The 57,671-nt window shown below is 66.1% G+C and carries 48 protein-coding genes and 3 pseudogenes; 23 read left to right on the top strand and 28 right to left on the bottom strand.

Going from position 1 to position 57,671, the window contains the following annotated elements:
* Positions 1-105 precede the first annotated feature (105 nt).
* The gene (locus ASG32_RS15150) at positions 106-1,023 is read left to right on the top strand and encodes a TauD/TfdA family dioxygenase (RefSeq protein WP_056527575.1); all 918 of its coding nucleotides are present in this window, start codon (positions 106-108) and stop codon (positions 1,021-1,023) included.
* Between the two features lie 18 nt (positions 1,024-1,041).
* On the opposite strand, the gene ASG32_RS15145 is transcribed toward ASG32_RS15150, so the two are convergent.
* The 7 genes and pseudogenes from ASG32_RS15145 to ASG32_RS15120 form a co-directional block, all read right to left on the bottom strand.
* Positions 1,042-1,620 carry a phage tail tape measure protein gene (locus ASG32_RS15145; protein WP_056527572.1) on the bottom strand — a complete coding sequence of 193 codons (579 nt, stop codon included), beginning with the start codon at positions 1,618-1,620 and terminating at the stop codon, positions 1,042-1,044.
* 9 nt (positions 1,621-1,629) lie between these two features.
* Positions 1,630-1,806, bottom strand: a pseudogene (locus ASG32_RS32605) (phage tail assembly chaperone); the annotation flags it as partial.
* Between the two features lie 41 nt (positions 1,807-1,847).
* Positions 1,848-2,195: a gene transfer agent family protein gene (locus tag ASG32_RS15140; RefSeq protein ID WP_056527568.1), complete on the bottom strand. Its 348-nt coding sequence runs from the start codon at positions 2,193-2,195 to the stop codon at positions 1,848-1,850.
* A 5-nt stretch (positions 2,196-2,200) separates the two neighbouring features.
* Positions 2,201-2,611: a phage major tail protein, TP901-1 family gene (locus tag ASG32_RS15135; RefSeq protein ID WP_056527565.1), complete on the bottom strand. Its 411-nt coding sequence runs from the start codon at positions 2,609-2,611 to the stop codon at positions 2,201-2,203.
* An 11-nt stretch (positions 2,612-2,622) separates the two neighbouring features.
* Positions 2,623-3,054, bottom strand: a complete 432-nt coding sequence (locus ASG32_RS15130) for a DUF3168 domain-containing protein (protein WP_056527562.1) — start codon at positions 3,052-3,054, stop codon at positions 2,623-2,625.
* The gene (locus ASG32_RS15125; protein WP_020090919.1) at positions 3,051-3,404 is read right to left on the bottom strand and encodes a head-tail adaptor protein; all 354 of its coding nucleotides are present in this window, start codon (positions 3,402-3,404) and stop codon (positions 3,051-3,053) included. Before ASG32_RS15125 ends, ASG32_RS15130 begins: the two co-directional genes overlap by 4 nt.
* 23 nt (positions 3,405-3,427) lie before the next feature.
* The gene (locus ASG32_RS15120; RefSeq protein ID WP_056527670.1) at positions 3,428-3,991 is read right to left on the bottom strand and encodes a hypothetical protein; all 564 of its coding nucleotides are present in this window, start codon (positions 3,989-3,991) and stop codon (positions 3,428-3,430) included.
* A gap of 25 nt (positions 3,992-4,016) precedes the next feature.
* Here ASG32_RS15120 and ASG32_RS15115 point away from each other — a divergent pair, with 25 nt between their 5' ends.
* From ASG32_RS15115 to dps, 3 genes are all read left to right on the top strand, one after another.
* Positions 4,017-4,778, top strand: a complete 762-nt coding sequence (locus ASG32_RS15115; RefSeq protein ID WP_056527559.1) for a trypsin-like serine protease — start codon at positions 4,017-4,019, stop codon at positions 4,776-4,778.
* A gap of 149 nt (positions 4,779-4,927) precedes the next feature.
* On the top strand, positions 4,928-5,839 hold the full coding sequence (locus ASG32_RS15110) for a trypsin-like serine protease (RefSeq protein WP_082557900.1): 912 nt from the start codon (positions 4,928-4,930) through the stop codon (positions 5,837-5,839).
* Positions 5,840-5,987: 148 nt separating this feature from the next.
* A complete protein-coding gene (gene dps, locus ASG32_RS15105; protein WP_012321876.1) occupies positions 5,988-6,533 on the top strand; it encodes a DNA starvation/stationary phase protection protein Dps in 546 nt (181 codons plus the stop codon).
* A 149-nt stretch (positions 6,534-6,682) separates the two neighbouring features.
* On the opposite strand, the pseudogene ASG32_RS15100 reads toward dps, so the two are convergent.
* The 9 genes and pseudogenes from ASG32_RS15100 to ASG32_RS15060 form a co-directional block, all read right to left on the bottom strand.
* A pseudogene (locus ASG32_RS15100) lies at positions 6,683-8,171 on the bottom strand (porin).
* Between the two features lie 671 nt (positions 8,172-8,842).
* Complete coding sequence (locus ASG32_RS15095) at positions 8,843-9,913, bottom strand: IS630 family transposase (protein ID WP_056527556.1); 1,071 nt, start codon at positions 9,911-9,913, stop codon at positions 8,843-8,845.
* Positions 9,914-10,126: 213 nt separating this feature from the next.
* Positions 10,127-10,681: a BA14K family protein gene (locus ASG32_RS15090; protein ID WP_244491978.1), complete on the bottom strand. Its 555-nt coding sequence runs from the start codon at positions 10,679-10,681 to the stop codon at positions 10,127-10,129.
* A 344-nt stretch (positions 10,682-11,025) separates the two neighbouring features.
* Positions 11,026-14,154 carry an efflux RND transporter permease subunit gene (locus tag ASG32_RS15085; protein WP_056527550.1) on the bottom strand — a complete coding sequence of 1,043 codons (3,129 nt, stop codon included), beginning with the start codon at positions 14,152-14,154 and terminating at the stop codon, positions 11,026-11,028.
* Between the two features lie 46 nt (positions 14,155-14,200).
* Entirely contained in the window at positions 14,201-15,373 is a 1,173-nt protein-coding gene (locus tag ASG32_RS15080; protein WP_082557899.1) for an efflux RND transporter periplasmic adaptor subunit, read from the bottom strand.
* Positions 15,374-15,824: 451 nt separating this feature from the next.
* Positions 15,825-16,898 carry a cytochrome d ubiquinol oxidase subunit II gene (gene cydB, locus ASG32_RS15075; protein ID WP_056527545.1) on the bottom strand — a complete coding sequence of 358 codons (1,074 nt, stop codon included), beginning with the start codon at positions 16,896-16,898 and terminating at the stop codon, positions 15,825-15,827.
* A 2-nt stretch (positions 16,899-16,900) separates the two neighbouring features.
* Entirely contained in the window at positions 16,901-18,319 is a 1,419-nt protein-coding gene (locus tag ASG32_RS15070; RefSeq protein ID WP_082557898.1) for a cytochrome ubiquinol oxidase subunit I, read from the bottom strand.
* A gap of 2 nt (positions 18,320-18,321) precedes the next feature.
* Positions 18,322-20,610, bottom strand: coding sequence for an FdhF/YdeP family oxidoreductase (locus tag ASG32_RS15065; RefSeq protein ID WP_056527540.1), 2,289 nt, complete (start codon positions 20,608-20,610; stop codon positions 18,322-18,324).
* A 96-nt stretch (positions 20,611-20,706) separates the two neighbouring features.
* Positions 20,707-21,965: pseudogene (locus ASG32_RS15060) on the bottom strand (cupin domain-containing protein).
* A 949-nt stretch (positions 21,966-22,914) separates the two neighbouring features.
* Here ASG32_RS15060 and ASG32_RS15055 point away from each other — a divergent pair.
* The 14 genes from ASG32_RS15055 to ASG32_RS34510 all read left to right on the top strand — a co-directional run bounded on the left by ASG32_RS15055 (position 22,915) and on the right by ASG32_RS34510 (position 38,081).
* Positions 22,915-23,388 carry a nuclear transport factor 2 family protein gene (locus ASG32_RS15055; protein WP_056527537.1) on the top strand — a complete coding sequence of 158 codons (474 nt, stop codon included), beginning with the start codon at positions 22,915-22,917 and terminating at the stop codon, positions 23,386-23,388.
* 32 nt (positions 23,389-23,420) lie between these two features.
* Complete coding sequence (locus ASG32_RS15050; RefSeq protein ID WP_056527534.1) at positions 23,421-24,257, top strand: alpha/beta hydrolase; 837 nt, start codon at positions 23,421-23,423, stop codon at positions 24,255-24,257.
* A 58-nt stretch (positions 24,258-24,315) separates the two neighbouring features.
* Positions 24,316-27,501 carry an efflux RND transporter permease subunit gene (locus ASG32_RS15045; protein ID WP_056527531.1) on the top strand — a complete coding sequence of 1,062 codons (3,186 nt, stop codon included), beginning with the start codon at positions 24,316-24,318 and terminating at the stop codon, positions 27,499-27,501.
* The gene (locus ASG32_RS15040; protein WP_056527528.1) at positions 27,498-28,724 is read left to right on the top strand and encodes an efflux RND transporter periplasmic adaptor subunit; all 1,227 of its coding nucleotides are present in this window, start codon (positions 27,498-27,500) and stop codon (positions 28,722-28,724) included. The genes ASG32_RS15045 and ASG32_RS15040 overlap by 4 nt, the downstream gene beginning before the upstream one ends.
* Positions 28,725-28,733: 9 nt before the next feature.
* Positions 28,734-29,033 carry a hypothetical protein gene (locus ASG32_RS15035; protein WP_056527525.1) on the top strand — a complete coding sequence of 100 codons (300 nt, stop codon included), beginning with the start codon at positions 28,734-28,736 and terminating at the stop codon, positions 29,031-29,033.
* 34 nt (positions 29,034-29,067) lie between these two features.
* Positions 29,068-29,298: a hypothetical protein gene (locus tag ASG32_RS35115; protein WP_082557897.1), complete on the top strand. Its 231-nt coding sequence runs from the start codon at positions 29,068-29,070 to the stop codon at positions 29,296-29,298.
* Between the two features lie 39 nt (positions 29,299-29,337).
* Positions 29,338-29,961: a hypothetical protein gene (locus tag ASG32_RS15030; RefSeq protein WP_056527522.1), complete on the top strand. Its 624-nt coding sequence runs from the start codon at positions 29,338-29,340 to the stop codon at positions 29,959-29,961.
* Positions 29,962-30,309: 348 nt separating this feature from the next.
* Positions 30,310-31,317 carry a transporter gene (locus tag ASG32_RS15025; RefSeq protein WP_244491976.1) on the top strand — a complete coding sequence of 336 codons (1,008 nt, stop codon included), beginning with the start codon at positions 30,310-30,312 and terminating at the stop codon, positions 31,315-31,317.
* A gap of 134 nt (positions 31,318-31,451) precedes the next feature.
* Positions 31,452-32,303 (top strand): hypothetical protein, encoded by an 852-nt coding sequence (locus ASG32_RS33910; RefSeq protein WP_157861977.1) that lies wholly within the window; start codon positions 31,452-31,454, stop codon positions 32,301-32,303.
* A 358-nt stretch (positions 32,304-32,661) separates the two neighbouring features.
* Complete coding sequence (locus ASG32_RS15015) at positions 32,662-33,693, top strand: HlyD family secretion protein (protein WP_199866125.1); 1,032 nt, start codon at positions 32,662-32,664, stop codon at positions 33,691-33,693.
* Positions 33,690-35,276, top strand: coding sequence for an efflux transporter outer membrane subunit (locus tag ASG32_RS15010; RefSeq protein ID WP_056527513.1), 1,587 nt, complete (start codon positions 33,690-33,692; stop codon positions 35,274-35,276). Before ASG32_RS15015 ends, ASG32_RS15010 begins: the two co-directional genes overlap by 4 nt.
* Complete coding sequence (locus tag ASG32_RS15005; RefSeq protein WP_056527510.1) at positions 35,273-36,826, top strand: MFS transporter; 1,554 nt, start codon at positions 35,273-35,275, stop codon at positions 36,824-36,826. The genes ASG32_RS15010 and ASG32_RS15005 overlap by 4 nt, the downstream gene beginning before the upstream one ends.
* A 188-nt stretch (positions 36,827-37,014) precedes the next feature.
* Complete coding sequence (locus ASG32_RS15000) at positions 37,015-37,455, top strand: FUSC family protein (RefSeq protein WP_244491974.1); 441 nt, start codon at positions 37,015-37,017, stop codon at positions 37,453-37,455.
* A gap of 113 nt (positions 37,456-37,568) precedes the next feature.
* A complete protein-coding gene (locus ASG32_RS34510) occupies positions 37,569-38,081 on the top strand; it encodes a hypothetical protein (protein WP_056527504.1) in 513 nt (170 codons plus the stop codon).
* A 787-nt stretch (positions 38,082-38,868) separates the two neighbouring features.
* Here ASG32_RS34510 and ASG32_RS14990 read toward each other — a convergent pair.
* The 10 genes from ASG32_RS14990 to ASG32_RS14940 all read right to left on the bottom strand — a co-directional run bounded on the left by ASG32_RS14990 (position 38,869) and on the right by ASG32_RS14940 (position 50,712).
* Positions 38,869-39,819 (bottom strand): HlyD family secretion protein, encoded by a 951-nt coding sequence (locus ASG32_RS14990; RefSeq protein WP_244491972.1) that lies wholly within the window; start codon positions 39,817-39,819, stop codon positions 38,869-38,871.
* Between the two features lie 49 nt (positions 39,820-39,868).
* Positions 39,869-40,084 (bottom strand): DUF1656 domain-containing protein, encoded by a 216-nt coding sequence (locus tag ASG32_RS14985; RefSeq protein ID WP_056527498.1) that lies wholly within the window; start codon positions 40,082-40,084, stop codon positions 39,869-39,871.
* Complete coding sequence (locus ASG32_RS14980) at positions 40,081-41,835, bottom strand: FUSC family protein (protein WP_244491971.1); 1,755 nt, start codon at positions 41,833-41,835, stop codon at positions 40,081-40,083. The genes ASG32_RS14985 and ASG32_RS14980 overlap by 4 nt, the downstream gene beginning before the upstream one ends.
* A 1,371-nt stretch (positions 41,836-43,206) precedes the next feature.
* Positions 43,207-43,596 carry a response regulator gene (locus ASG32_RS14970; RefSeq protein WP_042671855.1) on the bottom strand — a complete coding sequence of 130 codons (390 nt, stop codon included), beginning with the start codon at positions 43,594-43,596 and terminating at the stop codon, positions 43,207-43,209.
* Entirely contained in the window at positions 43,580-44,218 is a 639-nt protein-coding gene (locus ASG32_RS14965; RefSeq protein ID WP_056527658.1) for a response regulator, read from the bottom strand. Before ASG32_RS14965 ends, ASG32_RS14970 begins: the two co-directional genes overlap by 17 nt.
* 17 nt (positions 44,219-44,235) lie before the next feature.
* The gene (locus ASG32_RS14960; protein WP_082557894.1) at positions 44,236-46,038 is read right to left on the bottom strand and encodes a PAS domain-containing sensor histidine kinase; all 1,803 of its coding nucleotides are present in this window, start codon (positions 46,036-46,038) and stop codon (positions 44,236-44,238) included.
* Positions 46,039-46,566: 528 nt separating this feature from the next.
* Positions 46,567-47,493 carry a LysR family transcriptional regulator gene (locus tag ASG32_RS14955; RefSeq protein WP_056527489.1) on the bottom strand — a complete coding sequence of 309 codons (927 nt, stop codon included), beginning with the start codon at positions 47,491-47,493 and terminating at the stop codon, positions 46,567-46,569.
* Positions 47,494-47,633: 140 nt separating this feature from the next.
* A complete protein-coding gene (locus tag ASG32_RS14950; RefSeq protein ID WP_056527486.1) occupies positions 47,634-48,407 on the bottom strand; it encodes an SDR family oxidoreductase in 774 nt (257 codons plus the stop codon).
* A 73-nt stretch (positions 48,408-48,480) separates the two neighbouring features.
* A complete protein-coding gene (locus ASG32_RS14945; protein WP_056527483.1) occupies positions 48,481-49,254 on the bottom strand; it encodes a cyclase family protein in 774 nt (257 codons plus the stop codon).
* A 21-nt stretch (positions 49,255-49,275) separates the two neighbouring features.
* Positions 49,276-50,712 carry an MFS transporter gene (locus ASG32_RS14940; protein ID WP_082557893.1) on the bottom strand — a complete coding sequence of 479 codons (1,437 nt, stop codon included), beginning with the start codon at positions 50,710-50,712 and terminating at the stop codon, positions 49,276-49,278.
* A 125-nt stretch (positions 50,713-50,837) separates the two neighbouring features.
* Between ASG32_RS14940 and ASG32_RS14935 the strand changes: the two genes are divergently transcribed.
* The 4 genes from ASG32_RS14935 (at position 50,838) to ASG32_RS14920 (ending at position 54,787) form a co-directional block, all read left to right on the top strand.
* Positions 50,838-51,512, top strand: a complete 675-nt coding sequence (locus tag ASG32_RS14935) for a TetR/AcrR family transcriptional regulator (protein ID WP_082557892.1) — start codon at positions 50,838-50,840, stop codon at positions 51,510-51,512.
* A 376-nt stretch (positions 51,513-51,888) separates the two neighbouring features.
* Entirely contained in the window at positions 51,889-53,085 is a 1,197-nt protein-coding gene (locus ASG32_RS14930; protein WP_056527477.1) for an alpha/beta fold hydrolase, read from the top strand.
* A gap of 129 nt (positions 53,086-53,214) precedes the next feature.
* Positions 53,215-54,045, top strand: a complete 831-nt coding sequence (locus tag ASG32_RS14925) for an MBL fold metallo-hydrolase (protein WP_056527473.1) — start codon at positions 53,215-53,217, stop codon at positions 54,043-54,045.
* 94 nt (positions 54,046-54,139) lie between these two features.
* Positions 54,140-54,787, top strand: a complete 648-nt coding sequence (locus ASG32_RS14920) for a response regulator (RefSeq protein ID WP_056527656.1) — start codon at positions 54,140-54,142, stop codon at positions 54,785-54,787.
* 225 nt (positions 54,788-55,012) lie between these two features.
* Here ASG32_RS14920 and ASG32_RS32585 read toward each other — a convergent pair whose 3' ends face one another.
* Entirely contained in the window at positions 55,013-55,150 is a 138-nt protein-coding gene (locus ASG32_RS32585; RefSeq protein WP_280141582.1) for a diguanylate cyclase, read from the bottom strand.
* A gap of 286 nt (positions 55,151-55,436) precedes the next feature.
* Here ASG32_RS32585 and ASG32_RS32580 point away from each other — a divergent pair, with 286 nt between their 5' ends.
* Complete coding sequence (locus ASG32_RS32580; RefSeq protein ID WP_082557889.1) at positions 55,437-55,853, top strand: NUDIX domain-containing protein; 417 nt, start codon at positions 55,437-55,439, stop codon at positions 55,851-55,853.
* Between the two features lie 572 nt (positions 55,854-56,425).
* On the opposite strand, the gene ASG32_RS14915 is transcribed toward ASG32_RS32580, so the two are convergent.
* Positions 56,426-57,609, bottom strand: a protein-coding gene (locus tag ASG32_RS14915) for an IS3 family transposase (protein WP_107351957.1) whose coding sequence is annotated in 2 segments (ribosomal slippage) — positions 56,426-57,324 and positions 57,324-57,609 — 1,185 coding nt in all. Because the reading frame shifts where the segments join, the coding sequence is not laid out codon by codon here.
* Between the last annotated feature and the right edge of the window lie 62 nt (positions 57,610-57,671).

Raw genomic sequence — 57,671 nt, 5'->3', positions numbered from 1 at the left:
TCGCCGCACCGAAGCGGATGTTCTCCGAAGTCCTCTCGGCCCGCACATCTCGGTTCACCGCGCGATCCGCACGACGCGGCGCCGTTCTGCCAGGGAAACCTTTCGATGAGCGCCATCCCCCAGCCCCTCCACGCGTCTGCTCCCGCCCTCGACATCCGCCGCGTCGCCGGCCGCATCGGCGCGGAGATCCGCGGCGTCGCCCTCTCGGGAGACTTGGACGACGGGACGGTCGCGGCGATCCGGCAGGCGCTGAACACCCACAAGGTGGTGTTCTTCCGCGACCAGGACCTCGACGAGGCCGGGCAGGAGGCCTTCGGCCGGCGCCTCGGCGACCTCGTCCCGCATCCGACCGTGCCCTCTCTCGCCGGCACGGCGGGAATCCTCGACATCGACGGCAGCCGGGGCGAGCGGGCGAGTTCCTGGCACACCGACGTGACCTTCGTGCCGGCCTACCCGGCGCTCTCGATCCTGCGGGCCGTGACGCTGCCGCCCCACGGCGGCGACACGCTCTGGGCCAACACGGCGGCGGCCTACGCGGACCTGCCCGAGCCCCTGCGCGATCTCGCCGACAAGCTCTGGGCGCTGCACTCGAACGTCTACGACTATGTCGGCGGCCGGGTGAACGTGTCGGAGGCCGGGCGGCGGCGCTACGACGAGGTGTTCACCAGGACCGTGTTCGAGACCGAGCACCCGCTGGTCCACGTCCACCCGGAGACCGGGGAGCGCTCGCTGATCGTCGGCCACTTCATCCAGCGGATCCTGGGCCTGACCACCGCGGATTCGCAGCACCTGCTGGCGATCTTCCACGACCACGCGACCCGGCCCGAGAACACCGTGCGCTGGTCGTGGCGGACGGGCGACGTGGCGATCTGGGACAACCGCGCCACGGTCCACCGGGCGGTGGACGATTACGGCGAGGCGCCCCGCGTGGTCCGCCGCGTGACGATCCAGGGCGTCGCGCCGGTGAGCGTCGACGGCCGCACCAGCCGGGCGCGGGAGACGGGGGCGCGCAGGGCGGCGTGAGCTGTGGCCGCGCGCGCCTCAGGTCGCTCGCTGGCCGCGCGCCACCGCCCGGGCGAGGCTCGCGGTCACCTGCGCCTCGGAGCGGCGGAACGCCCCCGGATCGGGGGTCGCGATGTTGACCGTCACGGAGACCGGCCGCGCCGCGGCGCCGCCCGCGGCCACGCCGAGGCGACCGTCCGGCCCGCGGCCGAGGGGGAGGATCGCCTCCGGGCCGGCCTCCCCCATGAGGCCGGCGCCGCCCGCCATGGGGAAGTAGGTCGGCGCGGCCACGACGCCGTCGGCGGCGAAGGGCTGGACGCGGCCGCCCCGGAACACGCCCCCGCGGGCGAAGCCCGTCTCCGCGCCGGAGCCCAGCATCGCGCCGATGAGGCCCGTGAGGCCCGACTGGATCGGCCCGGCCGCCGCCCGCGCCGCCACGCCGGCGAGGCGCGCCCCGATGGTGCCGAGCACGCCGTCGAGGCTGCGGCCGGACGCGGCCCCGCGGGTCAGGGCGGTGTCGAGGCTGCGGCCGAAGCTCTGCGCCAGCCGGTCCAGGGTCTCGAGCTGCCGGATCCGGTCGTCGGACAGCGGGTCCCCCTGCGGCTCGGTCTCGGCCATGGCGGTGCCTCACGGTGGGTCGGGATGGGCGGCGAGGAGCCGCGCGAAGGCGGCGCGGGACAGAGGCTCCGGGCCGGCGCGCCGGCCGAGCGCCGCGGCGAACTCCCGCGGCGTCGCCGACCAGAAGTCGCGGGGCCGCCAACCCAGCGCGCCGAGGCCGAGGGAGAGGGCGTCGTCCCAGGGGAAGCGGCCCGGGGCCGGACGCGGCGGCGGGTCCGCGTCCGGCCCTAGGGAGGGTTTGCCGGGCCCGGCGCCTCCCCGCCCGGCGCTTCCCCGAAGGCCGCCGCCAGGACGTCGCCCAGGGCGGCCGAGACGGCGTCGAGCCCGCCCGCCAGCGGCAGCCGCGCCACCGCCGCGTCGTCGAGGTCGTGGCCGCCGCCCCGCAGGGCGACGCCCAGGAGGGCGATCAGGTCGCGGGCCGAGACGCGCCCGCCGGCGAAGCGCGCGGCGAGGCCCGCGAGGTCGCCGGCCTGGAGCGCGGTCTCCAGCTCGGCGAGCGCGCCGAGGGTGAGGCAGAGCGTGTAGCGCCGCCCGCCGAGGGTGAGCGGCACCTCGCCGCGGATCCGGTTGGCCACGACGCTCAGACCGCCGCGAAGGCGAGCGCGCCGCCGGACTCGAGGCTCATGTCGAAAGTGACCTCGCCGGCATGGTCGCCCCGGTACTCCAGGCTCGCGATCTGGAACGGCCCCTCCAGGATCCCGAAGGCCGGGATCACGATCTGGAACACCTCGACCGCGCCCTCGAAGAACAGCAGACGCAGGCGCGCGTCCGAGGCCTGGTCGCGGAACACGCCCGAGCCGGCGATCGCGGCCCGCCGCACCCCGGCCCCGGCGAGCAGCTCGCGCCAGCGCCCGGCGGAATCGGCGTTGGTGACGTCGACGGTCTCGGCGTTGAGGGTGATCTGGCGGCTGCGCAGGCCCGCCACCGCCGCGAAGCCGCCCGCGCCGTCGCCGGCCCGGATCAGCAGGTCCTTGCCCTTCTGCGCGCCCATCGGCACCCTCCTCACAGATTCTCGGTGACGGCCTCGACCGTCAGGGTCGCCCTGGCCTCGCCGGTCCGGGCGTCGCGCCGGGCGCGGACGGCCCGCACCCGGAGGGTCACGAGCCGGCAGCCGGCCAGCGGCAGGACGAGGGGCGTCGGGGCGTCCCGGAGGAGCGCCGCCATGCGCGAAGCGGCGTCGAGGGCGGTGCGCACCGAGCCCGCCTGGGCGATCACCGCGATCGCGTGGCTGCTGTGCCGGTGGCGCTCGGCGCCGTCGACGGATTCGTCCGCGATCTCGGCGTCGCCGAACAGCACGTAGACCGGGAGCGTGCCCCGCGGCGGCTCGTCGTAGAGCCGGACGCGGCCGCCCAGCAGCGCGGCCAGGGCGGCGTCGGCGGCGAAGCGGGCGATCAGGCCGGCGCGGAGCGCCAGGAGCGGGCCCGGATCGCTCACGACCGGCCCTCCCCGGGCAGCTCCTCGACGTGGCAGATCAGGTCGCGGCCCCGCGCGTCGGGCTCGGCGACGGCGCGGATCGCGAAGCGGCGCGGCCCGGCGGCGAGCCGCATGGTCGGGTCGAGCGCGGCCCGGCTCCGCAGGGTGACGCGGTAGGCGGGCCGCGTGTCGGTGCGGCCGCCGGCCGGTCGGTCGGCGAGTCCCGCCGGGGCGATCGCGCCCCACAGGACCGGACCGGCCACATAGCGGCGCAGCACGCCCCCGAACCCGTCCGGCTCCTCCAGGGGCCGCTCGAGCACGAAGCGGCGCCGCCGCGCGCCGAGGGGCGGGCGTTGGAACGAGGTCGCCATCGGGGCATCTCCGGGTGCGAGGATCACAGCCGCAGGCGCCGGAACGGCGCGCCGAGCGCGGCGGCGTCGTTGGGGGCGGCGTCGGGCTCGTCGCCGCGACGCTCGTAGCGGGCGGCGGCGAGGCGCAGGATCGCGAGGCGCAGGGGCTCGGGGAGCGGCGGACCGTCGCCGCCGTACCCGGCCGCGACCTCGATCAGGATCGTGCGGCCGGCGGGATCCGGCGCGGCCGGATCCACCTGCAGGGACGGTGCCCCGTCCGGGTCGGGGCCGAGGCGCACCAGCCCGGCGTCGAGGTCGGTGACGCCTCCGGACGGGTCCGCGAGGCCGGCGCGGAGGATCGCGACCAGCGGGCTCAGGGGCAGCGGCACCTGCCCGTCCGGCGGCCAGGCCGTCAGGGCGATCCGGTACCGGCCCGGGACCAGAATCCGCCGGGTCTCGATCTCCAGGCTCGCGCGGGCCGCCGCGATCAGGGCCTGGAGCAGGCCGTCCTCGTCGGCGCCCGCGTCGGAGTCGACGCGCAGGTAGGCGCGCAGGTCGGGCACGCCCACCGGCTCGACGGCGGCGGCGGCGATGCGTAACGGGATCATCGCGCGTCTCTCTGCAGGTGGTCCGATGCCGATCTCGAAGCGCCGCCCGGCGGCCCGCGCCGCGCGGGTAGCGACCGTCACCGCGATCCTGATGGCGATCCCGGCGCTCGCGGCCGTCCCGGCGTGGGCGATCGTCGGCGGCACCGAGGCGCCGGCCGGCGGGGCCGTGATGGTCCTGTCGTCGAAGGGCGGCGTCTGCACCGGCGTGGTGCTCGCCCCCGACACGGTGCTGACCGCCGGCCACTGCCTCGCCGGCGCCAAGGAGCACCGCGTCCATTTCCGCGACGCCGCCGGGGCGCCGGTGCTCGTCGACGTCACCGCGCGGGCGGTCCATCCGGGCTACGACGCCGGCGCGGCCGCTTCCCGGCGGCGCTCCGTCGATCTCGCGCTGCTGCGCACCGAGACGCCGCTGCCGCCGCGCTTCGCGCCCGTGACCCTGAGCGCCGCCCCGGCGCGGGCGGGCGAGACCCTGACCCTGTCGGGCTACGGCGCGGCCAAGCCCGGCGACCCGCGCTCCACCGGCACCTACCGCAGCCTCGGCCTGCCGGTGATCGAGCCCTACGGGCCGAGCCGCATCCTGGTCTGGCTGAAGGGCGCGGGCGGCGGCGCCTGCCAGGGCGATTCCGGCGGCCCGATCGCGGGACCGGACGGGGCGGTGCTCGCCCTGTCGGCCTGGATCGGCGGCGCCTGCGGCGGCCTGACCCAGGGCGTCCTGGTGGGGCCGCAGCGGGGCTGGATCGACCGCGTGCTCGACGGCTGGAACCGGACGGGGCGCTGGGCGCAGTAGCGTCGCGGCGCGGTGTCCGCAGGGAACCTCAGCTTGGCCGGGCTATTGCCTTGCTCTAGGCTCACTCGATCTGGGGCCCCTCGCCCCAGGCTCCCTCGGCGCCGCCTCCGGCGTCCCCCACCCGCGCCTCCGCGCGCCCGGAGTTCCCGATGTCCCCTCGCCCGATCCGAAAGGCCGGCCCCCGCGAGCGCAGCCTGCGCGGCGGCCTGTGGGGCGGGATCCTGGGCCTGTCGCTGCTCGGCGCCCTCGGCGGCCTGCTGCCCACGCCCGCGGCGGCGGTGATCAACGGCACGACGACGCGGGACCCGAACGGGGCGCGCAGCTTCGTGGTGCGGATCGAGAGCACCGAGGGCGAGATCTGCTCGGGCACCCTGATCGCCCCGGACCTCGTGCTGAGCGCGGCCCACTGCGTGATGCGGCCCGCCGGCTACACGGTGATCAGCGTCGACCGGAACTTCCGCCAGCACCGGACCGCGGTGATCACCGCCTCCATGCACCCGGACTTCGTGCCCGGGACGACCCCCGAGGACCAGCCCGGCGTCGACCTGGCACTGCTCAAGCTCGAGCGCCCGCTCGGCAACGACTACGCGCCCCTCGATCCCCGGGGCGCGGGCTCGATCACCGACGGGCAGCCCGTGGACATCGCGGGCTTCGGTGTGGTGGCCGAGAACCGGCGGAACTCGGCGCGCATCCTGCGGCTCGCCCACCTCGTGTCGATCGGCTCGCTCCAGGTCGCCAACCGGGTGACCGTCGTCACCGACCGGCGGCGCATGGCCGAGACCTCGGGCGCCGGCGCCTGCCTCGGCGATTCGGGCGGCCCGATCCTGACCGGGGGCCCCGGCGGCTACCGGATCGTCGGCGTGGTGAGCTGGTCGAGCGGCGCCCTGCAGCAGGGCGCGCGCCGGACCGCCTGCGGCGGCTTCACCGCCGTGACCCCGGTGGCCGAGCATGCCGGCTGGATCGCCGCGCGCACGGCGGAGCTGTCGCGCATCCAGGTCGGCGACGCCCTGCCCCGCGGCAACCGGTCCGACTGGATGGCCCGCCCGGGCCGCCGCCGCTGAGGGGCCTCACCGCAGTCGGGCTGCGGCGTGACCGCGGCCTGACCGCGGCAAAGCCGCTGCCCGTCCCCGGATCCTCCGCGCCTGCGGGAACCCGGGGGCCGATCGGCACTTTTCGCATCCGAACCTTCCCGGCTCACGGAGCGAGAGCATGGCCGACACCGGCACCAGCAACACCCCGCGGACGCACAAGACCCGCAACAACACCGACTCGAACGCCAAGAAGGTCTCGATCGAGGCGCTCAATGCCCGGCTCGCGGACGGCATCGACCTCGCCCTGGCGATCAAGCAGGCCCACTGGAACCTCAAGGGCCCGCAGTTCATCGGCGTCCACGAGATGCTCGACGGGTTCCGCACCCAGCTCGACGAGCTGAACGACAGCGTCGCCGAGCGCGCGGTCCAGCTCGGCGCCACGGCCTTCGGCTCGACCCAGGCGGTCGCCGAGCGCACCAAGCTGCCGGCCTACCCGACCGGCATCTACGCCATCGCCGACCACATCGCCGCGCTGATCGACAGCTACGCCGCCTACGCCAACGCGGTCCGGCAGAACATCGACGAGACCGACGAGGCGGGCGACCCCGACACGGCCGACCTGTTCACCGAGATCTCGCGGGCGGTCGACAAGCACCTCTGGTTCCTCGAGGCTCACGTGCAGGAGCCGACCGGCACCCTGCGCGACGGCAACGCGGGCCGCTGAGCGCGGCGCCCCGCCTTCGGGCGGGGCGCGACCCGACGCGATCGGGGATACGAAAATGCCCGGCCGCGAGGCCGGGCTCAGTGGGGTCCCTTTGCACGGGGACATCAGAACCGGGAAGCTTTGGAGAGCGAACCGGTCCCGATCGGGGATCAGAAGTCGCGCTGGACGCGGAAGCGGAAGGTGGACACGCTGTCCGCCGTCGTGGTCCGCGGCACGAAGGTGCCGTTGTTGATGCCGGCGACGTTCGCGTAGGCCGTCGGGCTCTTGTCGCGGTCGATCACGCGGCCGTTCTTGACGCCGATCTGGGTGTAGAAGCCCTCGACACCGATATCGAGGTCCTTGACCGGCGACCAGATGATGCTGCCGCCCGCCACGAACTGGTAGGTGTCGCGCAGCGCCTCGCTGAGCTGGTAGAACCGGGTGCCCGGCACGCCGACGGCGTTCACGCCGAAGGAGTTGGCACCGGCCGGATTGGACAGCGCGAAGGCCGCGCCCTGGGCCAGACGGGCGCCGCTGCTGTAGTTCATCTCACCGTACGACCCGAAGAAGGCCGAGCGCCACTCCGGCGTCCAGTAGTGGAGGTACGAGGCCGTCGCGGTGAAGCTCGTCGACTGCTCCATCTGGCCCGTGAAAGGGTTCACCGTGGCGTCGTTGAAGTACTGCGCGAACTTCTGGCCCTGGATGGTCGTCGGGTTCTGCGAGTAGCAGCCGCTGAACGCGCAGTAGCCGGTGTACATCTGCGAGCCGGAGCCGTAGGCGCCCTGCAGGTAGAGGGCGTCGCCCGGCGCGATGAACGGCGTGTTGATCTTCAGGCCGCCCTGCACCGCCCAGCCGTACGAGTTGCTGGTGTGGGGGATGCTGATGTTCGAGCCGGTGCCGGTGCCGGCGCCGTTGGCCACGTTGCCGACGTTCAGCTCGTGGACGGCGGCCGAGACCTGAGCCGAGCCCCAGGCCTGGTCGAGGCGCAGGGCGCCCACGACGTCGGGCATGCGCGAGCGCTGGATCACGTCGACGAAGCTGTACCGGGTCGGCACGCCGCCGGTGTAGCCGATGAACACCTCGGCCGGAGCGTTCGTCTGAGCGAAATTGACGATGTTGGAGTTGTTCGTCACGCCGGCCGGGTTGTTGGTCTGCGAGAAGATCGGGCTGCGGCGGAAGACAGGGTCTTCGGCCGAGATCGTGGCGGACAGGCCGTTGCCGAGCGTGGCCGTGTAGGCGAGCAGGTTGGTCGAGGCGATGTCGGAGCCGAGCGTGGCGCCGGCGAACTCGAAGTCGTGGGCGTAGAAGTCGAAGAACGACGAGGCGCGACCGGCGGTCATGCCGGCGAACTGGATGAAGGCCTTGTCGACGCGATGCTCGTTCCGGAGCCGCGCCTGCTGTTCCCGACGTATCACCGACGTTGGTGCCGTTCTGCCGCGAGTAGCTGGTCATGTAGCCGCCCTCGAACCGGGCGCGGCCGGAGAGACGCAGGCAGGTGTCGGTGCCGGGGATGTAGAAGAAGCCGGCGCCGTACGCGCCGCAGACGCGGACGTACTCGACCGGGACAGCCTTCTTGACCGGCAGATCAGCCGCCTGCGCTGCGCTCGCCGCGGACAGAGCCGTGGCGGAACAGAGGAGCGTGTGCTTCAAGATCCTCATCGATTTCCCCAAAACGTCGAGACCCATATTGGAGACAGCATTCAGCCAAGCAGGCCGCGCTGCTATTATTTGTTTCGGCCGAATTGATTCGTCTTGCCGATGAGCTCTGGTTCTTTCGAGCTCTTGTTCGAATAAGTTCCCGCAAATGGCCGCAACCATCAATCCCAAATCGGAACGGCCACCCGTGCCGATGTATTCGGTGGCCGCGCGGCCACATAAAAATGATCTTGTTTGTCCGACGGAAACAGACACAGCACGAGCGTTTCGGCTGGAAAGCGTACTAACAGACCATGTTTCTAGCAGAAACACTGTACTTCCCTGACAGATCGTATTGATCTACCGGAAACGAAGGGGTATTCGGCCGTCGAGCCCTCACGGGCCGGCTCGGACGCGGATCCGATCGCCCTGCAGGATGGCGCCGCGCCGGGCGGTGCGCGGGCCCCGCAGCGACGGACGTCTGCCGACGGGACCGGACCCGGACTGCTCGGTATCGAGAGGCGGCGCCGGGGTCCCGGTCCCCTCTCACCCCATCGGGTCGACCGGCACGGCCGATCGGCCCTAGTGCACTGACTCAGACAGATGGTTCAGGGGATCGGCTGACGGCGGCGAGGATGTCGGTAGCCGGCTTGGTCCAGACGAAGGGTTTGGCGCTCCGNCCCTAGTGCACTGACTCAGACAGATGGTTCAGGGGATCGGCTGACGGCGGCGAGGATGTCGGTAGCCGGCTTGGTCCAGACGAAGGGTTTGGCGCTCCGGTTGTGCTCGGCGATATAGCGTTTGATCGCCGCCTGCAGGTCGACGACGCCGGTGAAGGAACCGCGTCGCAACCGACGGCGGGTCAGCGCCGAGAAGAAGCCCTCGACCGCGTTGAGCCACGAGGCCGAGGTCGGGGTGAAGTGGAAGATCCAGCGCGGGTGGCGGGCGAGCCAAGCGCGCACCTTCGGATGTTTGTGGGTGGCGACGTTGTCGAGGATGGCGTGGATCGCCTTGCCGGGCGGGACAGCAACCTCGACGGCGTTGAGGAACCGGATGAACTCACCGTTCCGATGGCGCTGCATGCAACGGCCGAGCACGGTGCCGGCCAGGACGTCGAGGGCGGCAAAAAGCGTCGTGGTGCCGTGGCGTGTGTAGTCGTGGGTCTGGGCGGCGGGATGGCCGGAGGCGAGCGGACGGTCGGGGCGGGTCCGCTCCAGCGCCTGGATCTGGCTTTTCTCATCGATGGACAGCACCACCGCATGGGCCGGCGGATCCATGTATAGGCCGACCACATCCTCGACCTTGGCGGCGAAAGCGGGATCGCGCGAGCGCTTGAACGTGCGCAGCCGGTGCGGTTGGAGGCGGTGAGCGTCCCAGATCCGTTGCACGGCGCGCAACGAGATCCCGACAGCGCGGGCCACGGCCCGCCCGGTCCAGTGGGTGACCTCGCCCGGCGGCTCCGAGCAGGTCAGCGCCAGCACCTCGGCGACCGTCTCGGTCGAATGGGGTGGTGTCCCGGGTGGGCGTGTCTTGTCGCGCAGCAGACCATCAACGCCCGCCTCGGCGTAGCGCCGCTGCCAGCGCCACACGGCTGGGCGGCTGACGCCCGCCCGCCGGGCCACATCTTGGACGCTCAGGCGCTCGGCCGAGAGTAAGACGATGCGGGCGCGCTGGATGTGCTTGAGCGGACGGGAGCGGTCGCTGGCGATCGCAGCCAGCCGTGCCGTGTCGGTCGCATCGAGGAGTACGCATACCGTCTGAGCCATCGCCCAGCCTCGCACGCCTCACCGCCCGCGTGAATCCTCCGTCCGCGTCACTGCACTAGGGGCGGAATAGCGGAGGATTGGCCCCATGGAGGGTTGGCGATCGCAGCCAGCCGTGCCGTGTCGGTCGCATCGAGGAGTACGCATACCGTCTGAGCCATCGCCCAGCCTCGCACGCCTCACCGCCCGCGTGAATCCTCCGTCCGCGTCACTGCACTAGGTGCAGGGATGCCGCTTTCCGTCGTAGCCGAGGTACGTGCCAGTCGCGGGATCGTAGGACTTGAACCGCGCCTCGCAGGAGGCGACTTGGCTCGCCGCCGCCGTCGCCGTCGCCGTCGGATCCGCGGCCGGAGCGGGAGCCGCCGGGTCGTAGGCTACGGGCGCGTAGCCGTAGGCCGGGGCGGCAGCGCCACCGTAGTAGTAGTCTGGCCAGTAACCGTAGCCGAAGTCGGAAGCGGCTAGTCCGAGACCGAGGCCGAGACCGCCATACCCGAAGCCGCGGCGGAAGCCGAACCGGCGATCATCACGGAAGCCTCTACCGGCCAGGGCGCCCCGACCCACGACGTTGCGGACGGTGACCCGGTTCGCCGCGACGCTGCGAGCCGCTCCGGCACGGGCAAAACCGCCGCGGAACCCGGCCCCACGAAAGCCGCCGCCATGGAAGCCTCCGAAGCCGCCGCCGTGGAACCCGCCGCCGTGGAACCCGCCGCCGCCGTGGCCGCCGCCACGAGCATCGGCCGTTGCCGGCGCCAGGGCGAGTGCGCCAGCCATCGTAATGGCTGCAACAAGATGGTGCTTCATGCTGATCTCCAATCGTTCATGCTATCGATGCCCCCACATGCTAGCCGCTTTGGCAATTCGGCCAGTCGTCGTGACCGCTATCTGTGACTCTTCCGACTCAAGTCGAGTCTATACTGAAGTATATTATGTCGTTTTCTGCCGTGGGCGGCGGCCGTACGCGGCGCAGGTTGGCACAAAGCGCTGTCGATCAGCGCGTCGACCTGACTACAGGCACACGCGACCTCGCCATGACGGAAGCGCGCATCATCCGCTTCCGGATGCTCGAAGCGACCCGGTTCAGGCACGTGGTCAGAGCCCGCGGCATGTCGTCGGGTTCAGGTCGGCTGCGCCACTTCGGGGCCCTGATTTTCAGGCCCATGCTTCGCCGCCGCCTTCCGGCGCGACAGCAGGTCGGACAGCTTGTCCATGTAGATGTAGATCACCGGCGTCGTGAACAGCGTCAGCACCTGGCTGACCGCCAAGCCTCCCACGATGGCGTAGCCGAGCGGCTGCCGGATCTCGGAGCCAGTACCAGTGCCGAGCATCAGCGGGACGCCGCCTAGCAGTGCACACATCGTCGTCATCAGGATCGGCCGGAACCGCAGCAGGCAGGCCTCGTGGGCCGCCTGCTCGGCCGTCAGACCACGCTCGCGCTGTCCTTCCAACGCGACGTCGATCAGCATGATACCGTTCTTCTTGACGATGCCGATCAGCAGGATGATCCCGATGATGCCGATCATATCGAGGGGACGCCCGACCAGCATCAGCGTCAGGAGCGCGCCGAGCCCGGCCGACGGCAGCGTCGACAGAATGGTCAGCGGGTGGATCGTGCTCTCGTAGAGAATGCCGAGGATGATGTAGACCGCGAACAGCGCCGCGAGGATCAGAGGCGGCGTCGAGCCGAGCGAGGTCTGGAACGCCTGGGCATTGCCCTGGAAGCCACTGGCGAGGGACTTGGGCGGGTGCAGGTCCGCGACCGCCTTCTCCACCGCCGCGACCGCGGCCCCGATGGTGGCGCCCGGCGCGAGGTTGAAGCTGAGGGTCACCGAGGGAAACTGCCCCTGGTGCTCGATCGCCACGGGCGCGACCCCGGGCACGAGCTTGGCGATCTCGATGAGGGGGACGGAGGTGCCGCTCTGCGAGCGGACGTAGATCCGCTGGAGGGCGTCCGGTCCGAGCTGGTAGCTCGGGTCGACCTCTAGGATGACGTAGTACTGGTTCAGTGCCGTGAAGATGCGCGCGATGTGCCGCTGGCCGAACGCGTCGTAGAGCGTGGCGTCGACGACGGCGGGGTCGACGCCGAGGCGCGAGGCGGCCGTCCGGTCGATCTGCGCGGTCAAGGTCTTCCCGGTCGTTTGCTGATCGCTCGTCACCGCGGACAGCTCGGGCAGCTTCTTCAGCGCCGCAAGCACCTTCGGCGCGAACTTGGCGAGCACGTCGCTGTCGACGTCGGTCAGGGTGAACTGGTACTGCGTCTTGGACAGTCGCGCCCCGATGGTGATGTCCTGGGCCGCCTGCATGTAGAGCGTCATGCCCTGGACCTGCCGCAGAGCCGTCGAGAGGCGCGTGATGACCTGATCGGCGGTGACGTCGCGCGCGCTCTCCGGCTTCAGCTGGATGAACACGCGACCGTCGTTCTCGGTCACCGTCGGACCGCCGGGGCCGATGTAGCCGACCACGTGGGCCACCGCCGGGTCGCGGCCGACAATGTCGAGCACGGCCTTCTGCCGCTGCTTCATGCCCTCCGGCGAGACGTCCTGGGCTGCCTCGCTGATGCCCATGATCAGTCCCGTGTCCTGCTGCGGGAAGAAGCCCTTCGGGATCACCCAGAACAGGTAGCCAGTGAACGCGACCGTCCCGACGAAGGTCATCAGCGTAAGGAAGCGGTGGCGCAGCGCCACTGTCAAACCGGCGTCGTAGCACGCCCCGAGCCAGTTGAAGAACCGCTCGAGCGCGTTCGAGATGGCGTTCGGCCGCTGCGCTTCGGAAGCCGGGAGCAGCTTGGCGCAGAGCATCGGCGTCAGCGTCAGGGAGACGACCACCGAGACGAGGATCGAGACCGCGACCGTGACGGCGAACTCGCGGAACAGCAGGCCGACGACGCCGCTCATCAGGAACAGCGGAATGAACACCGCCACGAGCGAGAACGAGATCGACAGGATGGTGAAGCCGATCTCGCCCGCCCCGTCGAGTGCGGCCTGCAGCGGCGTGGCACCGTTCTCGATGTGGCGGACGATGTTCTCGACCATGACGATGGCGTCGTCGACCACGAAGCCGATGGCGATCGAGAGCGCCATCAAGGAGAGGTTGTCCAGGCTGTAGCCCAGCACGTACATGACCGCGAAGGTACCGATCAGCGAGATCGGTACCGAGATCGCCGGGATCACGGTCGCCCAGAGCTTGCGCAGGAACAACGCGATGACGCCGACCACAAGCGCGATGGTCAGCAGCAGCGTGAAGCGCACGTCGCTGATGCTGGCCTGGATCGTCACCGTGCGGTCCGAGACGATGTCGACGTTGATGCTCGGCGGCAGCGAGGCCTTCAGCTGCGGCAGCGCCTTCTTGATGTCGTCCACGGTCGAGACGACGTTGGCGCCGGGCTGGCGCTGGATCGCCAGGATGACCGCCGGCTTCTGGCCGCTCCAGCCGCCTTGGGTGACGTCCTGCGGCGCCTTGATCGCGTAGCCGATGTTGCGCACGAAGATCGGCGCACCGTCGCGGTAGGCGACGATCGCGTCCTCGAACTGTGCGGCGGTCATCAGCTGGTCGTTGGTCTCGAGCGCCACGGCCTGCTGCCCGCCGTAGAGCTGACCTTTGGGCTGGAGGACGGTCAGGTTGGCCAGCGCCGTTCGGACGGCCTCGAAGTCGAGATCCTCGGCTGCCAGCATCGCGGGGTTGACCCGGATGCGGATGGCTGGCTGCATCAGGCCGCCGACCCCGACGAGGCCGACCCCGGGCATCTGCGAGATCTTCTGCGCCAGGATCGAGTAGGCGTAGTCGCTTACCGTCATGATCGGCAGCACGTCCGAGGTGAGCGCGATCAGCAGGATCGGGGCGTCGGCCGGGTTGGTCTTACGATAGTACGGCTGCGACAGGAGGCTGGGCGGCAGCAGCCCTTGCGTCGCGTTGATCGCCGCCTGCACGTCGGTGGCGGCCGAGTCGACGGTGCGGCTGCGGCTGAATTGCAGCGTCATCGCGGTGTAGCCGACGCCGCTGCTCGAGGTCATCTGGGTCAGCCCGGGGATCTGGCCGAACTGCCGCTCGAGCTGCGTCGCCACCGCGGACGCCATGGTGTTCGGATCGGCTCCGGGCAGCTGCGCCATGACCTGGAAGGTCGGCGAGTCGATGTTGGGGAGCGCGGCGACCGGCAGGAGCCGGTAGCTGATCCCGCCGAGCACCACGACCGCGACCATCAGCAGAGCGGTGGCGATCGGGCGCGTGATGAAGCCGGACGAGAGGCTCATGGCAGCATCCCGGATCTGAGAACCGTCGAAAGGCCGGCCTGGGGAGTCATGGCAGCATCCCGGCGGTGGCCGTCGTCGTGTCCGTCACTTGGCCGGGTTTGGCCGCGACCACCTCCGTACCCGGCACAAGGCTGTACTGGCCCTGGACCACCACCGTCTCGCCGGCCTTCAGTCCGTCGGAGACTAGGGCGACGCCGCGCACTCGCTGCCCGACCTTGATCGAGCGGATCGCCACCTTGTGGTCGGAACCAACGACGAAGACGTACAACCCTTGGTCGTTCTGCTGGACGGCGTCGGTCGGGATCGTCAGCGCGCCCTTGACCACCGAGGTCGTGACCTCGGCGTTCACGAAGGCGCCAGGCCAGAGCTGGCGCTTGGCGTTGAGCGTGTTGACCTTCAGCTGGACGGTGCCGGACTTCGGCTTGGCCTCGTTGTCGATGAGGAGCAGCGGGCCTTCGTCGAGCTTCCGGGTTCCGGCCTGATTGTAGATGGTGGTCTGCACCTGGCCCTTCTCGAATGCAGCCTGGACCTGCGGGATGTCGTCGGTGGGCAGGGTGAAGACGGTGCTGATCGGCTGGACCTGGGTCAGCACGACGATGCCGCCTGGGTTCGACGGTTGGATCACATTGCCGATGTCGATCAGGCGGATGCCGGTGACGCCGTCGAAGGGCGCGCGCAGCGTGGCGAAGTCGAGTTCGGTCTTGGCGTACTCGATCGCGGCCTGATCGCCCTTCACGGTGTTCTCGGACTGGGAGATCTGCGCCTTCTCGCCGGTGACCGATTGCTCCGTCGCGTAGCCGCGCTGCAGCAGCGGCTCGTTGCGCTGGAGATTGACCTGCCGGTTGGTCAGCAGCGCCTGGTCGCGCCCGAGATTGGCTTCGGCGGTATCGAGCTTGGCCTGATAGATACGCGGATCGATCCGAGCCAGGACGTCGCCCTTCTTGACGCTTTGGCCCTCGGTGAAGTTGACGCTCTCCAGATAGCCGGTGACTTGGCTGCGGATCAGAGCTTTGTTCAGGGCCTGGACGGTGCCGACGCCCTTGAGGATGATCGGCACGTCCTCCTGCTTGACCTCCGCGGTGACGACCGGAACGGCAGGCGGAGGTGCGGCCGGCTTGGCGGGCGCCGCGTCCTCGCGGTAGCGCCAGTACCCGAAGCCCAGAGCGGCGGCTCCCAGGATCAAAACAACGACCAAGCCGAGCTTGGACCTTCCTGTCATGGATTGCGAGCCTCTTGGTCGGCGCGGTTCGAGATCGACGCCGCGCCGGATCGGGGACGGCCCGAGGAGGCCGTCCCTGTAAAAGTCTTCGGTGGTGGGCGCCGTCGTTACCGGTAGCGGCGCTTATGCATGGGGGGATTGTACCGGGGCCGAGTACGGGCGCTGAGCGTGCCGCCCCGTGAGGTCACCCGTGCCCCGCGATGCTGCCCGGCGAAGTCGCTGTTGCCCGTGGCGCGTGCGTCGGGATCGAGCCCTCCGCCGGCCGCGAAGCTCGGGCGCGGTGACGCGATGGCGAGACCGAAGACCACGGCCGCTCCGAGAAGAAGATACTTCATGTTGCTGTTGCCCTTCAGGTACATTTGCACACACCCCACATGGGACCTGCTTTAATGCAGATTATGTTCCCTTATTTTCTAAAATAGATCGAATACCGCATTCATCAAGATCTATTTCAACTAAAGTGAAGGTCGGTGCTGAGCGCCGAGTTCCTCTGACCGGCATGCCCGTAAGCTCCGGCATCTGCTCCATGGGCTCCGTGGTCTTCGAGGTTGGTCTTGCCGCGGAACACCCAGTAGGCATGCACCGTGTAGGCGAGCACCGCCGGTAGGACGACGAAGATCCCGACGAGTGCGAACTTCAGGGTCGCCTCGTCTGCGGCTGCCTGCCAGATGGTGGCGTGGTAGGGCACGACGTTCGGCCAGATGCTGATGATGAGGCCAGCGTAGCCGAGCAGGAACAGCACGACGGCGAGCACGAACGGCCGGTGCTCGTGATCGGTCCACAGGCTGCGCCAGATCAGGACGGCCACGCCCACGGCCGCGAGCGGGAACAGGTCGAGCCACAGGTTGCCCGGCCATGCGAACCAGCGCGCCGCCACCCGCGGCTCGGTCAAGGCCGTCCAGGCGCTGACCACCGCCATCATCGCCATCGCGAGGATGAGGGCGGCATGGGCGACCTCGCGGGCGAAGAGCTGGGTCTTCCCCTCGGTGCGCCAGATCAGCCAGCCGGCCCCGAGCAGCGCGTAGCCGCCGACGATGCCGGCCGCACAGAGCAGGCCCAGGAACGTGATGAACGAGAACGGGCCGCCGGCGAATTGGTCGTTTTCGACCGCCACGCCCTGGATGAAGCCGCCGAGGATCAGGCCCTGACAGATGGCGGCTACGAGGGAGCCGCCCGCGAAGGCGAAGTCCCAGACCCGCTGGAAGCGCGTGGCTTGGAACCGGAACTCGAACGAGATGCCGCGCAGGATCAGGGCGAACAGCATCGCCATGATCGGCAGATAGAAGGCCGGCAGCAGCACGTAGTAGGCCATCGGGAAAGCTGCCCAGAGGCCGGCGCCGCCGAGCACCAGCCAGGTCTCGTTGCCGTCCCAGAACGGCGCGACGCTCTGCATCATCACGTCGCGATCGCGGTCCCGCGGTGCGATCAGGAACAGGATGCCGATACCGAGGTCGAATCCGTCGGCGATGACGTAGAGGGCGACCGCGCCGGCGGCCACGAGCGCGAAGAGAAGGGGCAGATCCACGACTACTCTCCGGGGGCTAGGGTGCGTGCGAAGGCGGGCGAGCCGCCGACCAGGGACGGCCCGGCCTGTTCCAGGCCGGGGCGCACCGCGTTCGGGGGCTCGTCCGAGAGCGGATCGGGGCCACGCATCGCCACCCGCGCGCCGTACCAGAAGAAGGCGAGCAGCAGCGTGTTGTAGACGACGAAGAACAGAATCAGCGACGACAGCACCGCGCCCGCGGGCTGCACGGTCACGGCGTCCGCCGTGCGCAGGTGGCCGTAGACTACGAACGGCTGCCGCCCGGTTTCCGTCACCGTCCAGCCGGCCACGATCGCGAGGAAGCCCAGCGGCGTCGCGCCCATGCAGGCGAGCTGGAACCAGCGCGTCGTGAACAGCCGACCGCGCCAGCGCAGGAACGCGCCCGTGAGGGCCAGCGCGATCAGCAGGAGCGCGATGCCGACCATGATCCGGAAGGCGAAGAACACGAACGGCACGTAGGGCCTATCTGCCGCCGGCACCGCCTTCAGGCCCTGGACCTCGCCGTCCCAGGAGTGCGTCAGGTACAGGCTGGCGAACCCTTTGATCGGCACCGCGATCTCGTAGAGGTTGCGCGCCTGCGTCATGTCAGGCCACGCGAAGATCAGACTCGGCACCGCACGGCCGGTGTCCCAGAGCCCCTCCATGGCTGCGACCTTGGTCGGCTGGTGCACGAGTGTGTTGCGGCCGTGTGCGTCGCCGAGGACCGCCTGCAGCGGCGCAAGGACGAGGCAGGCCCACATCGCCATCGAGAAGGCGACCCGCGAGGCCTTCACGTGCGTGCCGCGCCAGAGGTGATAGGCAGACACGCCCGCCACCACGAAGCTGCCGGTCAGGTAGCTCGCGCACACCATGTGCATCAGGCGGTACGGATAGGACGGGTTGAAGAACGCCGCCGCCCAGTCGGTGACGTGGAAGATCCCGTCCTTGTCGACGATGTGGCCGGCCGGCGTCTGCATCCAGCTGTTCGAGGCCAGGATCCAGCCCGCACTGATCAGCGTGCCGCACGCCACCATCAGGCAGGCGAAGAAGTGCAGCCCGGGCCCGACCCGCTTCTCGCCGAACAGCACGATGCCGATGAAGCCGGCCTCGAGGAAGAACGCCGACAGCACCTCGTACATGAAGAACGGGCCGAGCACGTTGCTGACCGAGCGCGAGAACCCGCTCCAGTTGGTGCCGATCTGGTAGCCGAGCACGATCCCGGTGATCACGCCCATGCCGAAGCCCAGCGCGAAGATCCGGATCCAGAAGCGCATCAGGGCCCGGTAGACCGGATCGCCGGTCCGCCAGGTCAGGAAGCTGAGGCAGGCCACGAACGAGGCGATGCCGATCGTGAAGGCCGGCCACAGGATGTGGAAGCCCACCGTGAAGGCGAACTGGATGCGCGAGAGCAGGAGCGCGTCCATGGTCAGGCTCCCTGGGCCATGCGGCGTATGCGGACAGGCACGGCCTTGTACGAGGGCGTGCCGCTCTGCGGATCGTGCGCGTAGAGCGGCACCAGCGGGTTGGCCTCGGGGTAGTAGGCCCCGCAGCAGCCGTCCGGCAGCCGGTAGGGGACGACCTTGAAGCCCTTGAGCAAGCGCTCCACGCCGTCGGTCGAGATCGTCTCGAGGGCGACGCGCTCGCCGGCGTGGAGGCCGCGCCGGTCCATCTCGGCCTCGTTGATGAACACGACCATGCGCTGGTTGAAGACGCCACGGTACCGGTCGGAGTGGCTATAGAGGGTGGTGTTGTACTGGTCGTGGCTGCGCATGGTGGTCAGCCACAGCGCCTCCGGGTCGTCCTGATGCGGGTCCTCGTCCAGGCCCTCGTAGACGATGAACTCGGCTTTGCCGGACGGCGTCGCCCAGATGCGCTCGCGCGCCAGCGAGGTCAGGTGGAAGCCGCCGGGAACACGGATGCGGGCGTTGTAGCCCTGGAAGATCGGGAAAACCGCCTCGATGGCGTCCCGGATGCGGTCGTAGTCCGCGATCAGTTCTTCCCACGGGATGTCCGGGTTCGATCCGAGCGTTGCCCGCGCGAGATCGGCCACGATCGCGCTCTCGCTGAGCAGATGCTCGGAAGCCGGCGCGTTGCGGCCGGCCGAGGCGTGCACCATCGACATCGAGTCCTCGACGGTGATCGACTGCGGTCCGCTCGCCTGGACGTCGACCTCGCTGCGGGCGAGGCAGGGCAGGATGTAGGCTTCCCGGCCGTGGACGAGGTGGCCGCGGTTGAGCTTGGTCGAGATCGTGACCGTCAGGTCGAGATTGCGCATGACGCGCTGGCTCAGGTTCGTGTCGGGGACCGCGGTGGCGAAGTTGCCGCCGAGCGCCACGAACGCACGGATCCGGCCGGCCTGCATCGCCTCGATCGCCTGGACGGTGTCGTGGCCGTGGTGGCGCGGCGGTTCGAAGCCGAAGGCGGCGCGCAGCCGGTCGAGGAACTCGGTCGTCGGCTTCTCGGTGATGCCGACCGTGCGGTTGCCCTGCACGTTCGAGTGGCCGCGCACCGGGCAGATCCCGGCGCCGGGACGCCCGACGTTACCGCGTAGGAGAGCAAGGTTTGTGAGGAGGCGGACGTTCTCGGTGCCGCGGTGATGCTGGGTAAGGCCCATCCCGTAGACCAGGATGGCGCTCTCGGCGTGCAGGTAGGTCCGGGCGGCGTCCTCGAGCTCAGCTTGCGTCAGCCCGGAGGCGCGCTCGATCGCCGGCCAGGACGTCGCGCGCAGATCCTCGGCCAGGGCCTCGTAGCCCTTCGTGTGGCCCTGGATGAAGTTGACGTCGAGCAGGCGCGCCTCGTCGGCGGCTACGGCCGCATCGTCCATCGCGATGCAGGCCTTCATCATGCCTTTGAGGGCGGCGGCATCGCCGCCGACCCGGACCTGGAAGAACCGCGACGTGATCGGCGTCGAGGTCAGCGACAGCATCTCGATCGGGTTCTGCGGGGCCTGGAAGCGCTCCAGCGCGCGTTCGCGGAACGGGTTGAAGCTCAGGATCGCCGCGCCGCGCCGGGCGGCGTCGCGCAGGGGCGTCATCATCCGTGGGCTGTTGGTGCCGGGGTTCTGACCGAAGATCAGGATCGCATCGGCCTTGTCGAAGTCCTCCAAGAGGACCGTGCCCTTGCCGACGCCAAGGCTCTGCGGCAGGCCGACGCTGGTCGGCTCGTGGCACATGTTGGAGCAGTCCGGAAAGTTGTTGGTCCCGAACGCCCGCGCGAACAGCTGGAACAGAAACGCCGCCTCGTTGGAGGCCCGCCCCGAGGTGTAGAATTCGGCCTGATCGGCGTTGTCGAATTCGGACAGGATCTGTGCGATGTCGGCGAATGCGTTCTCCCAGGAGACAGGCAGGTACCGGTCACAGGCTGCATCGTAGCGCATCGGATGGGTGAGCCGGCCGAGCATCTCGAGGTCATAGTCGTTCCAGGTCGTGAGCTCGGCGACCGTGTGCTTGGCGAGCACCTCAGGCGTACAGCGCTTTACGGTCGCCTCCCACGCCATCGCCTTGGCGCCGTTCTCGCAGAACTCGAAGCTGCTGGTGTGCTTCGGGTCGGGCCATGCGCAACCCGGACAGTCGAACCCCTGCGGCTGATTCATGCGCAGCAGCGTGGCGGTACCGGAGGCGGCGACGCCCTGGACGGCGAGCGCCCGTCCGGTCGCCTCGAGCGAGCCCCAGCCGCCGGCCGGGCTGTGATAGGGCCGTATACGGGACTTCGACACGCGTGGATCTCCAATCCGGCGAAGACGGGAAGGCAGGCAGCGCGTGCGGCGGCCGATCCGCGCAAGATCGGCCGCCGCGAAGTTGTGTTTGCCCCCTCAGACCGGCACGACGCCGACGTCCGTCTGCGGGAACTTCTTGATGACGTCCGCGGGTATGTTCAGGTGCGAGGTCACCATCAGCGGCGGCGTGTGGGTGAGCCAATCCGACAACGAGATGTCCTGATACTCGGGCGCGCGGAACACCTCGAGGAAGACCAGATCCTCGTCGCCGACGTTCTTGATGTAGTGCCCGAGGTTCTTCTGAATGTAGCCGATGTCGCCAGGGCCGAAATTGGTCGTGGCAGCTTTTGGCCCCGTGTTGAACACGGTCATCTGAGCTTTACCCTTGAGATAGTACTGCCACTCGTCGGCGTTCGGGTGCCAGTGCATCTCGCGCATTCCGCCGGGATTGACGGTGACGAGGGCGGCGGCGACGGTCGTCGCGGCCTTGAAGGTCGTGCTGTCGACGACCTGAACCTTCCCGCCCTTCGTCTGCTTGGTCACCGGCCCGCTCGCCATCTTGAAGGTGAACGGGAACGGCGGGTCGCCCGCCGATCTCCACGGGCGGCCTGCTGATCGGCTGAGAGCGCCCCGGGCAGCTGGCTCTGGAAGATGTACAGGTCGTGCAGGGGGATGTTTTTAAAAGTATCGGCCGGCACGCCGAAGTTCAACGCCAGCACATCCGGCGGCGTGTGCGTGAACCATTCGTTCAGGAGCAGGGTGTCGAACTCTGTCTGGTTTCCGTCGTCGAAGCACAGGAGGAACTGCGCCCCGTCGGGGCCGAGACCCTGCAGGGAGTGCGGGTAGCCGGCCGGGAAGTACCAGAGGTCGCCCGCACTGACGTCGGCCACGTAGGGGCGGCCCTTCGGGTCGAGGATGGTGATGCGGCAGGTGCCGTAGGTCACGTAGGCCCACTCGGCGGCCTGATGCCAGTGCATCTCGCGGATGCCGCCGGCCGCCAGCCGCATGTCGACGCCGGCGATGGTCGTGGAGATCGGGAAGTTCTCCTGCGTGACCTCACGCGCCCAGCCGCCGTTCTGGATGCGCCGTTGGGCGTTGTTGAACGTCGCCCAAAACTGCGGCATCGATCCGACATCGGTCGGGGGCGGGCTGATGGAGGTCGGGAACAGCCCGGACAGGGTGTCGTTGTGCGGACCCGGGATCGTGAGGCTGCCAGGATTGTCCTTGGCGTTGATCGCGCCCTGAGGCGGCTCGTCGGGATTGCCATAGGACGCCGCCATGGCGTTGGTCGCCGCCATCGCCACGCCGGCGACGCCGCCCGCGGCCAGAATGCTTCGTCTCGTCATCTCGTCCATACGCTTGATCCCCGTTGCGGTCGCTGATGCGCGACGTCCGCCGCGGCGGAGACTTCCACCGGTAGCGGTGATGGCGATGCGGATCGGCCTGCCGGCCGCGACTTCATGCACTTGATAGCCGGATCGCGATTGCGTTTCCTCAAGCAACGAGTCCACGCATTCGAATCGATATAAAGTACATCTTCGTCGTATCGAGTGTCGTCTCCGCGGAGATCGACGAACCGATAGCTATGGCGATTCCGAGAAGAACGATATCATAGAAATCTATGACGCGACCCTTGGGAACCGAGCGCCATATCCGAGTGATTATCCTCCCCACACATTCAGCCCCCGCCGGAAGAAACCTCCGCAATAGATCCACATCACGCCGCGGATGGCATCTGGCGAATCGACCGGTAGGACAAATCCTCATGAGCCGATATCATAGAAATCTATGACGTGACTTCCGCGGCCTGAAGACTAGTGGCCGCCTCGGCAGCAGGCTGCGGGCTGCGCCTCGTTAATTGGCCTGAACGAGTTTGTTGCGGCGTATGCCGGATACGAGCCTTTCACAGAAAAGCCACAGCGCTCCATCGGCTTTAAAAAATTCATAACAACAAATATTCACCAGACTGATCCATAAATTGACGATATAACTATCACATATATAATACTCAAAAGCTTCATCGGCGGCAGAACCAACACTTCATGAGTCGCAAATGGTCCTATACTAGCAACACGATAGAACTCTGTTCATGCTATAGTCCTCCGCGACGACACTCGTCCCGACGCCTTCAGCATACACCAAATCGTCGGACCCAGATATCATAGAAATCTATGATGCGACTTCCTGCGACAAAGAACTAGTTCCATTCGGCGGGCCCGTTGGGCAGCGCGGCCGCATCCGCCCTGCGCATGCATAGGCATGGCGTGCGGCACCTGAAGATTATGATACGCAGAGGGCATTGGCATGAGCGACAGCCGCCCCCCGCTTCCGCCGTTCACCCGCGAGACCGCGATCCAGAAGATCCGCGGCGCGGAGGACGGTTGGAACTCCTGCAATCCCGAGCGGGTGTCGCTCGTATATAGTCTCGATAGCCACTGGCGGAACCGAGCTGAGTTCGTCAACGGTCGCGCAGAGATCGTCGCGTTCCTAACGCGCAAGTGGCGGGAGGAACTCGACTACCGGCTGATCAAGGAGCTCTGGGCCTTCACCGATGCACGCATCGCGGTCCGCTTCGCTTACGAGTGGCACGACGCAACGGGCAATTGGTTCCGCTCCTACGGGAACGAGAACTGGGAGTTCGACGATCACGGGTTGATGACCCGGCGGCTCGCCTCCATCAACGACCTGCCGATCAGGGAGGGCGAACGCAAATTCCACTGGGATCGCTCGGGGCCGCGGCCCGACGGCCATCCCGGCCTCTCCGACCTCGGCCTTTGACCCCTCGGATCGGGAACGACAGGAGCCGCTCTATGTCGTACGCGACCGCCCGGGACGGGACTGCGATCTACTACAAGGATTGGGGGCCGAAGTCGGCTCAACCGATCATGTTCCATCACGGCTGGCCGCTGTCCTCCGACGATTGGGACACCCAGATGCTGTTCTTCCTGAAAAACGGCTACCGCGTCGTCGCCCATGATCGGCGCGGCCACGGGCGCTCGGACCAAGTCAGCGATGGTCACACCATGGACCACTATGCCATCGACGCCCTGGCCGTCGCCGAGCATCTCGATCTGCGCGATGTCGTCCACATCGGGCATTCAACCGGCGGCGGCGAGGTCGCGCGCTACGTGGCCAAGCATGGCCAGCGCCAGGGCCGCGTCGCGAAGGCCGTCCTGATCAGTTCGGTGCCGCCCCTGATGTTGCGGACAGCCTCCAATCCCGCCGGCACGCCGCTCGCGGTATTCGACGGCTTCCGAGCCGCGCTCGCAGCCAACCGGGCGCAGTTCTACGTCGACGTCGCCTCCGGACCCTTCTACGGCTTCAATCGCCCCGGCGCGCAGCTGTCCCGAGGCGTGGTCGAGAACTGGTGGCGCCAGGGCATGTCCGGCAGCGCCAAGGCGCAATACGAGTGCATCAAGGCGTTCTCGGAGACTGATCAGACCGAGGACCTGAAGTCGATGGCCATTCCGACCCTCGTCCTGCATGGCGAGGACGATCAGGTGGTGCCGATCGATGCCGCCGGTCGGCTCTCGGTCCAGTACGTTCGGAACGGCACGCTGAAGACCTACCCTGGCTTTTCGCACGGCATGACGACGGTCCACGCCGACGTCATCAATCCGGACCTTCTCGCCTTCCTGCGAAGCTGACGGCGGCCATGACGCACTCGTCGCCATCCCACTGTTCGAACATCTGGAGGACGACGGCATGAACGCCATCGTCCTGGTCGCTTTACGCCGGCCTTACACGTTCGTGGTACTGGCGATCCTAATCCTGCTGTTCGGCGCGCTGGCCATCTACAGGACCGCGACCGACATCTTTCCGCCTATCAAGATCCCCGTCGTCGCGGCGGTGTGGACCTATACGGGCTTGCTTCCTGAAGACATGTCCGGGCGGATCATCTACTACTACGAGCGCACCCTTACGACGACCGTGAACGGCATCGAGCACATCGAAAGCCAGTCCTACTATGGCAGCGGTGTCGTCAAGATCTTTTTCCAGCCGGGAACCGACATCGCAGCCGCTCAGGCGCAGGTCACGGCGGCATCCCAGACCATCCTGAAGGTCGTCCCAGCCGGCAGCACGCCGCCGAGCATCCTGGTCTACGACGCCTCGTCCGTCCCGGTCCTCGATCTTCAGGTGTCGGCCGAGAACATGACCTCAAGCGAGATCTACGACCTCGCATCGAACGTCATCCGTCCCGCGCTGGTATCGGTGCCGGGCGTCGCCCTCCCCGCCCCCTACGGCGGCACGCAGGAGGTGGTCCAGGTCGACCTCGATCAGGCCAAGCTGCTCGCCCACGGCCTCAGCGCCGCTGACGTGGGTACCGCCCTGGCTGCCCAGAACATCGTCCTGCCCGCCGGCGACCAGAAGATCGGGCCCATCGACTACATGGTCTTCACCAACTCGACGCCGGTCGAGATCGCCACCTTCAACGACCTGCCGATCAAACAGGTCGGCAACGCTGTCGTCTACCTGCGGGATGTCGCCTACGTCCATCGCGGCGGCCTGCCCCAGCAGAACATCGTGGTCGTGGCGGGCAAGCAGTCCGTGCTCATCGAGGTCCTGAAGACTGGCGATGCCTCCACGCTCGCCGTGGTCGCGGGAGTCAAGGCCAAGCTGCCGGGCCTCCTCAAGACACTTCCTGCGGGAGTCTCGATCAAGCCGCTCAACGACGCGTCGAGTTTCGTCCGGGCCTCGATCGCCGACGTCGTCCAGGAGATGGTCACCGCCGCGCTGCTCGCCGGCACCGCAGTGCTGGTCTTCATCGGCAGCTGGCGCTCGACTCTGATTGTGGCGACATCGATCCCGCTCTCGATCTTGAGTTCCATCGTAGCGTTGTCCTGGGTCGGGCAGGACATCAACGTGATGACGCTCGGTGGCTTGGCGTTGGCTGTCGGCATCCTAGTCGACGACGCCACCGTGATGATCGAGAACATCAGCGCCCATCTCGAACACGCCGAGAAGGACGGCGGACCGGTCGAGCTCACCGACGCGATCGTGGCGGCGGCAAATCAGATCGTCGTGCCGACCTTCGTGTCGACGACCTGCATCTGCATCGTCTGGCTGCCGCTGCTCCAACTCGGCGGCATCGCCGGGTACCTGTTCCTGCCGCTGGCCGAAGCGGTCATCTTCGCGATGATCGCATCCTTCATCCTGTCGCGAACCCTGACGCCGACGATGGCGAACTTTCTGCTGCGCGGCCAGATCAAGGCGCAGCAGGCAGCTCTTCAAAGCGGTGCTCGACCTGGCGCGTTCACGCGGCTGCAGAAGGGCTTCGACGCGCGGTTCGAGCGTCTCCGGAGCGCTCACCGCGACTTCCTGCAGGGATTGGTGGCCGCACCGCGGATGTTCGTCGCCCTGTATCTGTGCGCAGCGCTTGCGTCCCTAGGTCTGGCTATCGTCATCGGACAGGACTTCTTCCCCGGCATCAAATCGGGCGAGATGAGCCTCCACGCCCGCTTTCCTGCCGGTACGCGCATCGAGGTCTCGGCCAAGGACGCGGTGCTCGTCGATCAGGCCATCCGGGACATCCTGCCACCCGGTCAGGTGACCGGCGTGCAGGCCAATTGCGGCCTGCCCATCAGCGGCATCAACCTCGCCTATGGAGCCACAGGCACCGTCGGCTCGCAGGACTGCGACTTCACGATCTCGCTCGCCGATCAAGCCTCGCCCGTGGCCCACTACCGGGTCGTACTGCGCGACGGTTTACGCGAGAGGTTCCCCGGGACCACGTTCAGCTTCCTGCCGGGCGACATCACCGCCCAGATCCTGAACTTCGGCCTGCCCTCGCCGATCGACGTCCAGATCAACGGTCGCGACCTCGAGGCGAACTTCGCCTACGCGACGAAGCTTGCGGGCCGCATTCAGCAGATCGCCGGCAGCGCGGACGTGCGCATCCAGCAGATCATGGGGCAGCCCTGGCTCCGCGTCGCTTCACGCCGCAGCCTCGCCTTGGGGACGGGGACGACGGAGTCCGACATCGCCCGCAACACTCTGGCGACTCTGTCGGGCAGCGGCCAGACGGCGCCGACCTATTGGCTCGATAAGAAGACCGGCATCGCCCACCTCGTCAACGTGCAGACTCCGCAGAACGAAGTCGAGGACATCAACGACCTCCAGACGATCCCGGTCGATCAAGGCAACGGCAATCCCGACAATCGGGAGCCGCAGATCGTCGGGGCGCTCTCGTCGATCGACCCGACGGGGACACCGGGCGTGGTCTCGCATTACGACATTATGCCGGTGATCGACATTTACGCCACCACAGAGGGGCGCGATCTCGGCGGCGTGAGTCGGGACATCCAGGCGGCGATCGACGGCCTCGCATCCGACCTGCCGCACGGAGCGACCGTCGCCGTCCGCGGACAGTCGGCCACCATGTTCTCGGCCTACACCCAGCTGATTGCCGGCCTCGGCCTCTCGATCGTGCTGATCTACCTCGTCATCGTCGTCAACTTCCAGTCCTGGCTTGACCCGTTCATCGTGATCTCGGCTCTGCCGGCCGCCCTCGCCGGCGTCGTGTGGGACCTGTTCCTGACCGATACGAGTCTGTCCGTTCCAGCCCTGACCGGCGCGATCATGTGCATGGGCACGGCGACGGCGAACACGATCCTGGTGGTGGCTTTCGCCCGCGACCGTTTGGCCGAACATGGGAACGCGGCTCTGGCCGCGACCGAAGCGGCCTACGAGCGCATCAGGCCTGTGCTGATGACCGCCATCGCGATGGTCGTCGGCATGATCCCGATGTCGATGTCCAACACGACCAACGCACCACTGGGCCGGGCGGTGATCGGAGGACTGATCGTCGCGACGGTGACCACCCTGGTCTTCGTGCCGTGCGTGTTCACGCTCCTGCATCGCGGCAAGTCTTCCCCACAGGAGAACCCATGAGCACCGGACGGACGTTCCGCATCGTGGTTGGCATCGGCGCCGTGACGGCGCTCGGCTTCGCCGGCTACGGCGTCTGGATGCGTCGCACGGCCTTGGAGCACCTGCAGACCCGCGCCACGGATACGGCGGTTCCACGCGTCTCGGTCGTGTCGCCACAGCACGGGTCGCCGACTCAGAGCTTGACGCTACCGGGACAGATCGAGGCTTGGAACGAGGCGCAGATCTTCGGGCAGGTGAGCGGCTACGTGAAGAACTGGTTCAAGGACTACGGCGCCGGCGTTTCCGCCGGCGAGGTCCTGGCCTCGATCGAAACGCCGACGCTCGACGCCCAGTATCAGCAGAGCTTGGCCAAGCTCAGGGTAGCCCAGGCACAGTACAACATCGCGGCGTTGACGGCCAGCCGCTACAACCAGTTGACTGGCACGGCCGACATCGCGCAGCAGCAGATCGACGACAAGAACGCAACCGCCCTCGCCGCCAAGGCAGACGTGGCGGCCGCGCAGCAGGAGGTCGACAACTACAAGGCCAAGCTCGGCTTCAAGGATCTGAAGGCACCCTTCGCCGGGATCGTCACGGCACGGCGGATCAACGTCGGCGACTACATCGACGGCGAGGGCGGCCAGTCGACCGCGAACAAGCAGGAGCTGCCACCCTACGCCGTGGCGGACATTCACAAGCTGCGTGTATTCGTCTCGGTACCGCAGGCGTTTGCCAGGATCCTGAAGCCGGGGCTCACCGCCGAGGTCAGATTGCCAGGCGGCACCGCCGCCGCTGTCCCCGTAAAGTTCCTGGCCCAGGCCGGCAAGGTCGTGCAGTCGACGCGCACGATCGTGACCGAGTTCGAGATCGAACATCCCGACGGCACGCTGGTCCCGGGTGCCTTCGTCGATGTGACGATGACCTTCCCGAACAACCCAGGAATCCTGGTCGTGCCTTCGCAGGCACTTCTGTTCCGGTCGGAAGGCATGCAGGTGGCGGTAGTCGAAGGGGACGATCGCGTGCGCCTGCGGAAGGTGACGCTCGGACGCAATCTAGGCCTGACCGCGCAGGTGACGTCTGGCCTGAAGCCGACGGACAGGATCGTCTCCGATCCGTCGCTGGGCCTTCTGGACGGTCAGTCCGTGAAGGTCGTTCCGGGTGCGGCCGGCTACCAGAACGGCCAGAAGCCTTCGGCTTCTCCGACTCCGGAACATTCGTCGAAGACGTCAACTGCGACGCGCTAGGAGGCCATCATGCCGATCGTCGGCAAGCTTATCAGTCCCGCCCTAATGGTCACCGTCCTGACGGGCACCGTCGCCTCCGCCGACGAAGCGCCACGCTACGACATCGAGGCGATCTGCCGCGGGGTTCCGAACCTGATCCCGGGCACGAATGCTGACAAGAGCTGCATCGCGGACGAGACTCAGGCGCGCACACAGGTCGCGCAGCAATGGTCCGGCTTTGACGAAAAGCGCCGCCGGGAGTGCCTCGCGGAGAACCAGATCGGTGGACCGCCGAGCTACGTCGCCCTGCTGAGCTGCCTTAAGCCGTAACTCGCCGAAAACCTTCCGATCACGGAGAACGCCGATGCACACCCGTCTGACATGCACCGTTCTGATCCTCGCCGGGCTCGTCGCTGCTTCGACATCTGCGGAAGCGCAGGGTCCGGCCCAATCCTACCTGTTCGGTCAGAAGCGATTCAAACACGCCTGCCGCCCCCCGCTCAAGTACGCCGCCGGAGCATGCGTCCGGCACTGTCCGGCCGGATATCGGCACGTCGCGCCGGGCTACTGCCGGATGATGCAGGGCGGCTGGTAGCGGCGTCCCGACCACAGTGTCGAAGCTGAGATACGAACTATGACCAACGCCATCCCGCCGATCGGCTTCGCGCTCTCCAATGGTTGCCGGATCACGCATGGAAGCGCCGCCAACGTGAAGAGCCCATTTAAGGCCATTCCGCTCGTCATGCACGAGCTTTACCCCGGTGGCACCTATCCAAAGCCGACGAGCGCGCGCGGGCAGTTCGGCTTCATCCCCTTTCATCACGAGCTTCGCCTGCCGCGACACGTGCACGTGACGATGGCCGAGCGGGACGAAGATCGGCGTCTCCTGGCCGAGCGCATCCTGGTGACGGGCGGAGTCGGCCTCGTGGAGCTCAACGGCGAGATCTACGTCATACCCGACGGTACCCTCGTCGACATCCCCGAAGGGATCCCCCACACTTGGACCGCCTGCCCGCCTGGCGTCGTGCTGCCCGACGGCACCGAGACGACCGGGCGGTTCATGATGGTCTACGATTATGCGGAACCGACGAGCTTCTTTCCTGTGAAGGGTACAGGCACGCTCGCCTCGATGGCGGACTATGTTGGCTACGACGGCGAGTTCGCGGACATCTGCTTCCCGGCTCTGACGGCGGAGCAGGTGACGAGCGAGGCCGCCTTCGTCTGGAACGGCGGCCTGATCCACGGCGATCGAGCCTGAGGCCGACGGGCATTCGTCGGATCGCGAAGGACGATCTTTCAGCCTCGTGAAGCGGAGCAGCTTCGCAGTCGTCGAAGTGTCGGCCTGTATCAGATTTCGACACGAATTGGGATCATAGATTTCTATGATTGCCCACATCGGATCTGCCTGAAACTATCCCGCACCAGGCGGCCAGTCCGCTCGTCAACCTCGTCGGGTTCTCCTCGCCCTCAACCCCCGCCGAGGTGGATTTCTTCCCGAAGACTCAACCTTGCCCCGCAGGCCATCAGCCTGCGGGGTCCTTCATACACGATCGAACTGGTTCTCGATCAGACCGGCTCAAGCCGGCGGCCCAGTCGATGCTCGATCATGCGGGGGTACATCATGTCGAACACGGCACGCTCCTTCGGCTTGGCCGGGTTGCTCCTTGTTTCCTGCTCGGCGGCAGCTCTCGCACAATCGGTCACCGTGCCGGGCGAACAGGTCGGCCTTTCTTTCGCGCCGGCTCCGGAGGGCGTCTACGCGCTCAGCACCTTCAACTGGCATCGCCTGGACGGCCCGGATCAGTCCCAGGTCGGCGTCAACATCCCGATCCTACTCTGGTCCACGCCCTGGAAGGTGCTGGGCGCGCGGATCGAGCCAGTTCTGGCCACACCGACCTTCTTCCAGAACACGAATAATCCAGCCGGTGTGCCGAATAGGGACATCAGCTGGAATGTCGGGACATTCGTCGGCAGCATCTTTGCCTGGGACCTCGGCAACCATGTCGGCGTCAGCTACATCGTCGGCGCCTACCTCAACGACCTTGACGCCAACCGCGGCTCGACGTTCACGGGATCGTTCGGCAACGGGCGGCCGAACGGGGCCTACACCCTTAATCAGCTCGCCTCGACGGTCATCCGCAACGAAGTAGTCGCCAACTACACCGGCGACGGTTGGACGCTCGCGGCAGCGCTCACCCACAACTTTCCAGTGGATGCCGTCGGCCAGTTCGGCGGGGCCGTCGGCCGCGCCATCGGGCCGGTGACGATCGCGGATGGCCTCAATCTCGACCTCACGGCCACGAAGACCTTCGACAAGTTCGAGATCGGCGCCATCGGCTACGGCACCACCGATCTACCTGTGAGCACTCGAGACATCATGCTCGGCGGCAATCAGTACGTCCGATCGGGACGCTTCGCGCTCGGCGGCTTGGTCGGCTACGACTTCGGCGCGTTCAAGCTCCAGTTCTATGTCGCACGCGACGTCGCGACCCGAGCGGTCGATACACGCGGCCGCGAAGCCTACCAGACCGACGGTTGGTTCCGGATCAGTACGACCCTCTACACCGCGCCCAAGGCTCGCGCAGATCTAGAACCGCTGATCAGCAAGCCATAGATTTTTTCGGCATATGATCGAATGATCGCAGGATCTTTGAATCATTCGCGCACATCTAATCTCGATTTTTCGCAGATTAATTGCGTAAATCGCTCTTTTCATCGCAAGCGTTAGATGTACGACTGGAGCGCTTCATGAAATCAGCATCATCATTCCTATTGACATTATGCACGTGGCTTCTGTTCGCAAATTTGGCCTTTGCAGCTGGTGACATCTCGACAGCTGATCAAGCGAGCGGCGATGAGAGATCGAGTGGCGGCGCAAATTCCGCCAACAATCCCGTAGAGCCACGTTTCACGCTAGAATACTGGAACTACTACTCCCCGGTCCTGAATAACTTAGACGGAACTGCCGAGAACGGCTTAGGTCGGATCCTGATCCCGTTCAAGATCGGCGACGTACAACAACATTTCCATATCATACCGCCCATCACCACCAATCCAACGGCCACGAGAGGACAGCGCACCGGCTTGGGCGACATGCAGATCTACAACTTTTCTCTCGGGAAGTTCGATTTCGGGCTCCCGGAGAAAGTCACGCTCGGCATAGGTCCCCTCATCGCCCCGGTCACCCACACCAGTCCGAACCTCGGCCCTTCCAGGGTTCAAGCTGGAGCTGCGGGCGTCATCGTCGCCCCACAACCCTGGGGCCTCCTTGGCGTATTGGCGACGTATCAACATACGCTATCGGGACCGGACGCGCAGCTCATCACGGTTCAACCGAACATCTTCATCAACCTGAAGGATTCGTGGTATCTCAGATCATCCGGCATCATGCGCTTCAATACAGGCAATCATACCTCGTACATCCCGGTCGGCTTCGGTCTCGGTAAGGTCATTCAGCTCGAGAACGGCTACACGCTCAACACCTACATCGAAGCTCAACCGTCCGTGTACAAGTCCGGCGTGGGAGCACCCGCCTTTCAGATCTTCACCGGCATCGAGCTTCAATTTCCGACCGAGCTCACCAGTGGTCTGAAGTTCTAGGTGGCTGGCCCCGATATCGCTCCGCCCGGAGAGCTACTCCATGCACGACAAGATGCCGTGACTGACGCGCTACACGGCAGCAGAAAGATAAGCCGATCCACAATCGCCGAACGGCTGGCTGTGGTTGTACTTCGTCACTTCTGTAAGTTGAAGGCTCCGATGCAGTGATCGAGTGCGTCGTTTGAGAACCGCCAACCCGGCGAGAGCCGGGATCGTTGCGCGGTTTGGCGGCATCGTTACAGGATAGGTCAAGCGGACGTTGCCCGAGGAGCAAGCCTCAGGATCCACTGAGGGATCGCGTGAGCCGGAGGGTGGTAAGCGCACTGCGCGCTGGCCGTTCCTTTTAGCCGGCGTAATCGTGGTCGTCTTCGTCGGTGGCGTGCTGTGGGTCATCTTTAAGCCCAGGCCGGACGTGTGGACCGATGATGCCTACGTGCGCGCGCACTATGCGACGATCGCCCCGCGGGTTTCGGGACAGATTGCCGACGTCAGAGTAGACGACAACGACCTCGTAAAGGCCGGCGACGTGCTCGCGGTGCTCGACCCGCGCGACTACGAGACGGCGGTCGCCGCCGCGGAGGCGCAGGTCGAGCGCGATCAAGCCCAGTCCGGAGACATCGGCGCCACCATCGACCGCCAGCCGGCGCTAATCGAGCAGGCCGCGGCCGAGGTTGACGCCGCGCAAGCGCGCCTCGGCTTCGCGGAGGCCGACGCACGCCGCTACGAAAACCTTGCAACCTCAGGGGCCGGGACCGGCCAGCAGCGGCAGCAGGCCGATACGACGCTGAAAGCTAGTCGGGCCGCCCTGCGCAGCGCGCAGGCGCAGCTCGACGCGAACAGGCGGCAGCTCGAGGTTCTGAGAAAGCAGCAATCTGCGTCGGAAGCGGCGATCAAGGCGGACAGAGCGCGGCTCGGGCAAGCCAAGCTCAATCTCGGCTACTCCCGCATCGTGGCTCCCATCGACGGCATGGTGGCCGCCCGCTCGGTTCAGGTCGGCAACGTGGTGGCGCCCGGTGCGACGCTGATGACCGTGGTGCCCCTGCAGCAGGTCTACATCGAGGCCAACTACCGCGAGGTCGATCTGATCCATATGCGCACCGGGCAGCCGGTGACGATCCACGTCGACGCCTACGACATCGACCTGCGCGGTCGGGTCAATGCGATCCCCGCCGCCAGTGGAGCCTCGTTCGCACCCATCGCCCCCAACAACGCGACGGGCAACTTCACCAAGATCGTGCAGCGACTGCCGGTGAGGATCGTCCTCGACGCGGATCAACCGTTGGCGAAGCTGCTGCGCGTCGGTTTTTCTGTCGAGACCACCGTCCACACCGGACTCGAAGACGTGGTCGCCGAGCAGGCCCACGACCCACGCGCGGTGACGGGGCGATGACCATGCCGCGGCCGAGTGGCATCAGACTTTGCCGGGCGCTCGTAATGTCGAGCATTGCGTTGTCGAGCCTGACGTGTCTCTCCGGCTGTGTCGTCGGGCCCGTCTATCAACCGCCGATCGTGCACGTGCCCGAGCGCTGGGGGCCGGAGCCGGTGGCATCGAGCCCGACCGTGCAGAGCGACTCCGTCGACCATCGGTGGTGGCGGGGGTTCCGCGATCCCCTGCTCGTGTCTCTGGTCGATCGCCTCGGGACACAGAACCTCGATCTTCGGACCGCCTACGAGCGCGTGCTGCAGAGCGAGGCGCGGATCCGGATCACCGCGGCGCAGGGCCTCCCGAAGATCGAGGGCGTATCCCAGGAGACCTACAATCGGCAGAGCCCCAACGGCCCTCTCGGCCTGTCCCAGAAGGCGCCCGGCGCGCAGCTCGACTACTGGCTCTACGCGGAAGGGCTGACCGCATCCTGGGAACTCGACTTCTTCGGCCGCGTCCGACATGCCCTGGAAGCGGCCGACGCCGAGACGCTGGTGGCCATCGAGGCCCGGCACGGAATAGCGCTGGCGGCGCTCGGCGACCTCGCCGAAGGCTACCTGAGCCTTCGGGGCGTGCAGGCTCGACTCGCCATTGCCCGACGCAATCTGTCGCTTGCGGAGCAGGACGTCGTACTGGTGCAGAGCCGCTTCGCCAACGGTGTAGCCAACACCCTCGACGTCGCGCAGGCCCGGGCGCAGCAGGCGACCATAGCGGCGGGCATCCCGCCGTTGCTCGCGCAACAGGCCGAACTCATAAACGCGATCGGTATGCTACTCGGTGAGGAGCCGCGTGCGTTGGAAGCCGTGCTGCGGCCGGCGAAGTCGCTGCCGCGCGTGCCGCGCTCCATCCCGATCGGCCTGCCCGTGAGCCTGCTTGGCCGGCGCCCGGACGTGCGTGAGGCCGAGGCGCGATTGCGGGCGGCGGTCGCCCGGACCGGTGTCGCCGTCGCCAGCTTCTATCCGAGCGTGTCGCTGATCGGTATGGTCGACGTCCAGTCGTTGACGCTTGGGCGGCTGTTTAATCTCGCCTCGACGGCGTGGCAGGTCGGTCCGTCGGTGACGATCCCGATTTTCGAGGGTGGACGGCTCAAGGCGAACCTCGAGCTGCGCGAATCCGAGGGCCGCGAGGCGGCCGTGTCGTTCCAGAAAGCGGTTCTGACGGCGTGGCGGCAGGTGGACGACGCGCGCACCGCCTACGTCCACATCCAGCAGCGCCGCGCGCGGCTCGCCGAGGCGGTTACGCAGAACCAGATCGCCCTGACGAGCGCCCGGCAGCGCTACACGGAGGGTGCCTCGGACTTCCTCAACGTCAACACGGTCCTCGGTCAGCTGCTCCAGAGCCAGAACGACCTCGCCGAGGCCGAAGTGCAGACTACGACGACGCTCGTGCGGCTCTACCGCGCGCTGGGTGGCGGCTGGGACATTGTCGACACGTCCGCTGGGGTCTCGCGCTCGTCGTCTACCGGTCCCCCGTTCGCCATCCCGACGTTGCTCGACGGTCTGGCGAGCGAAGCCGTGGACCTGCGCCCCGGTGGGACGGCACCACGATGACCGTCAGACCTCTGCTCGGGCTCCTCGGCGTGCTGGTCGCCGTGATGGCCGGCGACACCAACGATCAGGTCACCGCGCTCGCGCTGGCCGACATCCGCGGCGCGCTGAAGATCGGCCACGACGCGGGCACGTGGATCGACAGCCTCTACCTGTCGGCGCAGCCCGTCGGCATGGCCGTGTCGGCGTGGTTCATGGTGACGTTCACCCTCCGGCGCTGGGCCCTCGCGGTCATCGCTCTGGTCGGTACGACGAGCACCCTGCTGCCCTTCAGCCCGAACATCGAAGCGGTCTACGCCCTGCGGATCCTTCAGGGCTTCGCCGGTGGCTTGATGACCCCGCTCCTCATGAGCACGGCGCTCGCCGTCCTCGGGCCGCCGATCCGCCTCTACGGATTGGCCGTATACGCGCTAACGGCGACGTTCGTTCCGGCCTTCGCGCCCACCGTGAGCGCCTTCTGGTCCGACGTGGTCCACTGGCCGCTTCCGTACTACCAGGGGCTGCCGCTCTGCACGCTCGGAGCTCTCCTGGTCTGGTACGGCGTCCCGCCGGACGATCCGAAATATGAGCGGTTCCGGCAGTTCGACTGGCGCGCCCTGATCCTGATCGCGATCGGGATCGGCTCGCTGACCACGATGCTCTACCAGGGCAATCGCCTGGACTGGTTCAACTCCGAGACGATCTGTGTTCTCGCCCTGGTCAGCGCAGTCTGCATCCCGCTCCTGCTTGTCAACGAGTGGTTTCACCCGCTGCCCTTCATCAAGCTCCAGATGCTGGGCCGCCGCAACTGCGCCTACGGCACGTTCGGTCTATTCCTCTTCGTCGTCATCGCGTCCGCGGCCGGTCCGGTGCCCATGCAGTTCCTGACCGAGGTCGGCGGGATGCGGCCGCTCCAGGCTCAAACGATCGCCCTGACGATCGCCCTGTCTCAGCTCGTCCTGCTCCCGGCAATGGCGCCGCTGCTCGATAACCGCATCGTCGACGCGCGGCTCGTGAGCCTCGTGGGGCTCTCTCTGATGGCCGCGTCGTGCCTCGGGTGCTCGTACGTCACCATCTACTGGAACCGCGACCAGTTCTACCTGTGGCAGGCTCTGCAGTCGGTCGGTCAGGCGATGGTGATCATTCCGTTGCTGATGATGACGACGAACACGGTCCGATCGAAGGAGGAATCGCCTTACCTCTCGGCATTGGTGAACTTCCCACGGTCGGTCGCCGAAGTCGTCGCCGTTTGGCTGCTCGACCTGATCCAGCGGCTGCGCGGCAACCTCCACTCCGAGCGCATCGTCGACCAGCTCGGCCTCGATCGCTGGCGCTCGATCCAGGGCGCGGGCGTCCTGCCGCAGCACCCGCCGCCGCTACGTGCGGACGGGTCGCCCCGTGCCCCCGGCAGTTTGACCGACTTCGCGGACGCTGTGCGTCAGCAGGTCGAGATCCTCACGATCGCCGACACGTTCCGCATTCTTCTCGTTCTGACCTTCGCCATGATGCTGCTGGTCCTCGTACTTCCCGAGCGCACGCTTCCACCGCGTCTGCTCTTCGCGGAGCGCCGGTGATACAAGATCAAGGCACGATCGAACCGATGGGGCTGTCTGATCAAGAGAAGATGGGCTTGCGAGCCGAGGCCGCACGCGAGGCCGCGTCCGATGACGCTCGTATCGGCTGGCTCGCCGGTCAGCTCGCGGGCTTGCGCAAACAGATGCCGCTCGCGCTGCGGTTCACGCGTGGCACGGCGCATGGTCTGATGTCCGCCGTCGCCGCCCTTCTCGCCTACCTGCCGACGCAGGCGATCGGCTTCAAGGAGGGGTTCTGGGCCGCCCTCACCGCCGTCGCGGTGGCGCAGACCGAGATGCGGGCGGCCCAGTCCGTGGCGCGCGACCAGTTCATCGGCGCCGCCATCGGCGGGATCGCGGGCGTGAGCACCTACCTCATGGTCGGATCCGGCATCGCGACCTACGCGGCGGCGATTCTGTTCGCGGTCCTGGCCTGTTGGCTGGCCAACGTCGCCACCGCGGCGCGTCTCTCCGCCACGACCGCCACGATCATCCTCCTGGTACCGCACGTCGGGACTCCGGAGCAGATGCTGGTCTCGCGCCTCTTCGAGGTGGGATGGGGGACCTGTGCGGCGATCGGGACGGTCTGGGTCGTCACGGCCGTCAACCGGCGCCTGGGGATCAGCGTTTAGCAGAACGCGCGCCAATCCCTCTCCCTCCAGGGAGAGGATGTAGGCGCACTCGCGGCGTGAACCGCGATCACCGCGGCCTTAGTTCGCGCTCTGTTCTCATTTAGGATCACGACGTGACCGACCTTGTGCTCAAGACCTTCAGCTACCGCGTCAAGGACGCGACAAGCGGCAAGCGGCTGACTGCTCTCGCCAACGCGGTGAACAGGGTCTGGAACTACGCGAACGAGATCAGCGCCTGGTCTGTCGAGCGCGGCACGCTCTGGGCGACGAAGAAGCAGCTTCGCGACCTGACCAAGGGAAGTGGACAGCTCCTCGGTCTGCCGTCGCAGGTGGTGCAAGAAGTCGTTGACGAGTTCCTGATCAAGCGGAGGGCGGTTCGGCGGCCGAAGCTGCGCTGGCGCGCCAGCCGCGGGCCGAAGAGCGCACTCGGGTGGGTGCCATTCACAAACCAAGACATCGCGCTCGACGGCGCGACGGCCCTGCTCCGCGGTATGCCATTCAAGCTCTGGCTGCACAGGGCAGCCGAAGGCCGGATCAAGTCAGACAGTTTCTCGCAGGACGCGCGGTCGATAGTACTGCAATCTCGTCTGCGAGGTCGAGCGCAGTCAGAGCACGGGCCGGGCTGAGGTCGGTATCGATCTCGGGCTGAAGTCCGTTGCGACGTGCTCAGATGGTCCGGAGCTTGAACAGGCCCGGTTCTATCGCGACCTGGAACTGAACCTGGCCGAGGCGCAGCGCAGGAAGCGCAACCGGCAGGTTCGGACCCTCCACGCCAAGATCGCCAATCGGAGAAAGGACAGCCTCCACAAGTTCTCGCGGGCGCCGGTGGATCGCGCCTGCAAGATCACGGTCGGGAACGTCTCGGCCTCGGCAATGGCAAAGACCCGTATGGCAAAAAGCGTGCTCGATGCTGGATGGTCGATGCTGCGCGACTACCTCCGATACAAATGCGATCACGCAGGGGTAGCCTACGCCGAAGTCGATGAAGCCTATACAACTCAAACCTGCTCGGCCTGTGGCTGCATCAGCGGCCCAAAGGGTCGCGCAGGGCTTGCGATCAGGCGATGGACGTGCGGCGAGTGTGGCGCGGAACATGACCGCGACCAGAACGCCGCGCGAAATATTGCCCGTCTCGGATGTGAGACGCCGTGCCCGTCCGGGCATGGAAGCCCCAGCTTTTAAGCCGGGGAGACATCACTGGTTGTGCATCCACGCTCGCCCACCGACTGATCGGGCTCCGACAGGCGAGCGTGGAGGTCGGAAGAGGACCGACCGCTTCTGACTAGCACAAGTTCATCAGCGAGTCTCCCTAATATATGTGACAAATACAAATCGATCTCGCCTTTTTAAATAATGGCCTGGCTGACATTGAGACGCGCATGCAAGAAATCCAGCAGGCCTAATAGCATTGAGCTACCGCTGATCTCTTCGCGCCGCCGGCTTTCGTTCGCAAGGAAACCCAGCTTCCGATCCGACCCTCAAGGGCCTGTCCGATGTCGCATCATCGGGAGCCTTTGCGTCGAGGATCGAGACGTTCGCCGTCATGCCCGCGGCGATCACGATCGGACAGGGCACGTCGTCGAGCTCGATCCGGATCGGTACTCTCTGGGCAAGCCGCACCCAGGTGAATACCGGATCGACGGTCGGCAGTCCCTGGACACCCGGGGCCGCGTTGCTGACGCTGATGCCCCGTCCGAGCCCCGTGACATGCCCGCGGATCAGTTTGTCCGGCCACGCCATCAAGGCGATACGCGCTACATCTCCATCGGCGATCCGTGGCAACTGCGTCTCCTCGAAGTAGCCCTCGATCCAGAAGCTGTCGGCGTTCACCAACGTCATGGCCGACTGCCCTGTTGCGGCGAAGCCGCCCTCCTGAAGGAGAAGGTTCGTCACCCAGCCGTTCACAGTCGAACGAAGCGTTGTGCGTTCCAGGTTCAGCCGCGCTTGTGCGAGCGCGCCCTGCCTCTGGAGGATCGTGGCGTTCGCGGCATCCGCCTGCCCCCGGGTCGTCTGCTTCTGCTGCGGTGTCGTGGCGAGGTCGTCGAGCCTGCCGGTACGATCGGCGATGCCGCCCAGATAGCCTGCTTGCGCCTGTGCGGCCTCAAGCGCGCCCTCGGCCTGCGTGACCGCGTTGCGGAATGTGCCGGGGTCGATCTCGAACAGGACGTCCCCCTTGTGGACGAACTGGTTGTCCTTGACGGCGAGCCGCACGACCGTGCCGGAGACCTCGGGGGCGACCTGCACGGTGTAGACTCGCACGCGGCCGTCCCGGGTCCAGGGCGTGTAGAGATAGTAGAGGTAGGCCAAGTACGCGAGGCCGAGCGCAGCCCCCAGGGTGATCAGTGTCGCGACGAAGTTGAACACCGCGGGCGGCTGCCAAGTGCGGAGGTTCGGCTGTGTCGATGGCACGGCTTCAGCGTCCCGAGCGGCGCAGCGCGAGGATGAACAGCGAGGTCATGGCGATCAGGATGGCGAGGTCGAACAGGGCACGGTTGTGGACGAAGCGGTTGATACCGATCCGGTTCAGGATCCGGCGTAGACCGACGGTCGCCACGAGCGCGGCCACCAGGCAGATCACCGCGGGCTCGACAAACACGCCGAGCAGGTCGACAGCCTGAAGGCCAATCACGTCGTCCTCTCCTGTCTCCCCAGATCCGCTATCAGGATCGCCAGGACGCCGATGCGCGCCGCTTCCAGCGCTGGAAGGTCCGGTCGGTCGGCCATCACGCGCAACCGTCCGGACAAGCCTGTGTCGGACGGCCCTCGTGCGAGCGCCCTCAGGACGATGCGGCCAATCTCTCGACCCGTCTGGGCATCTGCTGTCCGAAGAGCCAGAGTCAGAAGCCCGACGAGCAGCAGCGTTTCGCAATCTCGGGCGGCCTCTGCATCCTGCTGGACGAGGGCGAGTCGACCGAAGGTCCGCGCAAGCCAGCGGTCCGGCGGCGGAAGGAGCAGCGGGTTCCGGACGGCGGCGCGGCGCACCCCTGCCAAGAGCCGCCGGTGTGCTCGTCTGCGCAGGGTGGTCCCGTCGATCGGCGGCACGAGGGTGGTGAAGGCGACCACCGTCACCCAGATGCCGAGCAGTTCCGCCACGACCTGATTCAGCGAGGCCGCCAGATCGTAGGTCATGACGTTCGTCGGCTCTATGACGGCAATCACGAAGAATCCGAAGGCGCCGCCTGCCGGCGCACGCGGGTCGGACCGACCGAGCGCGGCCAGGACTCCGATCGGCAGCAGGACGGCGGCGAGCAGAATGAACTCGCCGGTCATTGTCAGTAGCGTGTAGCGGACGACGATGCCGACGACCGCCGCCAACAGAGCGCCGATGAGGAAGTTGCGCGCGTCCCCGGCCGGATCCAGATGCGAGGCAGCGAGCGCCGACAGTACTGCTGCCCAGGTCACGGCGTCGGAACCGTAGATCCAGCCTGTCGCGTACCAGAAGGCGTTCAGCAGCGAGACGGTGGCCGCGGTACGGATGCCGTTCTTGATCGCGTGGTAGCCGTCCCAGTCATAATCGTTCCAGAGCAGCAGATGCAGCGGTAGTGCGGCCGGCCGACGGCCGATCCGAGCGCCTTGTCTCAGGAGGCGCGCCGCGACCCAAACGCGTGCGATCTGCATGTGAGCTTTGGTACCGTCGTCGCCGATGAGGATCGCCGGCGATGGCCCTTGCGCATCGCCCAGGCGCCTTCGGAGCAATTCGGCGGCGAGCGCCCATCGCAGCCGCGGTGCCGCGTTCCGGACAGCCCGACCGCCCCAACGGAGCGACGGATGCTCGGCGAATGCGTCCCGCGCCGCATCGTCGAGCGATAGGACCTCCTTCGCGGGCATCTGTCCCGGATCGTCGCCCCTCCTGACCGCCCCTACCCATCCCGCGCAGACGTCCACGACCGTCTGCATCCGGTCCGCGAGCCTTCGACTGACCGCAGGCACGCCGGGCGCCACAAGGACGCTGGAGACGTAGGCGCACGCGATGCCGAGCAGGATGGTCGCGAGGCGGTCGATTCCGGTTTCGAAGACGGCATTCGGATTCTGGACTGAACCGAGGGCGACGATGGGCACGGTATAGCCCATCAAGGCGAAGCCGTAGGACCTCTGGCCGCTCTCGATGCTGGAGGCCGCCGTGAGCAGGCCGAGCCACAGCGCGAAGGCCACGTCGTAGGCGAGCGTCGCCTGGGCGAAGTTGGCCACCAAGGCGATCGCGACCACGACGCCGACGATGGAGCCAGCGGCGTACCAGAGGCTCTTCTGCAGTGAAGCCGCCCGGGTGGTGAGACTGACGGATATGACGGTCACGGCCGCCCAGTGAGGTAACGTCAACTCGAACCACATCGCCAGCCAGATGGCTACGATGACGGTCAGCGCGATCCGGACCGCTTCCACGGCTTCTCGAGGCCAAGAGAAGGCGAGAGCGCAGAGCTGCCTTCCGGCAACCCGCCAAGTGCTTCCGATCTCCGAAGGGAGGAGTTGAGGCACTCGCCGATCCGATCTCCACTTCAGACGTCGGCAGCCGGAGCTGCCGCACCGAAAGCCGTCGAGGGCGTACCCTAGCCGCTTCACTGCACGTGAATACTTCGCTTCGATGCCTCAAGGGATCATAGATTTCTATGATTGTTCGAGCCGGGCCCGCCTGCGATGATGACGCGCCGGGCACTAGGCGAAGTTGCGCCTGATTGCCCTCCGCCCGCGCCTCTTCAATCGTCCGAATGGGCAAGCCGCTGCCCTGGTCGGATCAAACGCGCGCGCTCCTATGGGCGATAAACGCGTTGCGATAGTCAGCCCACTCATCGCCAAGCCCATCTACCGAACCTTGCGTGACGCCCAATCATTCGACACAAGCACGACAGTCGTCTCTAGTTTTATACTTTTATATTAGATCCATAAAAATGCCGAGCACCGGGGAACCATGTATTTGTGACGATGTTTTGACAACGGCGTTAGCCGATGTGGCAAGATAAATCGACGGTCGCTCTTTCCAAAACGATCTGGATCGGGAATTGCAATCCAATGAATGCATCTTTCCATCTACTCACAGCGGTCATCGCGCTCTCAGCCTTCGCAGGTGCAAAGGCTCAGGCAGACGATACCGAGGCGGCAAGCCTCTGCCGCGGCGATGCCTTGCGCTTATGCCTCAGCGAGATCCCAGACCGCGACCGGATCACGGCCTGCATGGCGAGGAACCGGCCGCGCCTCAGCCGCGGCTGCCAAGCCGTGTTCGATAGGCCTTCCCGCCCTGCAGAGGTCGAAACGGCGAGTAGCCTGCGCTGAAGGTCAGCTCTGGACCGGCAGGGTCACGCAGCCGGTCGAACGCGTAGATTTGCGTGGTCGGTGCAGGTGCCGAACATCCATCGCTCGAAATAGGGAGGTTTCAATGCTTAGGATCGCGCTCGGGATCGCAAGCGCATGCGCGGCGATCTCTCTCGTGACGCCCTCGGCCGCGGCACAGGTCGACCTCACCGACACCGGCGGAAACCCGCTTCCAACCCAGCGCGCCCTCAACATCACGGCGAGTGGGCAGACCAAGCCTCCGAGCCGCGACGCCAGCCCAACATCGCAGTTGGACCTAACCCGTCGGTCGATGAACGATGCCAACCAGGATGCCATCACCACAGGCATCTGCATCGGCTGCAGCCCCAGGTAGTCGAGCCATCGGACTTGAGATGCAGAGACTTCAACGGCAAATACTCAACTGTGACCTGCTTTAAGTGTCGTCTCGAATCGACATGCGACGTCAGTCGGGAGAGCCGCACCGTTTCAGATCGGCGGATCTCGTCGAGAGACGGCTTCGGTGATCGCATTCAGTAGCGCATTGCCGTCGAACGGCTTGCGGAAGAACCCGTCATGTCCGCCGGCCTCCGCTCGCAACAGATCGGTCTCCCGGTCCCGCGCGGTGATGAATATGACCGGGATGTTCGGCCGCTCCGCCCGGGCCTGGGAGCGCAGGTCCAAGCCACTAACCACCGGCATCCCGATGTCGAGAATCAGGCAGTCCACCTCGGACAAAGCTTTGGCCTCTAGAAACGCCTGGGCCGAGGCGAACGGGCGGACGACGTGTCCATCCGACTCCAGTAGCTCCGTGAGCGCTTCACGCACGCGGAAGTCGTCGTCGACGACGGCGATCCTGACATTACGGATTGTCATCATGGAAGGATCGCTTCGTTAGTCGAACGTGGTAGATCGGGATCTGCAGCCTATCGGCGAGGCGGACGAGCTCCGCGAATGAAGACGCATCCATCTTCTGCATGATCTTACCGCGGTGGATCTGCATGGTCACGTCGCTGATGCCCAGCTCCGCCGCGGCCTGCTTGTTCAATAGCCCGCTGACGATCAGAGGAAGAGCCTCGCGTTCGCGCGGCGTTAGACGCTCGTAGCGTTTTTGAAGGGCTTTTAGTTCCAAGCGCTGCGCGCGGGCGGCCCGATCCATCTCGAGCGCTGTGCGGATTGAGGCTAGCAACTCGGCGTCGTTGTACGGCTTCGTCAGGAAGTTGACCGCTCCATGCCGGATCGCACGGACGGTTGAGGGGATGTCCCCGTAACCCGTGATGAAGACGATCGGCGGGTGCTCGTCCGCGATCTGCTCCTGGAAGTCGAGACCGTTCAGTTCCGGCAGATCGACGTCAAGGACGAGGCAGCCGGGTGCGTCCGCCCGGGCGTGCTGCAGGTAAGCGGCGATCGACGGGAAGGTCAAGGCCGCCAAGCCGCTTGCGGCCATCAGCTCGTCGAGCGCCTCGCAGATGCGCCAGTCATCGTCAACGATATAGACCATGCCGTCCGTACCCGGGCTCACGCAGTGCCCTCCCAAACAGGGAGCGCGAAGGCGAACACCGTGCCCTGCGGCTTGGCCGCCTCCACGCGGATCGTGCCGCCATGCGCCTCGAGGATCGAGCGCGACACCGCCAGGCCAAGGCCCATGCCCCGTGCCTTTGTAGTGAACAGCGGCTCGAAGATCAGAGCCGGCTCGGCGATTCCGGATCCGGTGTCGGCGACCTCAACTTGAACCTGCCCGTCCGCGCCCCGAGAGCGTACGACGATCACCCGCGCCGTCTCGATGTTCGCCCGCATGGCTTCCATGGCGTTGCGAACCAAGTTGACCAGCACCTGCTGGATCTGGATCCGGTCCGCGAGAACCGGCGGGAGATCGGGGTCCAACTCGGCCCGGAACGTCGTGGCGGCCTTCGACAGGTCGTCGGCCAGGAGCAGGCGCGCCTCTTCGACCACCGCGTTGACGTCGACTGAGACCCGCGAGGTCGCCGTGTTGGCGTAGAGCGCGCGCACGCTGGTCACCGTGGCGGCAGCGGCGTTGGCATCGCGGACGATGCGATCCATGATCGCGCGGATGCGGCCGAGGTCGAGCGACTGGCTCGACAGCCAGCGCTGGCACGCTTGGCTATTCGAAACCACCGCAGCCAGCGGCTGCCTGACCTCGTGCGCGATCGAGGCGGAGAGCTCGGCGAGACTGGCGAGCTGCGAGGCGCGCGCGAGTTTGCGCTGGGCGGCGCGCAGATTTTCCTGCGCCCGGACCTCGTCCTCGACGTCGATCACCAAGCCGTACCAGCGCTCGACCCGGCCGGTGTCGTCCCGCAGAGGCTGAACCCGGCCATCGACCCACCGTGGCACCCCGTCGGCCGTGTAGTTGCGGTAGCGCAGGGCGAAGGGCTCGCCGGTCGCGTAGGCGTGCTTCAGGGCGGCAGCGACCGCCGGCTCGTCGTCGGGATGGACCCGCGCCTCGAGCGCGGCCCGAACCTGCGCGCCATCCACCTGGGGTAGCTTGTCGAAGGCGATGCCGTAGTAGTCCTGGATGCGCCTGTTCATGTAGCTCGGCACACCGTCGCTGCCGACGAGGTAGATCAGCGCCGGAACGGTATCGACGATCAGGCGCAGCTCGCGCTCGCGTTCCTTCAAGGCCTCGCGCACCAGCCTGCCAGCGTGGATGTCGGTCGTGCTCCCGAACCACTGAACAACCGCGCCGGCTGCGTCGCGGAACGGTTCGCCCCTGAACAGGAACCAGCGGTAGTGACCGTCGGCGCGCCGCAGGCGTCCCTCGATCTCGCCGGGGGTGCCTGCGCCGCGCAGCGCCTGCCAATAGGCGAGGAGGCGGTCGCGGTCCTCTGGATGAACGGCGTCGATCCAGCCTCCCTCGACCGCCTCCTCGCGGCTTAGGCCGGTGTAGGTGCGCCAGCGTTGATTGACGAAGGTGACGGTTCCATCCGCATCGGTCGACCAGACCAGGGTGGGCAGGGCGTCGATGAGCTGCTGCTGGTACAACTGCGCGTGAAGAGCCTCCTCGACGACCGCCATCTCCGCCCGCATCGCCTCGGTCGAGGCCCGGATCTGATTGACGTAGTCGATGATCAGGCCCGCACATGCCGCCAGCAGCAGAAGCAGACCGGCGCGGAAGATCGTCTGCGGATGATACGCTCCGACAAAATCGCCGACATACCAGAAGACGACAAGACAAGCGGCACAAACCGTCGCAGGATTCAATAGACGTGGAGACCGCAGAAATCCCTTGGTGGCTATCGATAGTCGGTCCTTAGACATGCCGACGACGCCAGTGGCACGGTCGCGCATCGGCGAACCCGACATCGATCACTCCGGGATCGGCGAACAGACTTCGCGCCGGTAGAATCATCAATCCACGTTCCATCCGAAAGGCGATGCGCGGACCACCGGCGATGCATAGAGCCGTGCTGACCCCAGCAACGCTGGGCTCGAAGACCGCGCAGACGACGACCTCGGCTAAGCCTCAAGTCGAGTCATTCAGCTCGCAGGGATCAACGAATAGGCGACGGATCAATCCTTGGAACGCGGATCGTCCCCAGGCCTCGTTGCCTGGAGGCGTTCATCCTGTTCCGTAAGATCAAGATCCAGTACACTCTCCAGTCCGACCTTGAAGCAGCTGTCTTCGTCAATAGTTTATCGTTTGTTACCCTGTACGTTAGCCTCGTATTGCAAGGCGCGGGGTGCCTCCAGGGAATCGATAGGCACGCCTGCAGCCGCACTTGATCACGACCTCGTGTATGTTGCCAACCATTACCATTGGGGTGCGCGATGGATTTTATTCATACACATCATGCAGGAGATTCATACAACCGGAACGTGTGGCGCTACCATCTATTGGATGCTCTGTCCGATGTCCTTGGCGCAAATCCGAACGATTTGGCGAAGCCAGAGTTGCGCTGCGGGGTCGTCGGCCCGGCGATGCCAGAGCATGGCGGTCGTCGTACGAGGGGGTACGAACGCCAGTCGCAGGATCTCCAGCCCCGACCGTTCCGCAACGAATGCGCGGGCCAAACGCTCGCTGACGACGGCAACCATATCCGAACGCGTGAGGATCGCCGGAGCGGAGAGGAGCGGAGCGCGGGTCGCCACATGGCGCGTCAGCTGATGCCGGCTCAGTTCGGCGTCCAGGAAGCGGTCGTCCTCACCGGTCGAAGTCAACGACAGGTGCGAGTGAATGGCGAGGGCATCGAGGGTCATAATGCCGCCGACACCACCCGGATGCGCTTGGCGCGCCAGAATCACGAAAGTGTCGTCGAACAAGGGCTCGACGTTCAGGCGACCTCCTCCGGGGTCGGATATGTTTCCAATCGCCAGGTCGATATCGCCGCGCTCAAGCCGGTCCAGGATATCGAGAGTTCCACTCGGGCGCAGGTCGAGTGTCACCCCCGGCGCCTGGACGGTGGCGAGCGCCGAGAGTCGAGGGGCGAGGACGAGCGCGCTGCTATTGTCGACCGCTATCCGGAAGACCGTGTCGGCTCGCGTCGGATCGAAGTCTGGCGACTGCACCAGCACGTTGCGCAGCAGGGCGAGAATTCTATGGATCGGCTCGACGAGTTCGCTCGCGTAGGGCGTAGGTTCCATTCCGTCGGCCGAGCGAACGAAAAGGTCGTCGCCGAGGACCCGGCGCAGGCGGGCCAGTGCGTGGCTGACCGCGGATTGCGACAAGTTCAGCCGTTGGGCTGCGGCTGTTATGCTGCGCTCCTCGGCGATCGCGTCGAAGACGAAAAACAGGTTGAGATCGACCGACCTCCAGTTCATGATTTGATATCCTAAATACTATTCAAGCATCCGGCTCACACCACCAGGGACCTGATCTGATCTCTGCGCCCTTCGCACGGCTCCTCTAGCCGAGCCGGGCAGGCATTATTCGGAAAGGCCATGATTGGGGGGCTGTTCGGTTACTGAGCGGTGGCACCGCCGTCGACGCGCAGGCTCGTGCCGGTCACAAGACCTGCGGCTGGCGAGGCGAGGTAGACCGCGGCCTCGGCCACGTCCGCGGGCTGGGCTACTCGGCCCATCGGGATCGTCGAGAGGGCAAACTGGCGATAGGCCGGATCCTCGAAGAACGGCGCGGTCATCGGCGTCTCGACGATCGTGGGAGCGACGGCGTTGACGCGGATGCCGGCCGGGGCAAGTTCGACCGCCATCGCTTTCGTCAGCCCCTCAATGGCATGTTTGGTCATGCAGTAGACGGCGCGCTTCGGGCCGCCGACATGGCCCATCTGCGAGGAGATGTGGACGATGCTGCCGCCGCGCCCGAGTTCCAGCATGCGCAGAGCCGCCGCCTGGGAGACGAGGAAGGCGGAGCGGACGTTGAGATCCAACAGATGGTCGAGGGTGGCGACGTCCACCTCCGGCAGCGATTGAAGCCGGTTGGTGCCGGCATTGTTGATCAGAACGTCCAGGCGCGGCAGGGCACGCACTTGGCCCGGAAACGCGTTCGCGGTCACGTCCGCGATCATGGGGCGGACGCGTCCGTGCGGATCAGCCTCGGCCAGCGCAGTCAAGTCTGTCGCGGTTCGGGCGACGGCAATCACCTCGGCACCTGCCGCGGCGCACGCCAGCGCGCAGGCACGGCCGATGCCGCGGCCAGCCCCCGTGACGAGGGCGGTTAGACCGGTTAAAGGCTCGGCCCGGCTCGGTATGGAGCTCGATGGCTTGATATCGGACATGGCAACTCCTCGTTGGCAGAATCCCTCAAGACAGCGCCGAGCCGCGGCGATGAACTCGATGGGTGTGGGCGGTTCAGTCGAGGATCGCGACGGCGCGCGTCCAGCCGGCGGAGCCGCCTTTGACCTTCACGGGGAAGCAGCAGACCTGAAAGCCGGCATCCGGGAGCTGCTCGAGGTTGATCAGCTTCTCGAGGTGGCAGTAGCCGATCTCGATGCTGGCGCGGTGGCCCTCCCAGACAATCGAGGGATCGCCCGTCTCGGCGAAGCGTCGCGCCATGCTAGAGAAGGGCGCGTCCCAGCCCCACGCGTCGATACCGGTCAGGCGCACGCCCCGTTCCAGGAGGTAGAGCGTCGCTTCGCGGCCCATGCCGATGCCCGTATCGATGTAGTCGTCGTGCCCGTACCGCTCGCTCGCGCGCGTGTTCACCAGCACGATGTCGAGGGGGCGCAGTCGATGCCCGATGCGGGCGAGCTCCGCCTCCACTTCGGCTGCAGTCACGACGTGACCGTCGGGCAGGTGCCGAAAATCGAGTTTGACGCCTGGCTGCAGGCACCAGTCCAGCGGCACCTCGTCGATGGTGATCGCCCGTCGACCACGATCCATGGTCGAGTGGTGGTGGTAGGGAGCATCGAGATGGGTCCCGCTGTGCGTGCGCAGCGTGACGGTCTCGTTTCCCCAGCCCTCTCCGCCGGGCAGCTGGTCGACACTCAGGCCGGGGAAGAACTTGAAGATCTCGGCCGTGTTGCCGGCCGGCGTCTGGTACTCGATCCGCGGGCCGAAGCCCGGCTGATCCACCGGCGTTTCGTTGTCCAACGCGATGGAGATGTCGACGATGCGTCGCGCCATGGTGGGCCTCCTGGTCCGGATCTAACGGGAGCCGACGTCGGCTCCCGCCGCGGCGGTAGATGGACGCGGCGGCGCGGGGGCGTCATTGGCCGCGCCTTCGAGAGCAGCGTCGAGGTCTTCGATCGACCGGCCTCGCGTCTCGAAGCCGAACACCGCGAACGCGATCGCCACCAGGGCGAACCAGGCCGACAGATAGGCGAAGGCGAGCGGCACGACCTCGATGGTCGCCTTGGGCGCTACGACGTTCGCGGTACCAACGATCATCGCGAGGCCGAGCGGACCGAGCATTTTGCCGATGCCGCCGAAGCCGTAGGCGGATCCCATGCCCGTGGCCCGCAGCCGCGAGGGCCAGACCTCGGCGGCGTACGGACCGACGACGGCGAAGCCGCCATCCACGAAGACGTTGCCGACGACCAGAAGCAGCCAGAAGACCGAGATGCCACCGAGGAAGGCGCTGTTGAGCAGTCCGGCCGCCAGAAGCGCCGTCGCGGCCGCCGCCCCGAAGAGGATACCGCAGGCCCGCCGTCCGATCCGGTCGGACAGCCATGCGCAGATAAAGCGCCCGGCCAACCCCGCGGCACCGACGACGGCCATGTACCAGGAGGCCGTGGCAGGATCGATCCCGAGGATCAGGACGAGGAGTGTCGGCGCCCACAGAGTGACGCCGTAGTGCCCTGTCTGAATGCCGAGATTGGTCAACCAGGACACAGCGAGGCTGCGAGGATAGCGCAGCAGGGCGCCGAAACCGGAGGCGTTCGGGTCGACGGCAGCCGGCGCCGGGAGCGGCAACGTCTCGGCGGGAATGGAAAGAGCCCAGGCGACGCTCCGGCGCGCTTCAGAGCAGCGTCCCCGCATGATCAGCCAGCGCGGCGACTCCGGGACCCAGGCCCTGACGGCGAGCAGCGCCACAGCCGGCGCGGCACCGACCAGGAACAACCCGCGCCAGCCGAGGATGGGCGCTAAAACGGCGGTCGCGAGCGAGGCGAGCAGGAGCCCCAAGGGCACGGCGGCCGTCACCCAGCCGGCAATACGGCCTCGCATGCGTGTCGGGACGAATTCCTGCACGAGGGGCAGATCCACGCAGTAGAGGCCCCCTGCCCCGAAGCCGACGACGAGGCGCAGGGCCACGAACCAGACCCATCCGCCCTCCGGGACCAAGGCGAGAGCGCCTGTCGCCAAGGCGAAGGTGGCGATGGTGGCGGTGAATACCGGCCGGCGCCCGATCCGGTCTGCCATCCACCCCCAGAAGACCGCGCCGACCGTTGCTCCGAACCCCGAGGCGAGGAGCACGGCGGCCGACTGGCCGAAGGTCAAATTCCAGGGGCCGGCGACGAGTGCGAGCACGAACCCGATCAGGAATAGGTCGAAGAAGTCGAGCACGTTGCCCGCCATCGCGGCCGCGATCAGGCGGACCTGATTGCGGCTGAGCTTGGACTGGCCGTCGAGCGCTTTGAACATGGCTGTCTCCCCAGGAGCGGTCTTCGACAGCGAATCGCTTATTGAGCCCAGTTTGAATAAGCCGCCCCCATTGTGTCAAGCGTTATTCTAGTTGCGATCAATTACGTGACGCGTTAACCTGTGCCATGACCGTTGCCCGACGCCGTCTCGACCCTGAAGTCCGCGCTCAGATGATCGTGGATGGAGCGGTTGAGTTCTTCGCCAAGCGAGGCTTCAACGCGCAGCTGAAAGACCTCGCGGAAGACCTCGGGATCTCGCAGGCACTGATCTTCACCTATTTCGGAAGCAAGCAGGGCCTACTCGATCGCGTCTACGATCACGTCTACACGTCCCGATGGGACCCATCCTGGCTGGAGGCGCTGGCAAATCGCTCCAGGCCGCTCGAGCACAGGCTCGTCTCCTTTTATGACGCCTATCTGGAGGCCATCGACGATCCGGTGTGGATCAAGATTGTCCTTCAGTCGGGCTTGGCGGGCAATGAGTTGACGCGGCGCTACGTGTCGGCACGCGTGGAGGCGCAGATCGGCCGTGTCATGGAAGAAGTCAGGCACGAATTCGGCATAACGTCCGATATCCTGGAGGAAGCGGATCTGCACGAGCGCGTATGGGATCTGCAATCGTCTTTTACGTGGGGCCTCGTCCGCAAGCACATCTGGCAGTTGCCCATCATGGAGGATAGCAACCGATTGGTGCGCGGCCGCATCGTCTTCTTCCTTGCCGGTTTCTCGAAACTTGCCGGCGCATCCCCAAAGGGAAGTCCATACGTGGCAGCCAAGAACAACAAGCGCATTCGGTCATAGATTAGACGATCGTCGCGCCGTCGACATTGGCTCGAGCTCGCGAATTCCGTACCCAAGCACACCGTGTCGCCTAGCCGATCGGATCTCCAGACCCGGACGCGCCAGTCGGGCCACCTGCAACGATCGAATCGTGCAGCCTGCCCATCTTATCGTGAATTTCTCGGCCTCGATATCATAGAAATCCATGATGTCGCCGTGGCGCGCAGAGGCCATATTGGCAACGCGAAGCTAGACTTCGGCGACCGCAGGTTGCGCCCAAGGGATCGTCGTCGGAAGCCCCTTGGCGTTCCGGCGAAGAGTGACGTTCGCGGACCAGGCTCCTAGACCGGCAGCCCTGCGATCTGGCGAATCAATACTGGCAACGGAGATGTCGACGATGAAAGTCGTTTTCAAGGACGATCACTTCGCCTTCGAACTCGTCCGAAATCTCGGATTCATGTACTACGGCGGATCCGATCTGGGAGAGATGGTCGCCACTGCCGAGCAGATCGTCGAAGGCGATTTCGAGGACTGGTTTGAGAAATGGGATGCGCGCGCGCGCCGGGTCTTGGCTCGTGCGGACGAGAGCTTGGCGGGCGGTCACCACGTAAGCGCCCGGCAAGCCTACCTGCGCGCCTCGACCTACTTCCGCATGTCGGAATTTTACCTTCACGGCAATCCCAATGACCCGCGGATCCTCACGACGATGCGGGCATCCCAGAAGGCCTACGCCAAGGGTGCCGAACTCACGGGCCCATCTTGGGAGCCCGTGAAGATCCCCTACGAGGGCACGACACTGCCCGGCTACTTCTACAAGCCGCCCGGTCCCACCAAACCGCGGCCGACGATCGTATTCCACGGCGGGTACGACTCGAGCCTGGAGGAACTGTTCTATTACGGCGGAGCCCCTGCCGTTCTTCGCGGATACAATTGCCTGACGTTCGACGGCCCTGGGCAGGGCGCTCCGATGCGCGAGCAGAAGCTGCCATTCCGCTACGACTGGGAGAAGGTCGTGACACCGGCGGTGGACTACGCTCTGACGAGGCCAGACGTCGACGGCGACAATCTCGTCCTGATCGGCATGAGCCTCGGCGGCTATCTCGCCGCCCGCGCCGCAGCCTTCGAGCACCGTTTCAAGGCTGCCGTGTTCTTCGACGGCGTCTACGATTTTAACGAGAGCATGCGTAAACTTCTTCCCGCTGACGCAGTTGCGGCCTACGACGCGGGCGACAGGGTCGGGTGCCAACGGATCGTTGACGAAAAAATGAAGTCGAGCACGCCTTTAAGGTGGACCGTAACTCAAGGCATATGGTCGTTTGCAGTGCCTGATGTTGCGGGAATCCTCGATACGGTAAAAAAATACACAATGAATGACATTGTTAAGCAAATCAAATGCGCTTGTCTCATTATGGAAGCGGAGTCCGATATTTTCTTCCTTGGTCAGCCCGAACGCCTCTATGAGGAACTCGAGTCGCCAAAGACTTTTGTACGCTTCACTGCAGAAGACGGTGCGGAAAATCACTGTCAATCCGGCGCTCTCGCATTCAAGGACGAGGTCGTCTTCAACTGGATTGATAAGACGCTGAAATCGTAAATTCCGGTCTGTTCGCGATCAGATGAACACACTTTCACCGGGTGACGGCGGGTCGATCCGTCGCTTGGTGAACTCGCGAGGATACGGTTCCGCCCTCACGCCTCGCCGTCGATCTCGAGAGGATCTTCAATGTCTGCGACAGTCTCAATCGAACACGTGACCTTGGGCCTCATGGGGCCTCTGGCGCACACGCCGACACGCACCATGTCAGTCCACTGCGTGATCTTCCAGGTCGGCGACAGGGTCATTCTGCTCGATACCGGCTTCGGCACCCGTGAAATGCTCGAGCCGAACCGCTTCCTCGGCGCCGAAACGCTGCTGTCACTCAGCGTCGTGGTGGATGTGCGCTTGACGGCACTTCGTCGCCTCAAGGCGAAAGGCATCCGCCCGGAACAGGTCACGGACATCGTCCTCACCCACCTGGACGCGGACCACGCCGGGGGTGTGCACGACTTCCCCAATGCGACGGTCCACGTCTCAAAGGAAGAACTCGACGCCTACGGCGATCCGAAATCCAGAGGATCCTATCACCCTCATCAGATGGCCGATGTCTCGAAGCTGAAGACCTACGGCCCGACTGACGAACAGTGGTTTGGCCTTTCGGCCCGGAGTTTACCCCTCCCGTCAGAACTGGACGCGAAGCTGATACCCTTGCCCGGGCATTCCAAAGGTCATTGCGGTGTAGCCTATCGCGAGGGCGGTAAATGGACGCTTCACGCCGGGGATGCCTATTTCGACACGCGGATCAATTTCCTGGACCATCCTCCGGGCTTGCCGATAGAGATCGCAATGCAAGCACTACCGAGCGAACGCGTAGCGAGCCTGGGAAAGCTGAAGAATCTAAGAAGCAGGCATGGGAGCGAGGTGTCCATGTTCTGTGCTCACGACCACCAGGAATACGTAAGCTGGACCGATGGCCGTGGCAGACCGGATCCCGTCAATGTCTTCGGCGGCGCCTGATTGGATGCGGCAGCACCTCGCCGCTCGAGGCCCTGCCCCAATGCCGCTCCCAACGAGAGACATCACATTGGAGCGAGGTGGAAGGGAGCTCGACGTGGACCGTTCCGCCGCGCATACGCCGCCGTCACAGCCGTTCTTCGTTGCCGTGATCGAAGACGACGAAGGCGTGCGGGTTTTGCTCAATGACTTGTTCCATAGCGCTGGTCTGGACGTGCGGCTCTTCGGATCGACGGCCGAGTTCCTTGAATGGTCTCTCCCGGATACGCCCGGCTGCATCGTCCTCGACGTGCAATTGCCCGACGCGAGTGGCCTCGAGTTCCAGCAGGAGTTGTCGCGGCTCGGAATCAAGGTGCCCGTCGTGATGATGACCGGCCACGCGGATGTCCCGACGACCGTGCGAGCCATGAAGGCCGGCGCTGTCGACTTCCTGTCTAAGCCGTTCCGCCACCAAGAGATGCTGGATGCCGTGGAGATGGCCATCGCGCGCGACGTCAAGCGACGGAGCGAAGAGGTCCTCCATGAGGATCTCAAGGCGCTCCACACCGCGCTCACACCACGCGAACAGACGATTATGGTGCAGGTGACGGCGGGAATGAAGAATAAGGCAATTGCCGCCAATCTTGGCTTGAGCGAGATCACAATCAAGATCCACCGCGCTAGCCTCATGCGGAAGATGAGGGCCCAATCGCTGGCCGAACTCGTTCGTCAGGCACAGATGCTTGGGATCTGCAACGATCGGTAATATCGGATTGACCTTGGCGTGATCGATCGTTCGGACCTGAGTGCCGATTGCATGACCGGCGACACGCCATGCCGTGCCTCTCGTTCTTCTGGGATTGTGCCTTGTAGTTTACCGATCTCGCCGTTCGCGATAATATGGGACTTCGATCTGGGTGCGCTCGTCGGACTTCAAGCCTTCACCGTTTAGATGCCGATCAAGGACGTGGCGCTATGCGGCGGTAGATAGCTATCGCCGTCTCACGGTCTCGACGCGGTTCCGTCCAAAAGCTTTGGCTCGGTATAGTGCGCCATCTGCGCTAGTGAGCATGGCGGCGAGTTCAGGTCGGTCCGTACCCATAGCCGCGATGCCGATGCTGACGGAGATCTGTAACCCGAGCCCATCGGGTTACGTGGCAGCAGCGGCAAACCGGTCACTGATCGCCATTACGCGGGTTCGGCCATGACGCAGATCGCGCGGGCAGAAGCGCCGCGCAGGGATCCACCTCGAACGGGCGGCCCAATGCCGACCCACGCATCTGTTCCGCAGCATTCCCGAACGCTCCGAAACCGTCCGATCAGACCAGTTTGGATTTTCCGTTTGCTCGCCACAGATTTGATTTTCCTGTCTGCAGGATTCAAAGTGCCTATGGAAACAAAGTGGATCGACCGCGATGAACGTTAATGCCGTAGGGCCTCGCATTGGCTGCGGTGCAGCCGTATTCGAAGACGGAAAGATTCTTCTTGTGCGGAGGCGACGTGCGCCCGAGGCAGGGTGCTGGGGACTGCCGGGTGGTAAGGTCGAACCCTTCGAACCTGTAGCCGAAGCGACCGCGCGAGAGATACGCGAAGAACTCGGTATCATCATTGAGCCGGTAGATCTGTTATGCGTTGTTGATCAAATCGATCGTGTGGGGGGTGAACATTGGATCGCTCCCGTCTTTCGCATCGACCGATACGAAGGCACCCCAACTATCAGGGAACCCGGTGCGCTTTCGGATCTAGGATGGTTCGATCTGAATCACTTGCCCAAGACCCTGACCGAAGCAACCAAACAGGCATTGGTCGCGATTAAGCGCGAGGCGGGCTGACCGTGGTTTCGTTGAGCACGCCGGCATTTTCGATTGTCGTCGTTTTCGGAAGGACGCAATCACCCATCGACATCGGGTATCGGTAGGCCTTGTCCTTGAAGCGGCCGGCTTGCTTCCCGCACAGCTATCCTCACGAGCGAGGCGGTTTCAACATCAAGGTCCGAATAGCCCCATGTCTGCCGCAGCACCCGATCCACAGAGAGTTCGGCATCGACCCCAGATCGCACCCTGGATGACTGTCGTCACCCCAGCAGCTTGATAACTCCGTCCACAGACAGGTACTCGTGGACGCTTAAATCCGCACGCGGACGAACCAACTTGGTCCGGCATCGGAAGCGTCGGAGTTCTTCTGCTGCCGAGTGACGAGAGACTTGATGCGTAACTTTCGACGCGGTGGCGTCGCCTTCTCGGTGTGCTCGCTGCTGATAGAAGCCGCGGCTGATCCTCCCTCGGTGTCGCGGACACAGGGAGATCATTTCGCGGTCCTCTCGGCTTGCTCGGGCGTGAGATAGCCGAGTGCCGAGTGGATGCGTTGCCGGTGATCCTCCCTCGGTGTCGCGGACACAGGGAGATCATTTCGCGGTCCTCTCGGCTTGCTCGGGCGTGAGATAGCCGAGTGCCGAGTGGATGCGTTGCCGATTGTAGTAGCCCTCGATGTAGGCGAACAGATCGCGCCGCGCTTCATCCCGGGTCGCCCATCGTCGCTGATGGACGAGCTCGACCTTGAGCGTGTGGAAGAAACTCTCCATCGGGGCGTTGTCGTAGCAGCAAGCTGTGCGGCTCATCGACGGCTTCGCCCCCATACCGGCGAGCTGCTTCCGGTAGGCCTCGGCCGCGTACTGGCTGCCGCGATCCGAGTGGCAGATCAGCCCGGCAGTTGGTCGCTGCCGCTGGGCGGCCATCATCAGCGCCGCCACGCTCAACTCAGTGCGCATGTGATCGCGCATCGACCAGCCGACGATCTTGCGCGTGGCCAGATCAAGGACGGCGGCCAGATACAGCCAGCCCTCGCCGGTCGGCAGGTAGGTAATATCGGCCAGCCAGACCGTGTCGGGTCGCACGGCTGAGAAGTCCTGCTTGAGGAGATTGGGCGCGATGGGGAGATCGTGACGGCTGTCGGTCGTACAGGGCCGGAACCGACGCCCCGCCAGGGCACGGATGCCGTGCCGGCGCATGAGGCGCTCCACCCGTCCGCGGCTGACAGACCGGCCCTCGGCCCGCAGGGCGGCATGCACGCGCGGGGAGCCGTAGCGCCGGTGATGGGCGGCATGGATGCGCCGGACGTCGTCCAGGAGCTGGCGGTTGGAGGCCGAGCTGGCGCTCTCAGGCCGTGACCGCCATCCGTAGAAGCCGCTGGGTGAAACTCCGAGCACGCGGCACATGAGACGCACCGGCCAGGTCCGCGCATGCTGCTCGATGAAGGCGAAGGTCACTTGGGCATCTCCGCGAAGATGCCGATGGCTTTTTTTAGCACGTCGCGCTCCATGCGCGTACGGTCGAGCTCACGCCGCAGGCGGGCGATCTCGGCGGCCTGATCGGACGGGGACGCAACTGGGCTTGGTGGCGAGGCGCCCGTCGATCCAGCAGACCGCGGCCTGGGTGAGGCCCCGTTCAGCGTGGCACGCCACTGCCTCAGCATCGAGGGCTGGATCCCGAGCTCGGCCGCGACCTGCATCTGCGGCCGGCCGCTGCTCTCCAGCAGGGCGACCGCTTCGCGTTTGAACTCGAGCGTGAACTCTCGTCTCGTCTTCGCCATCCGACACCTTCCCCGCTCAGCATGAGCGTATCAGAGGTGTCCGCGATGCCGAGGGAGGATCA

The organism is Methylobacterium sp. Leaf361, assembly GCF_001424445.1.
Classification (GTDB): domain Bacteria; phylum Pseudomonadota; class Alphaproteobacteria; order Rhizobiales; family Beijerinckiaceae; genus Methylobacterium.
Note: the sequence above shows the minus strand (reverse complement) of the source record. Positions and strands in the feature narration are given on the sequence as shown.

Excerpts from the sequence above, each read along its gene's own strand:
- ASG32_RS15150 (WP_056527575.1), top strand. The coding sequence starts at position 106 with ATGAGCGCCATCCCCCAGCCCCTCCACGCGTCTGCTCCCGCCCTCGAC.
- ASG32_RS15145 (WP_056527572.1), bottom strand. The coding sequence starts at position 1,620 with ATGGCCGAGACCGAGCCGCAGGGGGACCCGCTGTCCGACGACCGGATC.
- ASG32_RS15135 (WP_056527565.1), bottom strand. The coding sequence starts at position 2,611 with ATGGGCGCGCAGAAGGGCAAGGACCTGCTGATCCGGGCCGGCGACGGC.
- ASG32_RS15125 (WP_020090919.1), bottom strand. The coding sequence starts at position 3,404 with ATGGCGACCTCGTTCCAACGCCCGCCCCTCGGCGCGCGGCGGCGCCGC.
- ASG32_RS15120 (WP_056527670.1), bottom strand. The coding sequence starts at position 3,991 with ATGATCCCGTTACGCATCGCCGCCGCCGCCGTCGAGCCGGTGGGCGTG.
- ASG32_RS15115 (WP_056527559.1), top strand. The coding sequence starts at position 4,017 with ATGCCGATCTCGAAGCGCCGCCCGGCGGCCCGCGCCGCGCGGGTAGCG.
- ASG32_RS15110 (WP_082557900.1), top strand. The coding sequence starts at position 4,928 with ATGTCCCCTCGCCCGATCCGAAAGGCCGGCCCCCGCGAGCGCAGCCTG.
- dps (WP_012321876.1), top strand. The coding sequence starts at position 5,988 with ATGGCCGACACCGGCACCAGCAACACCCCGCGGACGCACAAGACCCGC.
- ASG32_RS15095 (WP_056527556.1), bottom strand. The coding sequence starts at position 9,913 with ATGGCTCAGACGGTATGCGTACTCCTCGATGCGACCGACACGGCACGG.
- ASG32_RS15090 (WP_244491978.1), bottom strand. The coding sequence starts at position 10,681 with ATGGCTGGCGCACTCGCCCTGGCGCCGGCAACGGCCGATGCTCGTGGC.
- ASG32_RS15085 (WP_056527550.1), bottom strand. The coding sequence starts at position 14,154 with ATGAGCCTCTCGTCCGGCTTCATCACGCGCCCGATCGCCACCGCTCTG.
- ASG32_RS15080 (WP_082557899.1), bottom strand. The coding sequence starts at position 15,373 with ATGACAGGAAGGTCCAAGCTCGGCTTGGTCGTTGTTTTGATCCTGGGA.
- ASG32_RS15070 (WP_082557898.1), bottom strand. The coding sequence starts at position 18,319 with ATGGACGCGCTCCTGCTCTCGCGCATCCAGTTCGCCTTCACGGTGGGC.
- ASG32_RS15055 (WP_056527537.1), top strand. The coding sequence starts at position 22,915 with ATGAGCGACAGCCGCCCCCCGCTTCCGCCGTTCACCCGCGAGACCGCG.
- ASG32_RS15050 (WP_056527534.1), top strand. The coding sequence starts at position 23,421 with ATGTCGTACGCGACCGCCCGGGACGGGACTGCGATCTACTACAAGGAT.
- ASG32_RS15045 (WP_056527531.1), top strand. The coding sequence starts at position 24,316 with ATGAACGCCATCGTCCTGGTCGCTTTACGCCGGCCTTACACGTTCGTG.
- ASG32_RS15040 (WP_056527528.1), top strand. The coding sequence starts at position 27,498 with ATGAGCACCGGACGGACGTTCCGCATCGTGGTTGGCATCGGCGCCGTG.
- ASG32_RS15035 (WP_056527525.1), top strand. The coding sequence starts at position 28,734 with ATGCCGATCGTCGGCAAGCTTATCAGTCCCGCCCTAATGGTCACCGTC.
- ASG32_RS35115 (WP_082557897.1), top strand. The coding sequence starts at position 29,068 with ATGCACACCCGTCTGACATGCACCGTTCTGATCCTCGCCGGGCTCGTC.
- ASG32_RS15030 (WP_056527522.1), top strand. The coding sequence starts at position 29,338 with ATGACCAACGCCATCCCGCCGATCGGCTTCGCGCTCTCCAATGGTTGC.
- ASG32_RS15025 (WP_244491976.1), top strand. The coding sequence starts at position 30,310 with ATGCGGGGGTACATCATGTCGAACACGGCACGCTCCTTCGGCTTGGCC.
- ASG32_RS33910 (WP_157861977.1), top strand. The coding sequence starts at position 31,452 with ATGAAATCAGCATCATCATTCCTATTGACATTATGCACGTGGCTTCTG.
- ASG32_RS15010 (WP_056527513.1), top strand. The coding sequence starts at position 33,690 with ATGACCATGCCGCGGCCGAGTGGCATCAGACTTTGCCGGGCGCTCGTA.
- ASG32_RS15005 (WP_056527510.1), top strand. The coding sequence starts at position 35,273 with ATGACCGTCAGACCTCTGCTCGGGCTCCTCGGCGTGCTGGTCGCCGTG.
- ASG32_RS15000 (WP_244491974.1), top strand. The coding sequence starts at position 37,015 with ATGTCCGCCGTCGCCGCCCTTCTCGCCTACCTGCCGACGCAGGCGATC.
- ASG32_RS14970 (WP_042671855.1), bottom strand. The coding sequence starts at position 43,596 with ATGATGACAATCCGTAATGTCAGGATCGCCGTCGTCGACGACGACTTC.
- ASG32_RS14965 (WP_056527658.1), bottom strand. The coding sequence starts at position 44,218 with ATGGTCTATATCGTTGACGATGACTGGCGCATCTGCGAGGCGCTCGAC.
- ASG32_RS14960 (WP_082557894.1), bottom strand. The coding sequence starts at position 46,038 with ATGTCGGGTTCGCCGATGCGCGACCGTGCCACTGGCGTCGTCGGCATG.
- ASG32_RS14955 (WP_056527489.1), bottom strand. The coding sequence starts at position 47,493 with ATGAACTGGAGGTCGGTCGATCTCAACCTGTTTTTCGTCTTCGACGCG.
- ASG32_RS14950 (WP_056527486.1), bottom strand. The coding sequence starts at position 48,407 with ATGTCCGATATCAAGCCATCGAGCTCCATACCGAGCCGGGCCGAGCCT.
- ASG32_RS14945 (WP_056527483.1), bottom strand. The coding sequence starts at position 49,254 with ATGGCGCGACGCATCGTCGACATCTCCATCGCGTTGGACAACGAAACG.
- ASG32_RS14940 (WP_082557893.1), bottom strand. The coding sequence starts at position 50,712 with ATGTTCAAAGCGCTCGACGGCCAGTCCAAGCTCAGCCGCAATCAGGTC.
- ASG32_RS14935 (WP_082557892.1), top strand. The coding sequence starts at position 50,838 with ATGACCGTTGCCCGACGCCGTCTCGACCCTGAAGTCCGCGCTCAGATG.
- ASG32_RS14930 (WP_056527477.1), top strand. The coding sequence starts at position 51,889 with ATGAAAGTCGTTTTCAAGGACGATCACTTCGCCTTCGAACTCGTCCGA.
- ASG32_RS14925 (WP_056527473.1), top strand. The coding sequence starts at position 53,215 with ATGTCTGCGACAGTCTCAATCGAACACGTGACCTTGGGCCTCATGGGG.
- ASG32_RS32580 (WP_082557889.1), top strand. The coding sequence starts at position 55,437 with ATGAACGTTAATGCCGTAGGGCCTCGCATTGGCTGCGGTGCAGCCGTA.